At 71.9% G+C, this 53,231-nt stretch carries 61 protein-coding genes, 3 tRNA genes and 1 riboswitch (2 of these 65 cut by a window edge); of the genes, 26 read left to right on the forward strand and 38 right to left on the reverse strand.

Annotated elements, in window-relative coordinates; translation table 11 throughout:
- Positions 1 to 418, forward strand: the end of a protein-coding gene (locus ABT158_RS08620; protein WP_352352147.1) for an MFS transporter. Its footprint begins 737 nt before the window's first position; 418 of the gene's 1,155 nt are visible here — the last part of the coding sequence; its start codon lies off the left edge, out of view; the stop codon is at positions 416 to 418.
- On the opposite strand, the gene mutM is transcribed toward ABT158_RS08620, so the two are convergent.
- The 8 genes from mutM to ABT158_RS08660 all read right to left on the reverse strand — a co-directional run bounded on the left by mutM (position 366) and on the right by ABT158_RS08660 (position 8,426).
- The gene (gene mutM / locus ABT158_RS08625) at positions 366 to 1,211 is read right to left on the reverse strand and encodes a bifunctional DNA-formamidopyrimidine glycosylase/DNA-(apurinic or apyrimidinic site) lyase (RefSeq protein ID WP_352352148.1); all 846 of its coding nucleotides are present in this window, start codon (positions 1,209 to 1,211) and stop codon (positions 366 to 368) included. The two genes, ABT158_RS08620 and mutM, sit on opposite strands and share 53 nt — an antisense overlap.
- A 108-nt stretch (positions 1,212 to 1,319) precedes the next feature.
- On the reverse strand, positions 1,320 to 2,039 hold the full coding sequence (rnc, locus tag ABT158_RS08630) for a ribonuclease III (protein ID WP_352352349.1): 720 nt from the start codon (positions 2,037 to 2,039) through the stop codon (positions 1,320 to 1,322).
- 255 nt (positions 2,040 to 2,294) lie between these two features.
- Positions 2,295 to 2,474, reverse strand: a complete 180-nt coding sequence (gene rpmF, locus ABT158_RS08635) for a 50S ribosomal protein L32 (protein ID WP_033409409.1) — start codon at positions 2,472 to 2,474, stop codon at positions 2,295 to 2,297.
- A gap of 1 nt (position 2,475) precedes the next feature.
- Positions 2,476 to 3,045: a YceD family protein gene (locus tag ABT158_RS08640; protein ID WP_397172433.1), complete on the reverse strand. Its 570-nt coding sequence runs from the start codon at positions 3,043 to 3,045 to the stop codon at positions 2,476 to 2,478.
- A gap of 54 nt (positions 3,046 to 3,099) precedes the next feature.
- On the reverse strand, positions 3,100 to 3,576 hold the full coding sequence (gene coaD / locus ABT158_RS08645; RefSeq protein WP_352324821.1) for a pantetheine-phosphate adenylyltransferase: 477 nt from the start codon (positions 3,574 to 3,576) through the stop codon (positions 3,100 to 3,102).
- A gap of 14 nt (positions 3,577 to 3,590) precedes the next feature.
- Positions 3,591 to 4,157, reverse strand: a complete 567-nt coding sequence (rsmD, locus tag ABT158_RS08650) for a 16S rRNA (guanine(966)-N(2))-methyltransferase RsmD (RefSeq protein ID WP_352352150.1) — start codon at positions 4,155 to 4,157, stop codon at positions 3,591 to 3,593.
- A 397-nt stretch (positions 4,158 to 4,554) separates the two neighbouring features.
- Positions 4,555 to 6,735, reverse strand: a complete 2,181-nt coding sequence (gene recG / locus ABT158_RS08655; protein WP_352352151.1) for an ATP-dependent DNA helicase RecG — start codon at positions 6,733 to 6,735, stop codon at positions 4,555 to 4,557.
- Between the two features lie 146 nt (positions 6,736 to 6,881).
- Positions 6,882 to 8,426 (reverse strand): DAK2 domain-containing protein, encoded by a 1,545-nt coding sequence (locus ABT158_RS08660; RefSeq protein ID WP_352352152.1) that lies wholly within the window; start codon positions 8,424 to 8,426, stop codon positions 6,882 to 6,884.
- Positions 8,427 to 8,625: 199 nt separating this feature from the next.
- Here ABT158_RS08660 and rpmB point away from each other — a divergent pair, with 199 nt between their 5' ends.
- Positions 8,626 to 8,811 carry a 50S ribosomal protein L28 gene (gene rpmB / locus ABT158_RS08665; protein ID WP_043618345.1) on the forward strand — a complete coding sequence of 62 codons (186 nt, stop codon included), beginning with the start codon at positions 8,626 to 8,628 and terminating at the stop codon, positions 8,809 to 8,811.
- A gap of 103 nt (positions 8,812 to 8,914) precedes the next feature.
- On the opposite strand, the gene thiD is transcribed toward rpmB, so the two are convergent.
- The 3 genes from thiD to ABT158_RS08680 all read right to left on the reverse strand — a co-directional run bounded on the left by thiD (position 8,915) and on the right by ABT158_RS08680 (position 12,588).
- The gene (gene thiD, locus ABT158_RS08670) at positions 8,915 to 9,712 is read right to left on the reverse strand and encodes a bifunctional hydroxymethylpyrimidine kinase/phosphomethylpyrimidine kinase (RefSeq protein ID WP_352352153.1); all 798 of its coding nucleotides are present in this window, start codon (positions 9,710 to 9,712) and stop codon (positions 8,915 to 8,917) included.
- 30 nt (positions 9,713 to 9,742) lie between these two features.
- The gene (locus ABT158_RS08675; RefSeq protein ID WP_352352154.1) at positions 9,743 to 11,494 is read right to left on the reverse strand and encodes a hypothetical protein; all 1,752 of its coding nucleotides are present in this window, start codon (positions 11,492 to 11,494) and stop codon (positions 9,743 to 9,745) included.
- Positions 11,495 to 11,619: 125 nt separating this feature from the next.
- Positions 11,620 to 12,588, reverse strand: coding sequence for a thiamine-phosphate kinase (locus ABT158_RS08680; protein WP_352352155.1), 969 nt, complete (start codon positions 12,586 to 12,588; stop codon positions 11,620 to 11,622).
- Between the two features lie 47 nt (positions 12,589 to 12,635).
- Here ABT158_RS08680 and ABT158_RS08685 point away from each other — a divergent pair, with 47 nt between their 5' ends.
- Positions 12,636 to 12,869: an Lrp/AsnC family transcriptional regulator gene (locus tag ABT158_RS08685; protein ID WP_125637145.1), complete on the forward strand. Its 234-nt coding sequence runs from the start codon at positions 12,636 to 12,638 to the stop codon at positions 12,867 to 12,869.
- Between the two features lie 21 nt (positions 12,870 to 12,890).
- On the forward strand, positions 12,891 to 13,325 hold the full coding sequence (locus tag ABT158_RS08690; protein WP_352352156.1) for a DUF3515 domain-containing protein: 435 nt from the start codon (positions 12,891 to 12,893) through the stop codon (positions 13,323 to 13,325).
- Here the strand turns inward: ABT158_RS08690 and ABT158_RS08695 are convergent.
- The 3 genes from ABT158_RS08695 to ABT158_RS08705 all read right to left on the reverse strand — a co-directional run bounded on the left by ABT158_RS08695 (position 13,308) and on the right by ABT158_RS08705 (position 16,190).
- On the reverse strand, positions 13,308 to 14,402 hold the full coding sequence (locus ABT158_RS08695) for a D-alanine--D-alanine ligase family protein (protein WP_352352157.1): 1,095 nt from the start codon (positions 14,400 to 14,402) through the stop codon (positions 13,308 to 13,310). The genes ABT158_RS08690 and ABT158_RS08695 overlap by 18 nt on opposite strands.
- 62 nt (positions 14,403 to 14,464) lie before the next feature.
- Entirely contained in the window at positions 14,465 to 15,475 is a 1,011-nt protein-coding gene (locus ABT158_RS08700; RefSeq protein ID WP_352352158.1) for an NAD(P)H-dependent glycerol-3-phosphate dehydrogenase, read from the reverse strand.
- A 4-nt stretch (positions 15,476 to 15,479) separates the two neighbouring features.
- A complete protein-coding gene (locus ABT158_RS08705; RefSeq protein ID WP_352352159.1) occupies positions 15,480 to 16,190 on the reverse strand; it encodes a lysophospholipid acyltransferase family protein in 711 nt (236 codons plus the stop codon).
- An 80-nt stretch (positions 16,191 to 16,270) separates the two neighbouring features.
- Between ABT158_RS08705 and cofC the strand changes: the two genes are divergently transcribed.
- The gene (cofC, locus tag ABT158_RS08710) at positions 16,271 to 16,906 is read left to right on the forward strand and encodes a 2-phospho-L-lactate guanylyltransferase (RefSeq protein ID WP_352352160.1); all 636 of its coding nucleotides are present in this window, start codon (positions 16,271 to 16,273) and stop codon (positions 16,904 to 16,906) included.
- Positions 16,907 to 16,959: 53 nt separating this feature from the next.
- Complete coding sequence (locus tag ABT158_RS08715) at positions 16,960 to 17,169, forward strand: hypothetical protein (RefSeq protein WP_352324833.1); 210 nt, start codon at positions 16,960 to 16,962, stop codon at positions 17,167 to 17,169.
- Between the two features lie 65 nt (positions 17,170 to 17,234).
- Here the strand turns inward: ABT158_RS08715 and ABT158_RS08720 are convergent, their stop codons facing one another.
- The 4 genes from ABT158_RS08720 to leuC all read right to left on the reverse strand — a co-directional run bounded on the left by ABT158_RS08720 (position 17,235) and on the right by leuC (position 19,828).
- Positions 17,235 to 17,534 (reverse strand): HU family DNA-binding protein, encoded by a 300-nt coding sequence (locus ABT158_RS08720; RefSeq protein ID WP_352352161.1) that lies wholly within the window; start codon positions 17,532 to 17,534, stop codon positions 17,235 to 17,237.
- Between the two features lie 99 nt (positions 17,535 to 17,633).
- Positions 17,634 to 17,861 carry an SCO5555 family protein gene (locus ABT158_RS08725; RefSeq protein WP_352352162.1) on the reverse strand — a complete coding sequence of 76 codons (228 nt, stop codon included), beginning with the start codon at positions 17,859 to 17,861 and terminating at the stop codon, positions 17,634 to 17,636.
- On the reverse strand, positions 17,840 to 18,427 hold the full coding sequence (leuD, locus tag ABT158_RS08730; protein WP_352352163.1) for a 3-isopropylmalate dehydratase small subunit: 588 nt from the start codon (positions 18,425 to 18,427) through the stop codon (positions 17,840 to 17,842). Before leuD ends, ABT158_RS08725 begins: the two co-directional genes overlap by 22 nt.
- Before the next feature lie 15 nt (positions 18,428 to 18,442).
- Entirely contained in the window at positions 18,443 to 19,828 is a 1,386-nt protein-coding gene (gene leuC / locus ABT158_RS08735) for a 3-isopropylmalate dehydratase large subunit (protein ID WP_352352164.1), read from the reverse strand.
- 63 nt (positions 19,829 to 19,891) lie between these two features.
- Here leuC and ABT158_RS08740 point away from each other — a divergent pair, with 63 nt between their 5' ends.
- Positions 19,892 to 20,608, forward strand: a complete 717-nt coding sequence (locus ABT158_RS08740) for an IclR family transcriptional regulator (protein WP_352319070.1) — start codon at positions 19,892 to 19,894, stop codon at positions 20,606 to 20,608.
- A gap of 58 nt (positions 20,609 to 20,666) precedes the next feature.
- Positions 20,667 to 22,382, forward strand: coding sequence for a hypothetical protein (locus tag ABT158_RS08745; protein ID WP_352352165.1), 1,716 nt, complete (start codon positions 20,667 to 20,669; stop codon positions 22,380 to 22,382).
- 155 nt (positions 22,383 to 22,537) lie between these two features.
- Here the strand turns inward: ABT158_RS08745 and ABT158_RS08750 are convergent.
- The 5 genes from ABT158_RS08750 to ABT158_RS08770 all read right to left on the reverse strand — a co-directional run bounded on the left by ABT158_RS08750 (position 22,538) and on the right by ABT158_RS08770 (position 25,196).
- A tRNA-Glu gene (locus ABT158_RS08750) sits at positions 22,538 to 22,610 on the reverse strand.
- A 19-nt stretch (positions 22,611 to 22,629) separates the two neighbouring features.
- Positions 22,630 to 22,705, reverse strand: a tRNA-Glu gene (locus tag ABT158_RS08755).
- A gap of 82 nt (positions 22,706 to 22,787) precedes the next feature.
- Positions 22,788 to 23,366, reverse strand: a complete 579-nt coding sequence (locus tag ABT158_RS08760; RefSeq protein ID WP_352352166.1) for a hypothetical protein — start codon at positions 23,364 to 23,366, stop codon at positions 22,788 to 22,790.
- Positions 23,367 to 23,379: 13 nt separating this feature from the next.
- Positions 23,380 to 23,988 (reverse strand): response regulator, encoded by a 609-nt coding sequence (locus ABT158_RS08765; RefSeq protein ID WP_352352167.1) that lies wholly within the window; start codon positions 23,986 to 23,988, stop codon positions 23,380 to 23,382.
- A complete protein-coding gene (locus ABT158_RS08770) occupies positions 23,985 to 25,196 on the reverse strand; it encodes a sensor histidine kinase (protein WP_352352168.1) in 1,212 nt (403 codons plus the stop codon). The genes ABT158_RS08765 and ABT158_RS08770 overlap by 4 nt, the downstream gene beginning before the upstream one ends.
- A 114-nt stretch (positions 25,197 to 25,310) precedes the next feature.
- On the opposite strand from ABT158_RS08770, the gene ABT158_RS08775 reads away from it, so the two are divergent.
- Positions 25,311 to 26,180 (forward strand): alpha/beta fold hydrolase, encoded by an 870-nt coding sequence (locus ABT158_RS08775; protein ID WP_352352169.1) that lies wholly within the window; start codon positions 25,311 to 25,313, stop codon positions 26,178 to 26,180.
- 59 nt (positions 26,181 to 26,239) lie between these two features.
- Here ABT158_RS08775 and ABT158_RS08780 read toward each other — a convergent pair.
- Positions 26,240 to 26,311 (reverse strand) — tRNA-Gln (locus ABT158_RS08780).
- Positions 26,312 to 26,477: 166 nt separating this feature from the next.
- Here ABT158_RS08780 and ABT158_RS08785 point away from each other — a divergent pair.
- Positions 26,478 to 28,448, forward strand: coding sequence for a M3 family metallopeptidase (locus ABT158_RS08785; RefSeq protein WP_352352170.1), 1,971 nt, complete (start codon positions 26,478 to 26,480; stop codon positions 28,446 to 28,448).
- Positions 28,449 to 28,492: 44 nt separating this feature from the next.
- Here ABT158_RS08785 and ABT158_RS08790 read toward each other — a convergent pair whose 3' ends face one another.
- On the reverse strand, positions 28,493 to 29,035 hold the full coding sequence (locus ABT158_RS08790; RefSeq protein ID WP_352352171.1) for a PadR family transcriptional regulator: 543 nt from the start codon (positions 29,033 to 29,035) through the stop codon (positions 28,493 to 28,495).
- A gap of 54 nt (positions 29,036 to 29,089) precedes the next feature.
- On the opposite strand from ABT158_RS08790, the gene ABT158_RS08795 reads away from it, so the two are divergent.
- Positions 29,090 to 30,340, forward strand: coding sequence for an MATE family efflux transporter (locus ABT158_RS08795; RefSeq protein ID WP_352352172.1), 1,251 nt, complete (start codon positions 29,090 to 29,092; stop codon positions 30,338 to 30,340).
- Here ABT158_RS08795 and gltX read toward each other — a convergent pair.
- Together gltX and ABT158_RS08805 are read right to left on the reverse strand one after the other, a co-directional pair.
- Positions 30,234 to 31,565: a glutamate--tRNA ligase gene (gene gltX / locus ABT158_RS08800; protein ID WP_502911500.1), complete on the reverse strand. Its 1,332-nt coding sequence runs from the start codon at positions 31,563 to 31,565 to the stop codon at positions 30,234 to 30,236. The two genes, ABT158_RS08795 and gltX, sit on opposite strands and share 107 nt — an antisense overlap.
- 34 nt (positions 31,566 to 31,599) lie before the next feature.
- A complete protein-coding gene (locus ABT158_RS08805; protein ID WP_352352174.1) occupies positions 31,600 to 32,376 on the reverse strand; it encodes a fumarylacetoacetate hydrolase family protein in 777 nt (258 codons plus the stop codon).
- Between the two features lie 165 nt (positions 32,377 to 32,541).
- Between ABT158_RS08805 and ABT158_RS08810 the strand changes: the two genes are divergently transcribed.
- Genes ABT158_RS08810 through ABT158_RS08840 form a run of 7 tightly spaced genes read left to right on the forward strand, consistent with a single transcriptional unit; the run spans position 32,542 to position 35,518 of the window.
- The gene (locus tag ABT158_RS08810) at positions 32,542 to 33,033 is read left to right on the forward strand and encodes an Asp23/Gls24 family envelope stress response protein (RefSeq protein ID WP_502911501.1); all 492 of its coding nucleotides are present in this window, start codon (positions 32,542 to 32,544) and stop codon (positions 33,031 to 33,033) included.
- Positions 33,030 to 33,368: a hypothetical protein gene (locus ABT158_RS08815; protein WP_352352176.1), complete on the forward strand. Its 339-nt coding sequence runs from the start codon at positions 33,030 to 33,032 to the stop codon at positions 33,366 to 33,368. The genes ABT158_RS08810 and ABT158_RS08815 overlap by 4 nt, the downstream gene beginning before the upstream one ends.
- Positions 33,365 to 33,553, forward strand: a complete 189-nt coding sequence (locus ABT158_RS08820) for a hypothetical protein (protein WP_352352177.1) — start codon at positions 33,365 to 33,367, stop codon at positions 33,551 to 33,553. The genes ABT158_RS08815 and ABT158_RS08820 overlap by 4 nt, the downstream gene beginning before the upstream one ends.
- Positions 33,550 to 33,918, forward strand: a complete 369-nt coding sequence (locus ABT158_RS08825; RefSeq protein ID WP_352352178.1) for an Asp23/Gls24 family envelope stress response protein — start codon at positions 33,550 to 33,552, stop codon at positions 33,916 to 33,918. Before ABT158_RS08820 ends, ABT158_RS08825 begins: the two co-directional genes overlap by 4 nt.
- Positions 33,915 to 34,577, forward strand: coding sequence for a DUF6286 domain-containing protein (locus ABT158_RS08830; RefSeq protein ID WP_352352179.1), 663 nt, complete (start codon positions 33,915 to 33,917; stop codon positions 34,575 to 34,577). The genes ABT158_RS08825 and ABT158_RS08830 overlap by 4 nt, the downstream gene beginning before the upstream one ends.
- Positions 34,574 to 35,140, forward strand: coding sequence for an alkaline shock response membrane anchor protein AmaP (locus ABT158_RS08835; RefSeq protein ID WP_352352180.1), 567 nt, complete (start codon positions 34,574 to 34,576; stop codon positions 35,138 to 35,140). Before ABT158_RS08830 ends, ABT158_RS08835 begins: the two co-directional genes overlap by 4 nt.
- Positions 35,141 to 35,164: 24 nt before the next feature.
- A complete protein-coding gene (locus tag ABT158_RS08840; protein WP_352352181.1) occupies positions 35,165 to 35,518 on the forward strand; it encodes an antibiotic biosynthesis monooxygenase family protein in 354 nt (117 codons plus the stop codon).
- Here the strand turns inward: ABT158_RS08840 and ABT158_RS08845 are convergent.
- A complete protein-coding gene (locus tag ABT158_RS08845; RefSeq protein ID WP_352352182.1) occupies positions 35,515 to 36,111 on the reverse strand; it encodes an HD domain-containing protein in 597 nt (198 codons plus the stop codon). The genes ABT158_RS08840 and ABT158_RS08845 overlap by 4 nt on opposite strands.
- Positions 36,112 to 36,250: 139 nt before the next feature.
- Here ABT158_RS08845 and ABT158_RS08850 point away from each other — a divergent pair, with 139 nt between their 5' ends.
- A complete protein-coding gene (locus tag ABT158_RS08850; protein ID WP_352352183.1) occupies positions 36,251 to 37,882 on the forward strand; it encodes a heparinase II/III family protein in 1,632 nt (543 codons plus the stop codon).
- 5 nt (positions 37,883 to 37,887) lie between these two features.
- On the opposite strand, the gene ABT158_RS08855 is transcribed toward ABT158_RS08850, so the two are convergent.
- Positions 37,888 to 38,619 (reverse strand): PIG-L family deacetylase, encoded by a 732-nt coding sequence (locus tag ABT158_RS08855; RefSeq protein ID WP_352352184.1) that lies wholly within the window; start codon positions 38,617 to 38,619, stop codon positions 37,888 to 37,890.
- A gap of 86 nt (positions 38,620 to 38,705) precedes the next feature.
- On the opposite strand from ABT158_RS08855, the gene ABT158_RS08860 reads away from it, so the two are divergent.
- Entirely contained in the window at positions 38,706 to 39,563 is an 858-nt protein-coding gene (locus tag ABT158_RS08860; RefSeq protein WP_352352185.1) for a phosphotransferase, read from the forward strand.
- Here ABT158_RS08860 and ABT158_RS08865 read toward each other — a convergent pair.
- The gene (locus tag ABT158_RS08865) at positions 39,560 to 39,739 is read right to left on the reverse strand and encodes a hypothetical protein (protein ID WP_352352186.1); all 180 of its coding nucleotides are present in this window, start codon (positions 39,737 to 39,739) and stop codon (positions 39,560 to 39,562) included. The genes ABT158_RS08860 and ABT158_RS08865 overlap by 4 nt on opposite strands.
- 20 nt (positions 39,740 to 39,759) lie before the next feature.
- Between ABT158_RS08865 and ABT158_RS08870 the strand changes: the two genes are divergently transcribed.
- Positions 39,760 to 39,933: a hypothetical protein gene (locus ABT158_RS08870; RefSeq protein WP_352352187.1), complete on the forward strand. Its 174-nt coding sequence runs from the start codon at positions 39,760 to 39,762 to the stop codon at positions 39,931 to 39,933.
- A 376-nt stretch (positions 39,934 to 40,309) separates the two neighbouring features.
- On the opposite strand, the gene cimA is transcribed toward ABT158_RS08870, so the two are convergent.
- Together cimA and ABT158_RS08880 are read right to left on the reverse strand one after the other, a co-directional pair.
- Positions 40,310 to 41,887: a citramalate synthase gene (gene cimA / locus ABT158_RS08875; RefSeq protein ID WP_352352188.1), complete on the reverse strand. Its 1,578-nt coding sequence runs from the start codon at positions 41,885 to 41,887 to the stop codon at positions 40,310 to 40,312.
- 196 nt (positions 41,888 to 42,083) lie between these two features.
- On the reverse strand, positions 42,084 to 42,728 hold the full coding sequence (locus ABT158_RS08880) for a DsbA family protein (RefSeq protein ID WP_352352189.1): 645 nt from the start codon (positions 42,726 to 42,728) through the stop codon (positions 42,084 to 42,086).
- Positions 42,729 to 42,861: 133 nt separating this feature from the next.
- On the opposite strand from ABT158_RS08880, the gene ABT158_RS08885 reads away from it, so the two are divergent.
- On the forward strand, positions 42,862 to 43,509 hold the full coding sequence (locus ABT158_RS08885; protein WP_352352190.1) for an O-methyltransferase: 648 nt from the start codon (positions 42,862 to 42,864) through the stop codon (positions 43,507 to 43,509).
- 72 nt (positions 43,510 to 43,581) lie between these two features.
- Entirely contained in the window at positions 43,582 to 44,133 is a 552-nt protein-coding gene (locus tag ABT158_RS08890) for a Uma2 family endonuclease (RefSeq protein ID WP_352352191.1), read from the forward strand.
- Positions 44,134 to 44,154: 21 nt separating this feature from the next.
- Here ABT158_RS08890 and ABT158_RS08895 read toward each other — a convergent pair whose 3' ends face one another.
- Positions 44,155 to 45,252: a branched-chain amino acid aminotransferase gene (locus ABT158_RS08895; protein WP_352352192.1), complete on the reverse strand. Its 1,098-nt coding sequence runs from the start codon at positions 45,250 to 45,252 to the stop codon at positions 44,155 to 44,157.
- Positions 45,253 to 45,450: 198 nt separating this feature from the next.
- Positions 45,451 to 46,497: a 3-isopropylmalate dehydrogenase gene (locus tag ABT158_RS08900; RefSeq protein ID WP_352352193.1), complete on the reverse strand. Its 1,047-nt coding sequence runs from the start codon at positions 46,495 to 46,497 to the stop codon at positions 45,451 to 45,453.
- Between the two features lie 99 nt (positions 46,498 to 46,596).
- Positions 46,597 to 46,758, forward strand: a riboswitch (cyclic di-AMP (ydaO/yuaA leader).
- Between the two features lie 30 nt (positions 46,759 to 46,788).
- Between ABT158_RS08900 and ABT158_RS08905 the strand changes: the two genes are divergently transcribed.
- A complete protein-coding gene (locus tag ABT158_RS08905; protein ID WP_352352194.1) occupies positions 46,789 to 47,361 on the forward strand; it encodes a C40 family peptidase in 573 nt (190 codons plus the stop codon).
- Here the strand turns inward: ABT158_RS08905 and ABT158_RS08910 are convergent.
- Complete coding sequence (locus ABT158_RS08910) at positions 47,345 to 48,337, reverse strand: NAD(P)-dependent alcohol dehydrogenase (protein WP_352352195.1); 993 nt, start codon at positions 48,335 to 48,337, stop codon at positions 47,345 to 47,347. The genes ABT158_RS08905 and ABT158_RS08910 overlap by 17 nt on opposite strands.
- Positions 48,338 to 48,518: 181 nt before the next feature.
- Here ABT158_RS08910 and ABT158_RS08915 point away from each other — a divergent pair, with 181 nt between their 5' ends.
- Entirely contained in the window at positions 48,519 to 49,154 is a 636-nt protein-coding gene (locus tag ABT158_RS08915) for a DUF2306 domain-containing protein (RefSeq protein WP_352352196.1), read from the forward strand.
- Here the strand turns inward: ABT158_RS08915 and ABT158_RS08920 are convergent.
- The 3 genes from ABT158_RS08920 to ABT158_RS08930 form a co-directional block, all read right to left on the reverse strand.
- A complete protein-coding gene (locus tag ABT158_RS08920; RefSeq protein WP_352352197.1) occupies positions 49,127 to 49,828 on the reverse strand; it encodes a response regulator in 702 nt (233 codons plus the stop codon). The two genes, ABT158_RS08915 and ABT158_RS08920, sit on opposite strands and share 28 nt — an antisense overlap.
- Before the next feature lie 40 nt (positions 49,829 to 49,868).
- Positions 49,869 to 50,996, reverse strand: coding sequence for a sensor histidine kinase (locus ABT158_RS08925; protein ID WP_352352198.1), 1,128 nt, complete (start codon positions 50,994 to 50,996; stop codon positions 49,869 to 49,871).
- Positions 50,997 to 51,122: 126 nt separating this feature from the next.
- A complete protein-coding gene (locus tag ABT158_RS08930) occupies positions 51,123 to 52,400 on the reverse strand; it encodes an ROK family transcriptional regulator (protein WP_352352199.1) in 1,278 nt (425 codons plus the stop codon).
- Positions 52,401 to 52,500: 100 nt separating this feature from the next.
- Here ABT158_RS08930 and ABT158_RS08935 point away from each other — a divergent pair, with 100 nt between their 5' ends.
- Positions 52,501 to 53,231, forward strand: partial view of a sugar ABC transporter substrate-binding protein gene (locus tag ABT158_RS08935; protein WP_352352200.1) — the 5' portion only. 364 nt of this gene lie beyond the right edge of the window; 731 of the gene's 1,095 nt are visible here — the first part of the coding sequence; its start codon is at positions 52,501 to 52,503; its stop codon lies off the right edge, out of view.

The raw sequence follows: 53,231 nt of genomic DNA on the forward strand, positions 1-53,231 counted from the left end.
CAGCGTCGCCCTGCTGGTGTACGGCGCGGCCGGCGTCGTCGGCAACTTCGTCGCGGGCGCCAGGGCGGCCCGCAACCCCAAGCCGGTGCTGATCGTCCTGGCCCTGCTCATCGCCGTCTCCACGGCGGCGCTGGCGCTGGTCGGGCTGCCCCTGGTCATGCTCGTCGTGTGGGGTCTCGGTTACGGCGGCGTCGGCGTGGCGCTACAGCTGTGGATCATGCGCTCGGGCGGGGGCGAGCTGGGCACCGCGCTGTTCGTGGGGGCGTTCAACGTCTCGATCGCGCTCGGCTCGTTCGTCGGCGGCCGGGTGGTGGACGGCGTGTCGATCTCGTCGGTGATGTGGCTGGGCGCCGCGCTGGCGCTGCTCACCGCGGCTTTCGCTGGCATTTGGGGCAGGAGTACGACGACCGGTTCATGAACGCCTCCCGCCGGATGGGCGTGCCGCAGCGCGAGCACGGCAGGTCGCGGCGGCCGTAGACCTCCAGCGAACGGTCGAAGTAGCCGCTCTCGCCGTTGACGTTGACGTAGAGGCTGTCGAAGGAGGTGCCGCCCTGCTGGAGGGCGGCGCCCATCACCGTGCGCACGCCGGCCAGCAGCTCGGCGATCTTCGGACGGCTGAGCGTCTCGGTGGGACGGGCCCAGTGGAGCCGGGCGATCCACAACGCCTCGTCGGCGTAGATGTTGCCGACGCCGCTGATCAGCGACTGGTCCAGCAGCGCCCGCTTGATCTCGGTGCGCCTGGCCCTGAGCCGGCGGGTGAACTCGGCCTCGTCGAACGACGCCTCGAACGGGTCGGGCGCGATGTGCGCGATCGGCGCGGGCACGCCGTCGACGAGCGGGGTCAGCATGACGTGGCCGAACGTGCGCTGGTCGACGAAGCGCAGGTCGGGGCCGCCGTCCTCGAAGCGGAGGCGGACGCGCAGGTGTTTCTCGGGGGGCGTCTGCGGATCGACGACGAGCAGCTGGCCGCTCATGCCCAGATGGGCCAACAGGGCCTCCTCGCCGCCCGACAGGGGCAGCCACAGGTATTTGCCGCGGCGCTCGGCCGACAACACCGTACGGCCCTTCAGGCGGGCGGTGAACTCGTCGGCCCCGGGGACGTGCCGCCTGATCGCGCGCGGGTGGAGCACCTCCGCGGCGGCGATCTCGCGGCCGACGACCCATTGCGCCAGGCCGCGCCTGACGACCTCGACCTCTGGCAGCTCAGGCACCGTGCACCAACCGTCCTCTCGACTTCCCCGGCCGCAGGGCATGCCGCGGCGGGGACGGATCCGCAGTCACAACGCCGGACGCGGGGCGGGGCTTCCCGTGGGCCGGGGTCAGCTGGCGGGCTGGCTCTGGCGCTGCTCGCGGCGGGCCCGGATGCGCGTCCAGGCCGCCTCGGCCGCCTGCTGCTCGGCCTCCTTCTTGCTGCGCCCGCTGCCCGAGCCGTAGGACTCGCCGCCCACGCGCACCATGGCCGTGAACGACTTGGCGTGGTCGGGGCCGCTCTCCTCGACGTGGTACTCGGGCACGCCGAGCGCCTCGGAGGCGGTGAGCTCCTGCAGGGACGTCTTCCAGTCGAGCCCCGCGCCCAGCGACGCCGAGCGCACGATCAGCGGGTCGAACAGCAGGTGGACGACCCGGAACGCCTCGTCGAGGCCCTTGTCCACGTAGATCGCGCCGATCAGCGCCTCCAGCGTGTCGGCCAGGATCGAGGACTTGTCGCGCCCGCCGGTGCCCTCCTCGCCCCTGCCGAGCCGCAGGAAGCGGCCGAGGCCCAGGTTGCGGGCGACGTCGGCCAGCGCGCGCATGTTGACCACGGCGGCGCGCAGCTTGGCAAGCTGCCCCTCGGGCAGGTCGGGGTGGTTGCGGTAGAGGGTGTCGGTGACCACGAGACCCAGCACCGAGTCGCCGAGGAACTCCAGGCGCTCGTTGGTGGGCAGGCCGCCGTTCTCGTACGCGTAGGAGCGGTGCGTCAGCGCCCGCTCGAGGATGTCGGGGTCGAGGCCGACGACCAGGACCCGCTGCAGCTCTTCCCTGGCGACCTCCACGGCCACCGGCTTAGGACCTGCGCCCACGTGTTTCCTCCTCGGACATCTTCACAAGGCGGCCGCGGAAGATGCCCGAAAACGTGGTGGGCGTCGGGGTAACGTGTAGCCCCGGCGTCCACCACGGCCGCGGGCGAACCGCCGCCGTACGCATCTACAGACGTTAACGCCGACCGAGGCACAATGGCACCCGGTCGGCATCACGTCAACTGCTGACGGTGAAACCCGCCCCGAACCTGACGGGCGGGCCTGCTGTCAGTGTGATCAGGCGGACGGCTCGATGACCTGACGACGGTTGTAGGTGCCGCAGGTGGGGCACGCGATGTGCGGCTGCTTGGGCGAACGGCACTGCGGGCAGCTCACCAGGGCGACAGCAGTCGTCTTCCACTGGGAGCGACGGGCGCGGGTGTTGCTCCGCGACATCTTTCGCTTCGGGACGGCCACGTCACTTCTCCTGATCGTTATCGTTCTCGGAAACCAGACCTTGCAACGACGCCCAGCGGGCATCGATCTTCTCGTGCCGGTGATCGGCGCCGGCTTCGGCCAGCTTGATCCCGCACTCCGTGCAGAGCCCCTCGCAGTCCTCGCGGCACACGGGGCTCAGCGGCAGTGCGAGCACCACCGCGTCACGGAACGTCGGCTCGAGGTCGAGCAGCTCTCCGTCGAGCAGTGAGTCGTCCTCCGAGGCGTCCTCGTCGGAGTAGAAGAACAGCTCCTGCAGATCGACCTCGATGTCCGAGGTGATCGGGTCAAGGCACCGCGCGCACTCCCCGGCGAGCGGGGCGTGCGCCGTGCCCGAGACGAGCACGCCTTCCATCACTGCTTCGAGCCGGAGGTCCAGCTCGACTTCGGCGTCTTTGGGGACACCGATCATGTCGACGCCGAGGTTAGCCGGTGCCGGAAGGGACAGGGTCATCTGCCGCATCGTGCCCGGTCGCTTCCCCAGATCATGAGTGGAGAGCACCCAAGGGGAGCGGGGGTCGAGGTGCTGAGTCATCCTGCTCTCGCTAGGCATGGCGAAGACGCTCGCCGTCGTACAAGGCCGAAATGAAAGGATACCAGGTCGCGGTCAGCCCCTGAGACGCTCGATGAGCAGCTTGTGCACCAGGTCAGGGACCAGGCCGGACACGTCGCCACCATACCGCGCGATCTCCTTGACCCGGCTGGAGGACAGGAAGGAGTACTCGGGATTGGTGGGCATGAAGAGCGTCTCGACGCCCGACAGACGGTAGTTGAGCTGGGCCATCTGCAGCTCGTAGTCGAAGTCGCTGACGACCCTGATGCCCTTGACGATGGCGGGGATGTCGTTGTGCTTGCAGAAGTCCACCAGCAGGCCGTGGAACTTCTGCACCTTGACGTTGGGGTACTCCTTCGTCACGGTCTGAAGGATCTCGATCCGTTCGTCGACCGTGAACAGGCTGCTCTTCTCGATGTTGATGAGGACCGCCACGACCACCTCGTCGTACAGGCGGGCCGACCGGCCGATGATGTCGAGGTGGCCATTGGTGATGGGGTCGAACGACCCCGGGCAGACAACGCGGCGCAAGACGCCTCCCAGGTCTACGGGTTCCCGGCGGCGCGACCGTACCAAACGGACGCTTCGCCGTATCTACGGACCCTCTCCTCAACATAACCTTCCGGCCACATCAGGGACTTTCCCCTCGTTTCCCGCTCGAATGCCACCAGCCCCTCGTCCATCAGCCAGCCGTTGTCGCGCAGCAGCTCCAGGACCCGCGTGACCTCGCCGTCACCCAGCGCGTACGGCGGATCGGCGAAGACGATGTCGTACGGCTCCTCCGGCGGCCTGGCCAGGACCCGCTCGACCTTGTCGGCCACCAGCTCGGCGCCTTCCAGGCCGAGCGACTGGATGTTGGCCCTGATCGTCCGGATCGCCTTGGCGTCGGACTCGACGAGCAGCGCGTGGGCCGCGCCCCTGGACAGCGACTCCAGGCCCACGGCGCCGGAACCGGCGTACAGGTCGAGCACGCGGGCCTCGCGCAGGCCGTACAGGGAGTCGAGGGTCAAGAAGATGCCTTCCCTGGCCCTGTCGCTGGTCGGCCTCGTGCCCCGCCCCGGCGGCACGGCCAACCGCCGCCCACCCGCGCTCCCCGCGATGATCCGAGTCATAAGGCCCATTGTTCCGCATGTTCGCCCAGGTCAAGAGTGGACAAGTGTCGGCCTCGACTGCGCAAGGGTGATTCACATCGGCCGGATCTGCCCGCATGATGAGTCTGCGGCCTTCAAGGTGACCCACATGAAGGCCGACCGGCGTGATCGTGAGCCCTTCCGCACGCCGGTTCCCTCGGCACCTGACCCGAGGGTGGGCCCAGCCGGGGACGGCATTCGGGGGGAGGCCGTCCCCGCGGCTGGGGCCTTTGACTTCTTCTTTTTTCATGGCTTCGCGTGGTCTTCCCACTCGCCTTACTTCGGCTGATGGCCCTCCATGTAACGGCCTCTGACCCTTCACCGGCTCGCCGCCGTCACGCGAGCCTTCGTTGACCGGCTCCGTGGTTCTCCTGGGCCCTCACGTCTTCTCCAGGTACTCCGCCTTCTCGTCCTCCAGGAGGCGGGCTATCTCGGCGCGCAAGCCCTCATGGTGGGCCAGTTCGGGGTCGTCCGACAGGAGCTTTGCGGCTTCGTCCCGCGCTGCTGAGATGACGTCTTCGTCGCGCAGCAGCTGCAGGAGCTTCAGCGAGCTGCGCTTGCCCGACTGGGCCGCCCCCAGGACGTCGCCCTCGCGGCGCTGCTCCAGGTCGACGCGGGACAGCTCGAAGCCGTCGAGCGTGGCGGCCACCGCGTCGAGGCGGGCGCGGGCCGGGGTGCCCTCGGGGAAGTCGGAGACCAGCAGGCACAGGCCGGGCAGGCCGCCCCGGCCCACCCGTCCGCGCAGCTGGTGGAGCTGGGAGACGCCGAAGCGGTCGGCGTCCATGATGATCATCACTGAGGAGTTGGGCACGTCGACGCCCACCTCGATGACGGTGGTGGCGATCAGCACGTCGATCTCGCCCTTGGTGAAGGAGCGCATGATCGCGTCCTTCTCCTCCGGCGGGAGCTTGCCGTGCAGGGTGCCGACCCGCAGGTCCTGGAACGGGCCCTGGGTGAGCAGCTCGGCGACCTCCAGCACGGCCAGCGGCGGACGCCGGTCGTCGTCGCCCCCCGTCGCCGCCAGGTCGCCCTCGTCGCCCTCCAGGTCGCCGATCCGCGGGCACACGATGTACGCCTGCCTGCCCAGCTCCACCTCCTCGCGCACCCGCTGCCAGGTGCGTTCGAGATAGTGGGGCTTCTCGGCGGCCGGCACGACGTGCGTGGTGATGGGCGCGCGCCCCGACGGTAGCTGCGACAGCGTCGAGACCTCCAGGTCGCCGAAGACCGTCATGGCGACCGTGCGCGGGATCGGGGTCGCGGTCATCACCAGCACGTGCGGACGGCCCCCGCCCGCCTTCTCCCGCAACGCGTCACGCTGCTCCACGCCGAAGCGGTGCTGCTCGTCGACCACGACCAGCCCCAGGTCGGCGAACTGCACGTGCTCCTGGAGCAGGGCGTGCGTGCCGACCACGATGCCCGCCGTGCCCGAGGCCGCGTCGAGCAGCGCCGCACGCCGCGCCGCCGCGCCCATCGAGCCCGTCAGCAGCGTGACCGCCGTGCCGCCGAACATGCCGCCCTGGGCCAGCTCGCCCAGCATGTTCGTGATCGAGCGGTGGTGCTGCTGGGCCAGCACCTCCGTCGGGGCCAGCAGCGCGGCCTGGCCGCCCGCGTCGACCACCTGGAGCATCGCGCGCAGCGCCACGACCGTCTTGCCCGCGCCCACCTCGCCCTGCAGCAGCCGGTGCATCGGGTGCTCCAGCGCCAGGTCGGCCGCGATCTCCTCCCCCACCTGCGCCTGCCCCTCGGTGAGCGAGAACGGCAGCCGCCCGTCGAAGTCGGCCAGCATGCCGTCGGCACGCCTCGGACGCGGCCTGGCCGGCCACGCCGTGGCCGCCTGGCGGCGCTGGAGCAGCACCGCCTGCAGCACGAACGCCTCGTCGAACTTCAGCCGCTTGCGCGCCCGGCCCACGTCGGCGAGGTCCTTCGGCCGGTGGATGGCCACCAGCGCATCGGCGAGCGGCTGGAGGCCGTGCCTGGCCCGCAGGTCGGCGGGCAGCGGGTCGTCGAGCGGGCCCAGCGTGTCGAGCACCACGCCGACCGCCCGGCGGATGGCCCACGGCGTGACGTCCTTGCCCGCCGGGTAGATCGGCACCGGCGCGGACGCGAACTCCTCGGCGCTCGCCTCGGCCTCCTCCTCGAACAGCTCGAACTCGGGGTGCGAGAGCTGCCAGCGCGGCTTGGAGCGCGCCCCGAACAGCCCCACCTTGCCGGCGAACATGCCGCGCCGCCCCGGCTTGAGCCGCGACTCGGCCACGTGGGAGCCCTTGCCGAAGAACGCCAGGTAGATGCGGTTGCCGTTGCCGTCGACGACCTCGGCCTCCAGCCACGTGCCGCCGCGGTTGCGCATGGGCTTGCGCATCAGCCTGGTCACCTCGCCCACCACGGTGACGTGCTCGTCGACCTCCAGCGCGTCGAGCGAGGTCAGCTCGCCGCGCTCGGCGTAGCGGCGCGGGTAGTGGCGCAGCAGGTCGCCGACCGTCTCCAGGCCGAGCACGCTGTGCAGCAGCTTGGCGGTCTTCGGGTCGAGCGCTTTGGTCAGGGGCTCGTCGAAACGGCTCACGGGATCCAGTTCTACCGCCTGCGGCCGACAGGAATCCCGCACCGGGCCCCGGAGTCGCCCGCGGAAGAGGTCCGCGCCGGGCCTGGGAGTCGCCTGAGGGAGGGGGCCGCGCCGGGCCTGGGAGTCGCCGGGAGGGGGCCGCGCCGCTACTCGACGCCGATCAGCAGCGGGTAGCCGCCCTGCTCGCCGTCGTAGACGACCAGGTCGACGTCCGGCCGCGTGCGCCGCAGGTGGTCCTCCAGCCGGACGGCCAGCCGTTCGGGCAGGTCGGAGCCCGTGACCAGGGTCACCAGCTCGCCGCCGCCGGCCACCATCCTGTCGATGATCAGCCTCGCCACGCGCTCCAGGTCGTCGCCGATCACCGCCACGTCCCCGTCGATCAGGCCCAGCACGTCGCCCGGCCGGCACACGCCCGCGCTGGTGAACGCCTCCCTGTCCGCCACCGCCAGATGTCCGTACCTGGTGTGGCCGGCGGCGTCCGTCATGGCCACCACGTCGTCGTCGAACCGGCGCAGCGGGTCGTGCACGGCCAGCGCCGACAACCCCTGCACGGTCGCCCTGGTCGGCAGGACGCTGACGGCCACGCCGTCCTCGCGGGCGATCTCCGCCGCCGCGACGGCGACCGCGAGGACGCCCTCGTCGTTCGGCAGCACGGCCACCTCGGCGCCCGCCTGCCTGATCGCGGCCAGCAGCTCGGGCAGCGCGGGCCGGGTGCCGGGCGCGCGGCGCACCACGACCGCGCCGCACTCCTCGAACAGCGCCGCGATCCCGTCGCCGGCCGCCACCGCCACCACGCCCCTGCCCGCCCTGCCCCGGTGCGTGCGCTCGGCCAGGTAGGTGATCCTGACCCGGTGCGGACGTCCCGCCCGCAGCCCCGCCTCCACGGCCGCCCCCGCGTCGGCCACGTGCACGTGCACGTTCCACAGGCCCTCGCCGCCCACCACGACCAGCGACTCGCCCATGGCGTCGAGCTCGTCGCGCAGCGCGGCCACCGCGCGCTCGTCGGCGTCCAGCAGGTACATCACCTCGTAGCCGGCGCCCACCTCGGTCATCGGCGTGACCCGCCCGGTCGGCGCCGGCACGTCGTAGTGGTCGCTGTAGGAGTCGGTGAGCACGGCGGCCAGGGTCTCCAGCACGATCGCCGCCCCCGCGCCGCCCGCGTCCACGACCCCGCTGCGGGCCAGCACGTCGAGCTGCCCCGGCGTGCGGCGCACCGCCGCCCGCGCCTCCCGTGCCGCCTGCCGCGCCACCTCGCCCGCGTCGCCGTCGGCGTCCCGGGCGGCCCGGGCGGCCGACTCCAGCACGGTCAGCACCGTGCCCTCGACCGGCCTGGCCACCGCCTCCCTGGCCAGCGTGGCCGCCCTGAGCAGGCCGGCGCGCAGGTCGGAGCCGTCCTTGAGCACCTCGGCCAGCCCGCGCAGCGCCTGGCTGACGATGACCCCCGAGTTGCCGTGCGCCCCGACCAGCGCCCCGTAGGCGAGCGTCTGCCACACCACGGCCGCGTCGACGTCGTCGGGCAGGGACTCGACGGCCTCGGCCGCCGACAGCATGGTCAGGTGCAGGTTCGTGCCGGTGTCGCCGTCGGCCACGGGGAACACGTTGAGTGCGTCGATCTCCGGTCTCGCCCGGCCGAGGGCGTCGGCGGCCAGGCGGGCCCAGCGGCGCACCGCGGGCGGGTCGAGAGCCTTCATCTGCGCTCCTTCGACCTCCCCGCATGCGCTACCTTGTTGGAGGAGAATATCCCCGCACCGGCCACCGTCCAGTGCTCTGGTTCGCGCCCAATGGTGTGGATCAGATATTCTCGTCTGGCTGGCCGGTTGTCCCGGCATGCCCTCCGCCCGGAAAGCATCAGCGGACAGGGCTACATCGACTGTTATAAGGAGCGATACCGTGGCTTCCGTCTGCGATGTCTGCCGCAAGGGGCCGACCTTCGGCAACAACGTGTCCCACTCGCACCGCCGTACCCGTCGCCGTTGGAACCCCAACATCCAGACGGTCCGCGCGGTCGTCGGCGGCACGCCGAAGAAGCTGAACGTGTGCACCTCGTGCATCAAGGCGGGCAAGGTCACCCGCTAGTTCTCGTCTTTCGCGAAGCCCGCCGCTCCTGATCACTGGAGCGGCGGGCTTTCGTCGTGCCCGCCGCCCTGGCCCGCCCCCGCCGCGGGACGGGCTCAGGGGGTCAGCGCCAGCGCCAGGCGTGGTCCACCGGGCCGATGCCGGAGCCCAGGGGGAAGCCGCGGGCGATCGCGCCCGTCACGTACTCCTTGGCCTTCCCCACCGCCGTCGGGACGTCGTCGCCGAGCGCGAGCCGGGAGGCCAGGGCCGAGGCCAGGGTGCAGCCCGTGCCGTGCGTGTGACGGTTGTCCAGGCGTTCGGCGGCGAAGCGGTGCTCGGTCGTGCCGTCGGTCAGGAGGTCGACGGGGGCGCCGGGCAGATGGCCGCCCTTGATGAGGGCCCAGGACGGCCCCAGCGCGAGCACGGCGTCGGCGGCCCTGCGCAGGTCGTCCTCGTCCTCGACCTTGACCGAGGTGAGCTGCTCCACCTCCCACAGGTTCGGCGTCACGACCGTGGCCACGGGCAGCAGGCGCGTCCTGAGCGTGTCGACGGCCTCGGGCGCGAGCAGCGAGTCGCCGTGCTTGGACACCCCGACGGGATCGACCACCACCGGCGCGTCATAGGCCCCCAGCACCTCGGCCACCGTCTCCACCAGCACCGGCGAGGCCAGCATGCCGGTCTTGACGGCCTGCGCCCCGATGTCGCCCAGCACGGAGTCGAGCTGCGCGCGCACGGCCTCGGGCGGCAGCTCCCAGTAGCCCTGGACGCCCAGCGAGTTCTGGGCCGTGACGGCGGCGATCACGCTCATGCCGTGCACGCCCATCGCCATCATGGTCTTCAGGTCGGCCTGGATGCCCGCGCCGCCTCCCGAGTCGGAGCCCGCGACGGTCAGCACACGTGGAGGGGTCGTCATGAACCCCATCCAACCACCCGACCGGCACCAAACAGGCACTCAGCCGATCGCGCACTCCCCGCCGACCAGCCCGCACGAGCCCGGCTCCTGCGCCTTCCCGGTCGCCGAGTACGTGACGCTCACCGAGTCCCCGGCGGCCAGCGAGCCCGACAGGTCGATGATCAGCAGGTCGCCGTCCTGCGTCCAGGAGCCGCCGTTCACGTCCATGACGCGGCCCTCGACGGGGAGGGAGAAGGTGGCGTCCGCCAGCGGGGCCGGCGACTGGTTGGTGACGCGCAGCGTGGCCGAGTACGAGGTGAGCCGCTGCTTGACCGTCTGCCGCACGTTGACCGAGCCACCGCTGCCGCCGCTGCCGCCGTACCCGGACGTGGCGGTGGCCGCGGGCGCGGGGCTGCTGCCCACCGTGGGGACGACGCCGGTGTCGGAGTTGCCCAGGGACGTGCCGTCGTCGGTCGGGGTCTCGGAGATCGTCTCCTCGGCCGGCGGCTCCGGCTGCCGCGTCGGCTTGGCAGAGGCCTTCGTCCGCGTCCTGGTGGGCGTGGGGGTGGGGGCCGTGCTGCGGCGCGGGGCGCGGTTGCCGACCGTGGGGGCGGTGGTCGTCGGGGCGTCGGAGGGCGTGCTCGTCTCCTCGTCCTCCGTCGGCTCCTCGGAGGGCTCTTCCTCCTCGGTGCCGGGGTCGGAGACCGCGGCGGTCGAGGGGCTGGTGCTGGTGTGGACGGCGGCGCAGCTCGCGTCCGCGCACTTGCCGGGGTCGCCCGAGGAGCTCATGAGCTTCACCCCGGCGACCGTGCCGCCGAGCACGACGGCCACGGCGGCGACCGACAGCAGCGCCAGGCGGCCCCTGCCCTTGCCGCTGCCGCCGCCGGCAGGCGGGTTCAGGTCGTCGTCGTCGCCACCGCCGCCGCCCCTGGACGACTTGCGCCGGCCGCCGCGACGACGGCCACGGGACTCGCCGGACTCGTCCAGGTCGTCGAGGTCCTGGTCGGAGGACCAGCCCGAACGCAGGAAGCCGGACTCGGCCTCCGCCCAGGCGGGGGTGTGCGCGGCGGTCGGCTCCCCTGCCACCTTCACGTCACCGGGCTCCGGCGGCCTGGCGTGGAAAGCGGTGTCGGACCCGCCGGGCACGTCGAACCTGGCGGTGCTTCCGGACTCCGGCACGTCGAACCTGGCGGTGCCACCGGGTCCGGGCAGGTCGAACCTGGCCGTGCCGCCCGGCTCCTGGGCGTCGAAGGGGCCGGTGTTCCTGCCCTGCCTGTCGAACGGGCCGCTGTCAGGGCCCTGGGCGTCGAACGGGCCGGTGTTCCGCCGGGGGGCGTCGAAGGGGCCCGGGGTGCGGCCGGAGGCGTCGAAGCTCGGCGGCGGCCCGAAGGCGGACGTGGCGTCGGGCTGGGACGAGGGGCCGACGGCGTCCCAGTCGGCCGGGCGGGCGAACGCGCCCGTCACCTCGAACGGGCCGGCCCCGTTCGGCTCGGGGTAGGGAGACCCGGAGAACTGGGGGCCGTTCGGCGGCGGAAAGGGGCCGGAGGGGGCCTCGGACGGCGGGAACCCCGGGGCGGCGTCGGCGGGCACGGCGAAGGCCCCCGTGGTCTCGAACGGCTCGGGCTGCCTGCCGCTGCGCTGCGGCGGGCCGTCCTCGCGGCGCGGCATCGGGGCCCACTGCCCCGTCACCTCGACCTGGTCGGGCAACGCCGGCCAGCCCGGCGCCTCGGCCGGGTCGTCGGGACCCCAGAAAGCGCTGCCGTTCCCCCGTTCATCCCCATCGTCGGATCCACCGGTGCCGTGGCGGCCCATGGCTGCCCTTTCTCGCGGTTACAGTGGCCGCCAATCTTCATAACACCTTTACTACGTCCTTGTCACAACAATCCCGCTAGTCCTACCCTAAATCCGGAAAATTTCACTTAAATCGGGACAACTCATCACCGAAAGTGATCCCAGCCGCCCTGTCCCACCTGACGGCCGTGCACCAGGACGCCCTCGCCCTCGGCCACCCGGCCCACGACCTGCCACGACGGCGGCAGCCGTACGTCAGGAGGGAAGACCGCGGCGAGCGCGTGATCCTCACCACCCGTGAGCACCCATTCGAGCGGATCCTGCCCCAGCTCCTCGGCCGCCGCCGCCACCGGCTCCCCCACGGCGAACGCCCCGGGATCGAGCTCGACGCGTACGCCGCTGGCCGCGGCCACGTGCCCGAGATCCTGCACCAGGCCGTCGCTGACGTCGAGCATGGCGCTCGCGCCCAGCGCGGCCGCCCGCGGCCCCTCCGCGTACGGCGGGCAGGGCCGCCGGTGGGCGGTCACCGCCTCCGCCAGCACACCGGATTCCGCAGCGACCCCGGCGGCCAGCAGCGCCAGCCCCGCGGCGGCGTACCCCAGCCGCCCGGCCACGGCCACCACGTGCCCCGGCCGCGCCCCGGACCGCGTCACCGGCGCCCGCCCGCGCAGGTCGCCCAGCGCGGTCACCCCGATGACCACCAGGTCGGACCGGGTGATGTCGCCGCCGACCACGCTCGCGCCGACCACCGCGCACTCCTCGCGGAACCCGTCGGTCAGGGCGTCGAGCCAGGCCACCGGCAGCTCGGCGGGGATGCCGAGCCCGACCACGATGGACGTCGGGACGGCCCCCATGGCCGCGATGTCGGCCAGGTTCTGGGCGGCGGCCTTGCGGCCCACGTCGCGCCCGCCGGACCAGTCGAGCCGGAAGTGCCTGCGCTCGACCAGCAGATCGGTCGAGACGACCACCCGCCCGTCGGGCGCGGCGACCATGGCGGCGTCGTCACCCGGGCCGAGCATGACCCCCTCTCCCTGGGGCAGGCGTCCGGCAATACGATTGACGACACCGAATTCGCCGAGATCTCCGACTGTGATGACGCACCTCCTGACGCTCACAGGGTACGGTGGCCCTTCGGCGTGATCCAATCGCCCGGGAGGACGTGATGGTGCAGGCCTACATCCTTATTCAGACCGAGGTCGGCAAGGCCGCCGCCGTTGCCGAGGAGATCTCCGGAATTCCGGGGGTCACCCAGGCGGAAGACGTGACGGGGCCCTACGACGTGATCGTCCGCGCTGAGGCGCGCAACGTCGACGAGCTGGGCAAGCTGGTCGTGGCGCAGATTCAGGCGGTGGAGGGGATCACGCGTACTCTTACGTGTCCGATCGTTCATATCTGACACGTAAGAGGTCTGGGTTCCATGCGCGCCGCCGCCGTCCTGCTCCTTCTTCTGGCACTCGCCGGCTGCGGCGGCGTGGTACAGGTCGATCCGCCCAAGCCTTCGGGGGAGGCGGCGGCGGCCTGCGACCGGCTCGCGTCCCAGCTGCCCAAGACGCTCGACGGCGCCGAGCGCGGCACGTCGGAGCCGGCCTCGCCGTACGTGGCGGTCTGGGGGGAGGCGTCCATCGCGTTGCGCTGCGGCGTGCCGCGGCCTGCCCGGATGGCGCCGACCGACCAGCTCCAGGAGATCGACGGGGTGGGCTGGTTCGCCGATCCGGACAAGCCCATCCTGTTCACCGCGGTGGCCGCGCCCACGTACGTGGAGGTCACGGTCGGCGGCGACCACGCGGCGCCCGACGTGCTGGCCGAGCTGTCGGGGCCGATCGGGCGGGCCGTCTCAACGAAGTCCGGGTGAGCGCGACAGCGCGAGCTGGATCAGCCGGTCGACCAGCTGCGGGTACGACAGCCCCGAGGCCGCCCAGAGCTGCGGCGCGACCGACAACGAGGTGAACCCGGGCATCGTGTTGATCTCGTTGAAGACCAGCCGGCCGTCGGGCGTGTAGAAGAAGTCGACCCTGGACAGACCCTCGCAGTCGAGCGCCTCGAAGGCCCGTACGGCCATCGCGCGCAGCTCCTCCGCGGTCTCGGCCGGGATGTCGGCGGGCACGGTGAGCGACATCTGGTCGGGGTAGTACTTGGCCTCGAAGTCGAAGAACTCCTGGCCGCCCTCGACCCTGACCTCGCCCGGGATCGACGCGGCGGCGGGCTCGTCGCCGAGCGACTCCAGCACCGCGCACTCGATCTCGCGGCCCTCGATCGCGGCCTCGATCAGCACCTTGGGGTCGTGCACCCGGGCGGACTCGACGGCCGCCTCCAGCTCGGCGCGGTCGTGGGCCTTGGAGATGCCCTGCGAGGAGCCGGCCCTGGCGGGCTTGACGAACACCGGGAAGCCGAGCTCCTCGGCCTCCTTCAGCACGACCTCGCGGTTGAGCCGCCAGTCGCGGTCGCGGACGACGACGTAACGGCCGATCGGCAGCCCGGCGGCGGCCATCACGGTCTTCATGTGCGCCTTGTCCATGCCGACCGCGCTGGCCAGCACGCCGGAGCCGACGTAGCGGACGCCGGCCATCTCCAGCAGGCCCTGGATGGTGCCGTCCTCGGCGAACGGGCCGTGCATGACGGGGAAGACGACGTCGACCGTGCCGAGCTCGACCGGGATGCTCCCGGGGTCGTAGGCCACCAGCCCGGCGCCGCCGCTGGGCAGCGCGAGCGCGGCTCCCGAGGTGTCGACCGCGGGCAGTTCCCCGGCCTCGATGGCGAACCGCTGGTCGGACGCGGCGAGCACCCACCTGCCGTCCTGGGCGATCCCGACCGGGATCACCTCGTACTTACTCCTGTCGATCACATCCAGCACGCTGCCCGCGCCCATGAGGGACACGGCATGCTCAGAATTGCGACCTCCGAAAACGACGGCGACGCGTGGCTTGCTCATGACGTCCGAATCTACCGGGGTGTCCCCCTGACAGCGAGTCGAGCGCGCGGTGGCGTCCGGATTCACAGGCCGTACCGTTCGGGTTTCGGCGAGCGGGACATGAGCAGCATGCCCGCCTCCGACGGCGACATGCCGTCGTGCACGACCCCGACGACCACCTCGGTGATCGGCATCTCGACGTCGTGCTTCCTGGCCAGCTCAAGGACGGACTCGCAGGACTTCACGCCCTCGGCGGTCTGCTTGGTGGCGGCGACGACCTCGGCGAGCGTCATGCCGCGGCCCAGGTTCTCGCCGAAGGTGCGGTTGCGCGACAGCGGCGAGGTGCAGGTGGCCACCAGGTCGCCCATGCCGGCCAGCCCGGCGAAGGTGTGGGGGTCGGCGCCGAGCGCGGCGCCCAGGCGGGAGATCTCGGCCAGGCCCCTGGTGATGAGCATGGCGCTGACGTTGTCGCCCATGCCCATGCCCGCCGAGACGCCCACGGCCAGCGCGATCACGTTCTTCACCGCGCCGCCCAGCTCGACCCCGACCACGTCGGTGTTGGTGTACGGCCGGAACCACGGCGGCAGGTGGCAGGCGGCCTGGAGGCGTTCGGCGACCGACTCGTCGGTGCAGGCGACGACCGTGGCGGCGGGCTGGCGGTGGGCGATCTCCTTGGCCAGGTTGGGCCCGGACACCACCGCGACCCGCTCCTCGGGCACCTCGGCGACCTCGCGGATCACCTCGCTCATGCGCTTGGTCGTGCCCAGCTCGACGCCCTTCATGAGGCTGACCAGGACCGCGTTCGGCGGGATGTGCTCGCGCCAGGCGGTCAGGTTGGGCCGCAGCATCTGCGAGGGCACGGCCAGCACCACGAAGTCGGCGCCGTCGAGCGCGCGCACGGGGTCGGTGGTGGCGCGCAGCGCCTCGGGCAGCGTCACGCCGGGCAGGTAGTCGGGGTTGGCGTGGTCCTTGTCGATCGCCTCGACCAGCTCCGGCCTGCGCCCCCACAGCGTGACCTCGTTGCCCGCCTCGGCGAGGACCATGGCGAACGTGGTGCCCCACGAGCCCGTGCCGAGAACGGCTGCCTTTGTCATGCCATCACCGCCTGGCGGGATCGTAGGGAGTTTCCGGGGCCTTCTCGCCGCGCAGCTCGGTCAGCTGCTCGGTGATGGCCGCCATGATGTCGGCGGTCGCCTCGCGCAGCACACTGGCGCGCAGGGGCTGCCCCTCGTACTTGGACAGGTCGACCGGCGGGCCGACGGTGACGCGGAAGGTCTTGCGCGGGAACAGCCTGGGCCTCTTGGCGCCGTACGGGAGCAGCTCGTGGGCGCCCCAGTGGGCGATGGGGATGACCTGCGCGCCGCTCTCCAGCGCCAGCCGGGCGGCGCCGGTCTTGCCCACCATGGGCCACAGCTCGGGATCGCGGGTGCAGGTGCCCTCGGGGTAGAACAGGATGGCCGCGCCGTCGCGCAGCCGCTGGGCCGACGAGCTGAGCGACCTGGCCGCCTCGCTGCTCCCCCGCTCGACCGGGATGGCCAGCAGGCCGTTGAGCGCCCGGCCCAGGAAGGGCACCTTGAACAGCGCGGCCTTGGCCAGGATGACCGGCCAGCGGCCGTTGTTGAACAGGAAGTGCGACAGCAGGACGGGATCACTCCAGGACAGGTGGTTGGCCGCGATGATGATGCCGCCGGTGCGCGGGAGTCGCTCGCCGTTGCGCCAGTCCTTCTTGACCAGGAGCCACGACAGCGGCTTGACCACCGCTACGGCGAATGACTCCCAGAAACGCGAAGGTCGCGTGGGGCGGCTCATGGTCTCCTCCAACCCGTACGGTGTGCGCCCCAAGTCTCCCGGTTGGCCGCTTGGGATGTCGAGGCGAGATGCTTAAGCCTATGAGCAACCGCTGGTCTCTGGTCATTCCGGTGAAGACGCTGGTCGCGGCGAAGACGCGGCTGGCGGCCGCGACGGGTCCCCACCGTACGCGGCTGGCCGTGGCCGTGGCCTGCGACACCGTGGCCGCGGCGCTGGCCTGCCCGGCGGTGGCGCGGGTGATCGTGGTGACCGCCGATCCGGCCGCGGCGGGGCCGCTGGGGGCGCTGGGGGCGGAGGTGGTGCACGACCCGGACCGCGGGCTCAACACCGCGTTGCGCACGGGCGCGGCCCATGCCGTACGCGTCGCGCCCGGCGCGGGGGTGGGCGCGCTCCAGGCCGATCTGCCGGCCCTGCGACCGGCCGAGCTGGCGACGGCGCTGGCGGCGGCGGCCGAGTTCGACCAGTCGTTCGTGCCGGACGCCCAGGAGGTCGGCACGACGTTCTACGGCGTGCTGGCCGGGCGGCCGTTCACGCCGCGGTTCGGCGGCGAGTCGCGGGCCAAGCACCTGGCCGGCGGCGCGAAGGAGCTGTGCGTGCCGGGGATCGACTCGCTCCGGCGGGACGTGGACACCCCCGACGACCTGCGTGCGGCCCTCGCCCTGGGCCTGGGCCGGCACACGGCGGCGGTGGTCGCCGACCTGTGGCCGGAGGCGTGACCCTCCGGGCCGCCTCTCGCCCGCCGGACGGCGGTCGGCTTAGGCTGGACGGCGTGCAGGCGACGGTACGCAGCTTCGACGAGGTCACCAGGTCCGGCTCGGTCTTCCTCGACGACGGGACGGTGCTGGAGTTCGGCACGCGCGCCTTCGACGCGGGGCCGCTGCTGCTGCTGCGCACGGGGCAGCGGGTGAACCTGGCGACCGACGGCGGGCAGATCACCTACATCACGCTGTCGACGTTCCCGATTCCCGCGCCCGAATGACGACGCGGTCCCGGAAAACAGCGAACGCCCGGGCGTGGGCCGCCCGGGCGTGATGTCCGCTGAGACTATTTCTTCTTGCCGATCTGCTTGCCGCCCTCGTTCACCAGGTCCTTGAATTCGGAGCCGGGACGGAACTTGGGCGCCCAGCTCTCGGCGACCTTGATCTCGGCGCCGGTCGACGGGTTCCTGGCAGTGCGGGCGGGCTTGTTCACCATCTCGAACGCGCCGAAGCCCGTGATGGAGACCTTGTCCCCGCTCGCCACGGCCTTCTGGATGGCCTCGATGACCGCGTTGACGGCCTCGGTGGCCGTCCTTTTGTCGCCCACCCGATCGGTGATGGCGTCGACGAGCTCTCGCTTGTTCATGAAAGTCCTGCTCCCCCAGTGACGGCTCGGGGTTCCAGCTCTCGAGTTCGACGTAGAAACCCCTTACGCGCTCGAAAGTAGGCGGGATCGCGGGGGAACTCAATCACCCTGCGTGTTTTCCCCCTCGCGTGGCGTGTCGAGGGCGCCCAGAAAGGCGTCGAGCCGGGCGGCCGCCCTTTCCGGATCGCGCTTGGCGAGATCGCAGATGGACAGGTAACGGCGGGCCGCCCGTTCCTTGTCGGCGGCGGGGAGCATGCGGACGCGGCGGTGCGCCTCGCGCAACCGCCGCGCCAGTTCGTCGTCCTCTAGACGGTCGTCGGCAGCCATGGCTGCCGACCATTCTCGTACGCGGCCACGTCGTCGGCGTGACGCAGGGTCAGGCCGATGTCGTCCAGGCCCTCGGTGAGGCGCCAGCGGGTGTAGTCGTCGATCTCGAACGGCACGACCTCGTCGGCCCAGCGGACCTGGCGTTCCAGCAGGTCGACGGTCACCTGGAGCTTCGGGTCGGCCTCGACGGCCGCCTGCAGGGCCTCGACCTTCTCGGCGGGCAGGACGACCGGCAGCAGCCCCATCTTGGTGGAGTTGTTGCGGAAGATGTCGCCGAACCGGGCGGCGATCACGGCGCGGAAGCCGTACTGCTGCAGGGCCCAAACGGCGTGCTCGCGGGAGGAGCCGGTGCCGAAGTCGGGGCCGGAGACCAGGATCGAGCCGCCCTCGTAGGAGGGGTCGTTCAGGACGAACGTCGGGTCCTCGCGCCAGGCGGCGAACAGGCCCTTCTCGAAGCCGGTGCGGCTGACCTGCTTGAGCCAGACGGCCGGGATGATCTGGTCGGTGTCGACGTTGCTGCGGCGCAGCGGCACCGCCGTACCGGTGTGGGTGGTGAAGGCGTCCATCGGTCTGGTTCTCCCTTACAGGTCGGCGGGGGCGGTCAGGCGGCCGGTGACCGCGGTCGCGGCGGCGACCTGCGGCGACACCAGGTGGGTGCGGCCGCCCTTGCCCTGGCGGCCCTCGAAGTTGCGGTTGGAGGTGGAGGCGCTGCGCTCGCCGGGCTTGAGCGTGTCGGGGTTCATGCCGAGGCACATCGAGCAGCCGGCCTCGCGCCACTCGGCGCCGGCGGCCTTGAACACCTCGTGCAGGCCCTCCTGCTCGGCCTGGAGCTTGACCAGCATCGACCCGGGCACGATCAGCGTGCGGGTGCGGACCTGGCGGCCGCGCAGGATCTCGGCGGCCGAGCGCAGGTCCTCGATGCGGCCGTTGGTGCACGAGCCGACGAACACGGTGTCGACCTCGATCTCGCGCAGCGGCGTGCCCGCGGTCAGGCCCATGTACTCCAGCGCGCGCTCGGCGGCCGAGCGCTCGACCGGGTCGGCGAAGCTGTCGGGGCTCGGCACGGACTCGCCCAGCGGCAGGCCCTGGCCGGGGTTGGTGCCCCACGTGACGTACGGGGTCAGCGTCGAGGCGTCGATCTCCACGACCTTGTCGAACACGGCGTCGTCGTCGGTGCGCAGCGACTTCCAGTACTCGACGGCCTGGTCCCACAGCTCGCCCTCGGGGGCGTGCGGGCGGCCCTTGAGGTAGGCGAACGTGGTCTCGTCCGGGGCGATCACGCCGGCGCGGGCGCCCGCCTCGATGGACATGTTGCAGACGGTCATGCGGCCCTCCATGGAGAGCTTGCGCACGGCCTCGCCGCGGTACTCGACGATGTAGCCCTGGCCGCCGCCGGTGCCGATCTTGGCGATGATCGCCAGGATCAGGTCCTTGGCGGTGACGCCGTCGGGCAGCTCGCCGGAGACCTCGATGGCCATCGTCTTCGGCCGGTAGGCGGGCAGCGTCTGGGTGGCCAGCACGTGCTCGACCTCGGAGGTGCCGATGCCGAACGCGATTCCGCCGAAGGCGCCGTGGGTGGAGGTGTGGGAGTCGCCGCACACGATCGTCATGCCCGGCTGGGTCAGGCCGAACTGCGGGCCGATGATGTGCACCACGCCCTGGCCGGCGTCGCCCATCGGGTGCAGCCTGATGCCGAACTCGGCGGCGTTCTTGCGCAGCGTCTCGACCTGCGCCTTGGAGACGGGGTCGGAGATCGGGCCGAGCACGGTCGGGACGTTGTGGTCCTCGGTGGCGATGGTGAGATCGGGCCGCCGCACCTTCCGGCCGGCGAGACGGAGTCCGTCGAACGCCTGCGGGCTGGTCACCTCGTGAATGAGGTGCAGGTCGATGTAGAGCAGGTCGGGTTCGCCCTCCGCACGGCGGACGACGTGCTGCTCCCAGACCTTCTCGGCCAGTGTGCGGCCCATGATCTCCTCCTTGAGATTGCCTCCGACTTGCTTTCTCATATGTCGAGACGGCAGTATCGGTGTATGGACAACTCTAGCGGAGTCGGAGTACTCGACAAGGCCGTTCTTGTACTCAATGCCCTCGAAGCGGGTCCCGCTTCCCTGGCTCAGCTCGTCCAGGCCACCGGCCTGGCCCGCCCCACGGCCCACCGGCTGGCCGTCGCACTTGAGCACCACCGCATCGTGAGCCGCGACACGCAGGGCAGATTCGTGCTCGGGCCGCGGCTCGCGGAGTTGTCCACGGCGGCCGGCGAGGACCGGCTGCTCGCGGTGGCCTCGCCCGTGCTGATGCAGCTGCGCGACCTGACCGGCGAGAGCGCGCAACTCTACCGGCGCCAGGGTGACGAGCGGGTCTGCGTGGCGGCGGCCGAGCGGGCCAGCGGCCTGCGCGACACCGTCCCGGTGGGCTCTGCGCTGCCGATGACGGCCGGCTCTGCGGCCCAGATCCTGCTGGCCTGGGAGGAGCCCGACCGGCTGCACAGGGGCCTGCGCGGCGCCAAGTTCACCGCCGCCACCCTCGCCTCCGTACGCCGCCGCGGGTGGGCCCACAGCGTCGGCGAGCGCGAGCAGGGGGTGGCCAGCGTGTCCGCCCCCATAAGGGGCAGCGGCGGCAAGGTGATCGCGTCCGTCTCGGTCTCCGGGCCCATCGAGCGGCTCACCCGGGCGCCCGGCCGGTTGCACGCCGTGCCCGTCATGGCGGCCGCCGAACGCATCACCGAGGCCATGCGCCGCACGTCATGATCGGCGAAAGCTCGTATTTCGGGGGCCGACTGCCTCGCGGGCGCACTAGCCTGAGTGCGTGACAGATCGCATCGAGGTAGCCGCCACTGAGCTGCGACCCCTGCTCGAAGAGTTCATCATGTGGGCGCGTTCCAACGCGCCCGGAAGCGACCCCGAGCTCGTGGGGCCTGCCGCACTCTGGCACCGTCTCGCCTTCTCGCAGGACCTCGGCACGTGGAAGCGTGCAGACCTGCGCAACCTGCTGCTCGACCGCATGCCGAAGGTCGTGGAGGATCCCGACGCCGCCGCCGACGGCATGCTGCCCGCCGTCGACGCGTACCTGACGTTCCTCTCCCAGACCGGCAGGCTCGCCAAGGGCTCCGACTCCCTCGCCGACCTGCAGGCCGAGCTCGACGACGTCGAGGACGAGTTCGTCGAGCTCATGGAAGACCTGCTCGACGACGACGGCGCGGGTGACGACGAGGAGGAGGAGACGGGCGACCTGGGCGACTTCGAGGCGTTCGCCGACGAGCTGGCCGAGCTCGACACGATCAGGCTGCGCCCCGACTCCGAGCTGGCCGCGGCCGCCCGCCAGGCCCCGCTGGTCGCCAAGGCCCGCGACCTGGCGCTGTGGGTCGGCTCCGGCCGCCGCGTCGGCGAGGACACCCTGCTCACCGACGCCGAGGTGGAGGAGGCGCTGGCCGCCGTCGGCCTGCCCAGGCCCGAGACCGACGGCCCGGTGGCCGAGGCGGTCCCGCAGCTCTGGAACATCTGGAACCTCGCCGTCGACCTGGAGTTCCTCGAACCGGGCGAGGGCAACACCGTGGCCGTCCAGGACGACACCTCCGAGTGGCCGTTCGACGACGACGAGGACGTCCTCGACGCCTGGATGCTCGGCCTGCACTCGGTCGACTACGGCGACCCCGAGCTCGACGACGACGACCTGACGATGGCGCTGGCCGGCCTGACCCGGGGCGTGCTGGTCAGGCTGCTGCTGGCCGGCGGCGCGCGCGAGCGCGACGACCTGGCCCGCGAGCTGGCCGAGGCCGCCGCCGACCTCGACGAGCTGGGCGGCGACGCCTGGGAGGCGGCCGGCGACCCGCTGGCCCCCGCCATCGACTGGCTGACCGGCTACGGCATGGTCGAGGTCGAGGGCACGACCGTGCGCCTCACCCCGCTGGGCACCGAGGGCGTCGTCCACCTGGTGGACGACGCCGACATCGAGGTCGACGCCCGGCCCGCGATCGAGTCGATGAGCGCCCACGAGCTGCTCGCGCTGAGCGCCGAGCTGCCCGAGGACGAGGCCGACGCCGAGTTCGCCGCCTGGATGCGGCTCAGGGAGCCGGCCAAGGCCGCCGAGGAGCTGCTCGACGCGGCGGCCGAGGACGAGAGCGACGCCCTGATCCGGGTGCAGGCGGCCAGCGTGGTGGGCACGCTGGGCGAGGCCGCCGTCCCGGCCTGGCAGGAGGCGCTCAAGCAGCCGTCCCTGCGGCCGTACGCGGCGACGCACCTGAGCCAGCTCGGGGTGGAGGGGGCGCCCGAGCCCACCCAGGACGACACCCACTGGCTGATCCTCGACATGTGGACGATCTCGGCCGGGCTGGGGCGTGCGGAGTTCGTCAGCAGCCTGCGGGACATCGGGCCCGACATGGTCAACGGTCTTCTCGAGGTCATCTGGAAGATCCCGCACGCGCACGTGGAGGAGCTGCTTGACCTGATCTCCCAGGTCCACCCCGACAAGCAGATCGCCAAGGCGGCCCGCCGCGCCCTGTTCAAGGCCCGCTCCTCGGCCTGATCCCACTCCGGCCAGGGCCTCGCGCGATCCGCGCGGGGCCCTGTTCCGTTTCGGCGCGGAACCAAAGGTTTTCGAGCGTTTCTTAGGTTTTCGAGCGTCCCGTAGAACACGAAAAACGCCCCGGTGCTTGACGCACCGGAGCGTTTGGGTGAACGTAGTCCCGACCGGATTCGAACCGGCGCTACCGCCTTGAGAGGGCGGCGTCCTGGGCCACTAGACGACGGGACCTTCGCACAGCTTGTGATCGTGGTAGTCCCGACCGGATTCGAACCGGCGCTACCGCCTTGAGAGGGCGGCGTCCTGGGCCACTAGACGACGGGACCTTGTCCACAAGCTGGTGTGCCGGGTCTCCCCGGCGACGCAGGTAACTCTACCGCACCCCGCAGACCACAACCAACCCGCTTATCAGCGCATGAGATCGGGCCTGTGGCGGCGGACCCAGTCGCCCATCGGCCCCCGTTCCCACAGCGGGTCGATCTCGCCGAGCGGGATCGCGACCTCGGGCCGTCCGGTGACGGGGTCGGCCGGCACCCGGGCCAGGCGCTCGCGCATCCACCGCGGCGTCCGCGGCGGCAGCGTGCGCTCGCCCCACCCGACCAGCCCCACCGAGCGCAGCGCCGGGACGCGTACGCGGACGCCGCCGGGCCGGCCCAGGGGCCTGGGGTCGGCCGTCCGGGTGTCCACCACGCCGATCGCGGTGACGTCGGGCCAGCGCAGGCGCACCCGGAAGCCGCGGGCGTCGGCCAGCTCCACGCCCTCCGGCGAGAAGCGCACCACCGTGCCCGCGACCAGACGGCGGTGCTTGACGACGAGCACGCCGGCCAGGGCCGCCGTGGCGAGCGCGCCGATCACGACGCCCAGCGCCGAGCTGCCGGTGAAGACGGCCCCGAGCAGCAGGCAGACGGCGAAGAAGAGCGCCAGCGGCGCGGCGAACGGGGCGACGAAACGGGCCAGGTCGCCCTTGCGCATGCGGAATTCGTCCATGAGGCGAGGGAGGCTACCCGCCGAGCAGCCCGCGGCGGAAGGCCTCGGCCACGGCGGCGGCGCGGTCGCGGACGTCGAGCTTGGCGTAGGCGTGCAGCAGGTGCGTCTTGACGCTGGCCTCGCTGATGAACAGCTCGGCCGCCGCCTGCCGGTTGGTCGCTCCCCCGGCCACCAGCCGCAGCACCTCCAGCTCGCGCCTGCTCAACTCGCTCCGCCGCGGCCTGCGCACGTGGTCGGCCAGCCGCCCGGCCACGGCGGGGGCGAGCACGGTCTCCCCCTCGTACGTGGCCCGCACCGCGCGTGCCAGCTCCTCCGGGCGGGCGTCCTTCAGCAGGTAGCCGGCCGCCCCTGCCTCCAGCGCGGGCAGGACGTCGGTGTCGAACGTCGTGAGCACCAGCACCCGCGGCCCGCTCCCGCTCAGCTCCCTGATCGCGGCCAGGCCGTCCATGCCGGGCATGCGCAGGTCCATCAGGACGACGTCGGGCCGCAGCTCGGCCGCCAGCCGGACGGCCTGGGCGCCGTCGGCCGCCTCGCCCACGATCTCCATGCCGGGCTCGGCGCCCAGGGCGGCGCGCAGGCCGTCCCGGACGATCGGGTGGTCGTCCACGATGAGCAGTCTCACGGTCGTTCGCCTTCCGCGGGTATGACGGGGACGGCCGCGGCCACGGCGCTCCCCCGGCCCGGCTCGGACTCGATCTCCAGCGTGCCACCCACCGCGCGGGCCCGCCGGCGCATGCCGTCCACCCCGAAGCCCTCAACAGCCTCCTGCGGAACGAAACCGCGGCCGTCGTCACGGATGTCGAGCATGACGACTTCGTCCGTGTACGACAGGGTGAGGGCCGTCCTGGTGGCATCGGCGTGCTTGGCGACGTTGGCCAGCGCCTCCTGGGCGATGCGGAACAGCGTGGCCTCGACGTCGGCGGACAGGGCGACGGGGGTGCCGGTGACCTCGACGGCCAGGCCGACGCCCGCCGTGGCGGCCCACGAGCGGGCCATGCGGCCGAGCGCGTCGGGGAGTCTGGAGTCCTCCAGGGGGCCGGGGCCCAGGGCGCGTACCGACCGGCGGGTCTCGGCCAGGCTCTGGCGGGCCAGCCGGGCCGCCTGGTCGAGGTGGCGGCGGCGGTCGGCCTCGGCGGTGGCCCGGCCGGCCGCGCCGAGCTGGCCGATCAGGGCCGCGAGGTCCTGGGCGACGGTGTCGTGGATTTCGCCGGCCACGCGCTGCCGCTCGTCCAGCACGCCCGCCCGCCTGGCCTGGTGGAGGAGCCGGGCGTGCAGGTCGGCGTTCTCGTCCATGGCGGTACGGAGCTCGCCGATCAGGCGGCGGCGTCTGTCGCTCTCGGCGGAGACGTACCAGCCGGCCAGGGCGAGTGGGACGGCGATGCCGCCGGCCACCGTGAACAGCCCGGCGGGCGCGCCGGGACCGGCCTGGGCCACGACGACGACCACGGCGGTGAGCGTCACGCCCGCCATCACCAGCCGGGTCGGCAGCAGGGCGGCGGCCAGGGGGTAGCCGAGCGAGGCGAACACCACGAAGGCCGGGTTGCCCGCCACCAGCGCGGCCGCCAGGCCCATGAGCAGCACGTAGTACGGGACGACGAGAACGGCCGCCCGGTGCCGCCGGGCATGCAGCCACGGGACGGCGGCGAGCCACACCGCCGCGACGGCGGCCAGGACGGGCCAGGGCGCGACGATCCAGGGCGCCGCGGCGGCCAGGGCGTTGCCGCCCCGCGGCGGGTCGCCCATGACGGCGGCGGCGACGACGGAGATCGCCAGCAGCCCGTGGCCGAGCGCGACGTGGAGCAGACGCTCACGTCCCTGTGCCCGGCTCACGCCTCCAGCCTGGCACGCCGCCCGGGTCCACCGATCGGTGGATGGGCGGACTCAACCGCACGGACCGCTGGACGGGCGATGCGCACCCCCGCCGGCCTGGGCGAACATCGGTCCATGAGCGATCGAGACAGCGGATCCCGGCCCGGCCGGGTGACCACGTTCGTGTACGTCGCCGGGGCCGGCGGCGTGGCACAGGGAGATCCGGAGCTGACGCTGCGCGGCCACCGGACCGTGGGCGTGGAACTGCCGGGGCACCTGCCCGCCGAGCAGTTCAGCCGCGCCTACCAGGCCCCGCAGGACCTGGCGGCGCTGGCCGCCGCGCCCTCGCCGGTGTCCGGCGTGACCCTGGACGACTACGTCGAGGTCACGGTGGACGTCGTGCGCAGGGTCGCCGCGTACGGCCCGGTGGTCCTGGTGGGCGGGAGCCTCGGCGGAGCGGCCGTCACGAAGACCGCCGACGAGGTCCCCCACCTGCTCGACCGGCTGGTCTACGACACGGCGTTCTGCTGCACGCGGCTGCGCTCGCCGGCCGAGTACCTGGAGACCCCGGAGGCCGCCACGAGCCTGGCGAAGGGGCTGGTGGCCGGGCTGATCGGCGACCCCGCGGCGCTCATGGCGGTGCGGATGAACTGGCGGACGTCCGACCCGGCGTTCCTGGCCGCGGCCAAGGAGGCGTTCATGGCCGGGGCGGCCGACGGCGAGCTCCTGGCGCTGCTCAACACGTTGCTGCCGGACGAGAGCCTGCTGGTCTCCACCGCCGACGCGCGCGGCAGGACGGACGCCTGGGGGCGGGTGCCGCGGACGTACATCAGGCACACGCGGGACCGGATGATCCCGCTCGCACTGCAGGACCGCATGATCAGGGAGGCGGACGCGGCCACCCCGGGCAACGCGTTCGAGGTGCGCACGGTCGACGCCGGGCACGCGGCCACGGCCGCGGAGTACCGGAGGATCAGCGAGATCCTGGACGATCTGGCGGTCTGACAGGCCGCGGACACGAAAAAACGGATGTCTCTCAGGGAGACATCCGTTTCGGAAACTTGCTGGGGTACCAGGACTCGAACCTAGACTAACTGAACCAGAATCAGTCGTGCTGCCAATTACACCATACCCCACCGCAGCGAACCCCTTCTCGGAGCGCGCTTGGCGACGTCCGAAAGAATAGCCCAGCTCGGGGGGTAAGACCAAAACGATTGCCGAAGCGGCGTCCGGCCGCCTGCGGCACAGGCTCCGACGTGCCAAGCTGAAGAGGACAAAACACCACGTGGAGGAGCCCAAGCGTTGGCCGAGAACCCGTTCTTCGCCCCTAGTAGCCTGCCGTACCAGCTGCCACCGTTCGCGGACGTCCGCGAGGAGCACTACCTGCCCGCGTTCGAGCGCGGCATGGCCGAGCACCTGGCCGAGGTCGACGCGATCGCGAACAACACCGAGCCGCCCACCTTCGACAACACGATCGCGGCCCTGGAGCGTTCGGGGCGGATCCTCGACCGCACGGCCACGGTCTTCTTCAGCATGGCCGCGTCCAACTCCAGCGACGGGATCATGGAGATCGAGAAGGAGATCTCCCCGAAGCTGACCGCGCACAACGACGCGATCCGCCTCAACCGGGCGCTGTGGGCGCGGATCAAGCAGGTCGGCACGTCCGACGCCGAGGAGGCGTGGCTGCTGGAGAAGTACCGGGAGGACTTCGTCCGGGCCGGGGCCGACCTGTCGGAGCCGGAGCAGGACCGGCTGCGCGAGCTCAACGGCGAGCTGTCGAAGCTGTCCACCGAGTTCGCGCAGACCCTGCTCAAGGCGTCCACCGAGGAGGCCCTGGTCCTCACCGACGCCAAGGAGCTCGACGGCTTCGACGAGGCCAGGATCGAGTCGCTGCGCAAGGACGACGGCACGTACGTCCTGCCGCTGCTGAACTTCACCAACCAGCCCGGCCTGGCCCAGCTCACCGACCGCGACGTGCGCCGCCGCCTGTACGAGCGGAGCGTCGGCCGCGCCCCGGCCAACTTCGACCGGGCGACCAGGATGGCCACGCTGCGGGCCGAGCGGGCCGCGCTGCTCGGCTTCCCCGACCACGCCGCCTACTCGGTGGCCGACCAGACGGCCAAGACCGTCGAGGCGGTCGAGGAGATGCTCGGCCAGCTCGTCGGCCCGGCGGTGCGCAACGCCGGCAAGGAGGCCGAGGCGCTGACCGAGCAGGCCGGGTTCGAGATCGAGCCGTGGGACTGGTCGTACTACTCGGAGAAGGTGCGGCTGGCCCGCTACGACTTCGACGCCGACGCCATGCGCCCCTACTTCGAGCTGAACCGGGTCATCAGGGACGGCGTGTTCTTCGCCGCCACCAAGCTCTACGGCATCACCTTCACCGAACGGCCCGACCTGCGCGGCTACCACCCCGACGTGACCGTCTTCGAGGTGTTCAACGAGGACGGCGGCGCGCTCGGCCTGTTCCTGCTCGACCCCTACGCCAGGGCGAACAAGCGCGGCGGGGCGTGGATGAACAACCTGGTCGACCAGTCGCACCTGTTCGGCGAGCTGCCGGTGGTCATGAACAACCTCAACATCACCAAGCCGGCCTCGGGGCCGACGCTGCTGACGTACGACGAGGTGAACACCGCCTTCCACGAGTTCGGCCACGCGCTGCACGGGCTGTTCTCGCAGGTGCGCTACCCGCGCGTGTCGGGCACCAGCGTGCCGCGCGACTTCGTCGAGTACCCCTCGCAGGTCAACGAGATGTGGGTGACCTGGCCGGAGGTCCTGGCCAACTACGCCAAGCACCACGAGACGGGCGAGCCGATGCCCGCCGAGCTGGTGGAGAAGCTCAACGCGGCCGAGAAGTTCAACCAGGGCTTCGCGACGGTGGAGTACCTGGCGGCCACGCTGCTCGACTGGGCCTGGCACCGGCTGGCGCCCGGCGAGCAGGTGGCCGACGCGCAGGCGTTCGAGCAGCGGGCTCTGGAGGCGGCCGGGATCGACGTGCGGCTGGTGCGCCCGCGTTACCGGACCAACTACTTCGCCCACATCTTCTCGGGCGGCTACAGCGCCGGCTACTACTCCTACATCTGGAGCGAGGTGCTGGACGCGGAGAGCGTGGAGTGGTTCAAGGAGAACGGCGGCCTGACCAGGGCGAACGGCGACCACTTCCGCCGCGAGCTGCTCTCCAGGGGCGGCAGCCTCGACCCGCTGACCGCCTTCCGCAACTTCCGCGGGCGCGAGGCGGGCATCGGGCCGCTGCTGGCCCGCCGCGGCCTCGACTGACCGCCGCTCCCCCGCCTCCCCCGCCTCCCCCGATGAGGCTTTCCCTACGGCTCCGGCAGCTCCTCGATGCGCTGCCGGAGCCATTCCTTCTCCGCTCGGCTCGACGCGCGGGCGATCTCCAGCATCCCGCGCCGGTACGGGTCGGGCTCGTCCTTGATCCGGACCGGCCGGCCGCCTTCGTAGAAGAAGCTCGCCGGGGCCTCCAGGAAGGCCAGCCGGCGGCGCAGCACCCTTGACCGGTCGGCCGGGTCGGGCAGCGCCGACAGGAACGTCAGCAGGGCGAAGAAGCGCGTCTGGTCGCTGACGTCGAGCTCGCTCGGCTCGCGCAGCCGCCGCAGCAGCTCCTCGCGGCCCTTGCCGGTGAGCGTGAGCACCTGCCTGCGGGCCGCCGCCGCGCCCGCCTCCTCGTGCCGCTCGACCAGGCCCTTGCTCTCCAGTCTCGATATGGCGGGGTAGAGGGCGCCGTCGCTGACCGGGCGGAGGTGGCCGGTGAGCGCGGCCAGGCGGGCCTTGAGCTCGTAGCCGTGCATCGGACGTTCGTTCAGGAATCCCAGGATGGTGAGGGACAGATCCCCGCCGCTTGCCATGTCGCGCATCGTAACGCTATACCTCTAAACGAGATACAACGAATCGAGGTATAAATGTTCCGGCTGGCTCTCCCCATCTACGTGGAGCTGCTCACCGCCGTGGTGGCGGTGGGGGTGATCGACCTGCTGTGGGTCTCGGGGCTCGGGGAGGGCGCCATCGCGGCCGTCACCGTGGGCACCACGGCCGAATACCTGGCCTACGGGCTGTTCCTGGCCGTCCCGACGGGGCTGACCGTGCTGATCGGGCGGCGTGACGGGCACGCGCCGATCCGGCCCGTGCTCAGGACGGGCTGGATGTTGTGGGCCGCGTTCTCGGTCGCCGTCGCCGTCCCCGGCGTGTTGCTGCGCGAGCCGCTGGCGGCCCTGTTCACCGACGACCCCGAGCTGACGGCCGGCTTCTTCCTGGTCTCGCTGGCCGGGCTGCCGGTGTTCTTCGCCCAGACCGTCGTGGACGGCGTCCTCAAGGGGCTGGGGAACACGAAGACCCCCATGCGGAACGCGCTGATCTGCAACGTCCTGGTGATCGTCCTGGACCCGGTCTTCATCTACGGCCTCGACCTGGGCGTCCAGGGGGCCGCGCTGGCCACCGTGGCGGCGCGGCTGGTCACGCTCGGGGTGGCCGCGACCTCCCTCGTACGGCTCCGCGCCGCCGGCGGCGACGGCCTGCTCGCCGGCGAGGTGCTGCGGACCGGCCTGCCCATGTCGGGCGACTTCCTGGCCCGCTCCCTGGTGGGCATGGCGCTGGTGGAGATCGTGGCCGGGTTCGGCACGGCCGAGGTCGCCGGGTACGGCATCGGCCAGAAGATCATGCTGGCCGGCGTCATGGTCTTCTACGCGCTGCGCCAGGCGGCGATGATCCGCACCGCGCGGTCGGAGCCGGTCGGGTCACCGCTGCGGCTCGGGCTGGTGACGGGGGCGGTGGTCGCGGTGGCGCTCAACCTGGTGGCCGCGCCCGCGGCCGGGCTGTTCACCGACGACCCGGCGGTGGCCGTGGGCTTCCTGCGCTGGATGGCGCTCTACCTGGTGCCGTTCGGCGGGCTGATCGCCGTCGGCGGGGTGCTCCAGGCGAGCGGAAGGGGCAGCCGCCTGCTCGCCGCCACGCTGGCGGGCTTCGCGGTGCAGCTGCCCCTCGCCTATCTGCTGAGCTCGTGGCTCGGCGTCACGGGGGTGTGGCTGTCGATGGCCGTCGGGTCGTCGCTCAGCCTCGCAGGCGCGCTAGCGCCGCTCGGATCCGCTCCATGGAGCGCTCGCGGCCGAGCACCTCGATCGACTCGAACAGCGGCAGGCCCACCGTCCGGCCGGTGATCGCCACGCGCACGGGGGCCTGGGTCTTGCCCAGCTTGAGCCCGAGCGGCGCGCCGACCTCCTCCAGGGCCTCCTTGAGCGACTCCGGGTCCCAGGCGACCGTCTGGAGGCGGTCGAGATAGCCGCCGAGGATCTCCACCGGGGAGTTCTTCATCGCCTTGTCCCAGGACGCCTGGTCGAAGACGGGCTCGTCGAGGAAGAGGAAGTCGACGTTCTGCCGGATCTCCGACAGCACGCCGATGCGGGTCTGGGCCAGCGCCGCGACCTTGCTGAACAGCTCGCGGTCCCAGGTGGGGTCGAGGTAGGGCGAGCAGCGCTCCTCGAAGGTCTCCAGCGGCAGGGCCCTGATGTACTCGCCGTTGAAGGCCCGCAGCTTCTTCTCGTCGAAGAAGGCGCTGGCGGAGTTGACGTCCTCCAGCCTGAACAGCGGGACCATCTCCGCCCACGGCATGATCTCGCGGTCCTCGCCGGGGCCCCAGCCGAGCAGCATGAGGTAGTTGACCATGGCCTCGGCGAGGTAGCCCTCGTCGCGGTAGTCCTCCAGGGCCACCTTGTCGCGGCGCTTGGACAGCTTCTTGCGCTGCTCGTTGACGATCACCGGCAGGTGGGCCCAGACCGGCGGGGTGGCGCCGAGCGCCGGCCACAGCAGCACCTGCTTGGCGGCGTTGCCCAGGTGCTCCTCGCCGCGCACGACGTGCGTGATGCCCTGGGTGATGTCGTCGACGGCGTTGGCCAGCACGTAGAGCGGCGAGCCGTCGGTGCGGGCGATCACGAAGTCTTCCTGGGCCTCGTTGGGGAACTCGACGTTGCCCCTGATCAGGTCTTCGACGAGGGTGACGCCCTCGTCGGGGGTGCGGAAGCGCACCGCGCCCTCGGTCAGGCCGCGCTCGCGGCAGAACCCGTCGTAGCCCTTGTGCTCGGAGCCGGTGCGGGCCACCAGGGTCTCGCGGGTGCAGTCGCAGTGGTACGCCTTGCCGTCGGCCAGCAGCTTGGCCACGGCCTCGCGGTGCTGCGGCTCGTAGGCCGACTGGAAGTAGGGGCCCTCGAACACCGGGTTGGTGCCGTTGATGCCGATCCAGTCGAGCGCCGAGATGATGCCCTCGGTCCACTCCGGACGGTTGCGCGTGGCGTCGGTGTCCTCGACGCGCAGGACGAAGCGGCCGCCGGACTGTTCGGCGAGGGCCCAGTTGAACAGCGCCGTGCGGGCGCCGCCGACGTGGAACATGCCGGTCGGGGACGGGGCGAAACGCACCCGTAGATCAGTCACGGGAGACCACCTTGTTCGTGAGAGTGCCGATGCCTTCGATGCCGACGCTGACCTCGTCGCCGATCTCCAGCGGGCCGACGCCCGCCGGGGTGCCGGTCAGGATGACGTCGCCGGGGATCAGCGTCATGACGGCGCTGACGTAGGCGACCAGCGCGGGGATGTCGTTGATGAGCTGGCTGGTGCGGCCGCTCTGCCGGATCTCGCCGTTGACCGTGGTGGTCAGCGCGAGGTCGCTCGCGTCGAGATCGGTCTGGATCCAGGGCCCGAGCGGGCAGAACGTGTCGAAGCTCTTGGCCCGGGTGAACTGCACGTCCTTCTTCTGCAGGTCGCGGGCGGTGACGTCGTTGGCGCAGGTGTAGCCGAAGATGACGTCCTTGACCCGGTCGACGGGCACGTCGCGGCAGAGCCTGCCGATCACCACGGCCAGCTCGCCCTCGTAGTCGACCCGGTCGGACAGCGAGGTCGGGTAGGCGATGGCCTCGCCGTGGCCGATGACCGACGTGGACGGCTTCATGAAGATGAGCGGCTCGTCGGGCACCTCGTTGCCCATCTCGCGGGCGTGCTCGGCGTAGTTCCTGCCGATGGCGACGACCTTGCTCGGCAGCATCGGGGCCAGCAGCTTCACCTGGGACAGCGGGAAGCGCTCGCCGGTGAACTGCACCTGGCCGAACGGATGGCCGGAGACCGTGGAGACGAACTCCTCTCCAGGGCCGCCTTCGACCACGCCGAACGACACGCCTTCGCCTGTGGAGAACCTCGCTATACGCACCTGACAAGGCTATCGCCGCCGCCGGAGGGGTCCGCCCACCGGCAAAAAAGTCAGGAACTCTCCATAAATGCCCCCAGAGTCCGTTTTGTGGGGCATCGGTGGTGGTTATGCGGATATCTCTGCTTATCAGAGACTTCTAGGGGGTGACGGAACGTGCCGGACACGATGGTCAACCAGACTTCTGCCGTACCGCGGGCCAGAACGCAGGAGGGCGGGCCGGCGACTTCGCTGGTCACCGACAAGGGCACGACGAGCATCGACGACGTCGTCGTCGCCAAGATCGCCGGACTGGCCGCGCGCGAGGTCTCCGGCGTGTACGCCATGGGCGGCGGCGCCGCCAGGGCGCTCGCCAACGTGCGCGGGATGGTCGGCGGGGAGCGCAGCGTCGCGCAGGGCGTCTCGGTCGAGGTCGGCGAACGCCAGGCGGCCGTGGACATGGACCTGGTCGCCGAGTACGGCACCGCCATCCCCGACCTGGCCGCGGCCGTGCGCAGGAACGTCATCGCGGCGGTCGAGCGCATGTGCGGCCTGGAGGTGACCGAGGTCAACATCAGGGTGGACGACGTGCACCTGCCCGGCCAGGACCGCGACAGGGACAGGGACAGGGACGACGGTCGCCGCGAGGTCATCGAGCAGCCGGAGCCCCGGGTCCAATGACCGGGCCCGGCGCCACCGCCTACACGCGGGCCGACGCCGACGCCGACGCCGAGGCGGAGGCCGAGACGCTGGCCGAGCTCGTACGGGCCTGCCCGGGGGTCGCAGGGCTCTCCGGCGGGCCGTTCGGGACGGTGGCGACGTACCTGCCCGGGGCGCGGGTCATGGGCGTCTCGGCCGACGGGGACACGGTGGAGGTCGCCATCGTGGCGACCCTGGTACGGCCGCTGCCCGAGACCGCCGAGGACGTCCGCCGGGCGGTGTGGGAGCCGGGCGGCGGACGTCCCGTGAACGTGCACATCGACGACGTGGTGATCGACGTGGTGGAGGAATCATGAGCAACGTCCCTTGGCTGCCGGTCATCGGCATGGCGGTCGGCATCATCCTCGGACTCGCGGGGGCCTTCGGCGGCCTCGGCGCGTTCCTGCTCGTCCTCGTGCTCGGCGCGGTCGGCTTCCTGGTCGGGAAGGTCGCCGAGACCGGCGAGCTGAACCTGTCCGGCCTGACCGCGAGGCGGCGATGACCACCACCGCCCACGTCACGGTTCCCCGGCAGCGGCTCGCGCCGTCGGCCGAGCCCGAGCGGCGGGGCCGTACCGAGATCGCCGAGCGGGTGGTCACCAAGATCGCCTGCTGCGCGGCGCGGGAGGTGCCCGAGGTGCTCGACGTGCGGCTGGGCGGGGCGCCGTGGACGCAATCGTCCAGCGCCGAGGTGCGCGGCGAGCGGGCCACCCTGAAGCTGGACGTGACCGTCGCCTACCCGGCCCCGCTGCACGCCGTGGCCGCGCGGCTGCGGGAGCACGTGCGCAACCGGGTGGCCATGCAGACCGGCCTGGACGTCACCCGCCTCGACGTGATCATGACCGATCTGGCGGGAGGCCCGGCATGACCCGCCCGCTCCCGTACGAGGAGCCCGAGGAGAGGCAAGGGGCCGTCCCGGCGGCCGGGGCGGGGGCGCATCGGGGCGAGCCGGAAGCGGCGCCGCCGCGGGACAAGGGCGCCGACCGGGCCGCGGTGCGCGCGTTCCGGCCGCAGCGCCGGGTGCCCGCCATCGTGGTCGCCGTCCTGCTCACGCTGCTGGGGCTGCTGGTCGCCGCCGAGACGGTGTCCGCGCTGGCCGGCAGCCCGTTGCGATGGCTGCCCTACGACCGGATGCTGGCGTGGGCGGCCACGACGCCGTGGTCGGACCCGCTGTTCCTGACCGGGGCCGCGATCGTGGCGCTGGCGGGCCTCGCGCTGCTGGTCACCGCCCTGGTGCCGGGACGGCCGCGGATGGTCCCCGTGCGGACCGGCGACCCCGACCTGATCATCGGCGTGCGTCCCAAGAGCTTCACCAGGGCCCTGGAGCACGCCGCCGAGGAGGTGCCCGGGGTGCGCTCGGCGCACGCCAGCCTGCGCGGCCATACGGTCGCCGTCACCCCCGCCACGTCCGGCTGGGACGACGAGGGCTTCGGCCGGGCCGTGCGCGAAGCCGTCCTCACCAGGCTCGCCGGGCTGGACCCGGTGGAGCCGTACCGGGTGGCGGTCAACGTCAAGGAGCGCCGATGAACAGGAAGACCGGCCGCGGCAACCGGTGGGGGCTGGCCCTGGTCGGGCTGGTGCTGGCCGTGCTCGGCGGGCTGGCGCTGGCCCGCGGGCTGCTGGGGCCGTCCACGCCGATCGTGGACGCGGGCGTGCGCGGGTTCTTCACCCGCAACAGCCCGCCCGTGTGGTGGGCCGTGGCCGCCGTGTCGGTCCTGGTCGCGCTGCTGGCCCTGCGCTGGCTGGTCGCGCAGGGCCGCAGGGACGCCCGCACCCGGCTGCGCCTGGAGGCCGGCCCGGACGGCGTCACCGAGATCGCGGCGGGCGGGATGGCCCACGCGGTCGCCGCCGACGTCGAGGCCAGTCCCGCCGTCCTGAACGCCGATGCCGACCTGGTCGGCCCGCGCGGCCACCCGGAGGTACGGCTGCGCGTGGCCGCCGACGAGGCCGCCCCGATGAGCGAGCTGAGCGAGCACCTGTCCCGGGTCACCCTGCCGAACCTGCGGGACGCGCTGGACAGGGATCACGTACCGGCGGTGGCCCGCGTTAGCCTGGAGCCCTCACCTGCGACGCAGCGGGTCGTGCGCTAAGGCTTCGCCGAGAGGGGTCCTCCGTTGTCCATCGTGAAGATCAACGTCCTGACCGTGCCCGCCGAGATGCGGGAGGAGCTGGAGCGGCGGTTCTCCGGCCGGGCCGGGATGGTGGAGTCGGCCGACGGCTTCGAGTGGTTCGAGCTGCTGCGGCCGGTCGAGGGCACCGACCAGTACCTCGTCTACACGCGCTGGCGCAGCGAGGAGGACTTCCAGACCTGGCAGCAGGGCCAGGCCTTCCAGCGCGGCCACGCCCAGGCCGCCGCAGGGCAAGGTCAGGGGCAGGGCCAGGGGCACGGTCACGGGCAGGGCCCGGCGGCGACGGACTCCCAGGTGTGGAGCTTCGACGTCGTGCAGAGCGCCGGGCCCAAGGGCTAGGCGTCGAGGGGGTTGGCGGCGATGCGGTCGGCGATCCCGCCGCGCACGAACCGGCCGGCGTAGCTCGACGGCTTGCGCGCGCCCTGGTCGGCGATGCAGGCGGCGAACTCCTTGGCGATCTCCAGCCGCGGGTAGCGCTCCAGCACCTCGCGCCGCACGCCGTCGGGGATGTCCTCGGTGCGCCGACCGGAGATGTCCATGCCGGTGGAGAGCTCCAGCAGGTGGCCCTCCGGGTCCTCCTCCACCGGCACCTCCTCCCACATGTGCCGGATGATCACCTCGGAGGCGCGCAGCCGGCGCTCGGGCGACCAGCCGGCGCCCGCGCAGAAGGCCCAGGCCACGTGGCCGCCGGCCTCCTCGTACGGCACCGTCTGGCTGTCGAACTCGGCGACCAGGCCGATGTCGTGCAGCATGGACGACACGTAGAGCAGCTCGGCGTCGAAGTCGATCGCCCTGCTCCGGGCGTACGCGGCGGCCCACAGGTACGCGCGAACGGAGTGGTTGAGCAGCGAGGGTGACTGGTAGCGGGTGGCCACCTCCAGCGCGCCGCGGCAGGCGGGCGTGTCGGGCAGCACGATGTCGTCGAATCTCACGGCTCCAGCATGACATCCGCGCCGCCGCAGGCACCGGCGCGCATCGGGCCGTTAACGATCCGGTACGCGACTTGACCGGTTGATCGTGATTCCGAAAGCATGTCCCGCCCTCACTTTCTTGTCCGGAAGGAACCCTGGCGTGCGCCGGCTCGCGATACCTCTTGCCCTCACGCTCGCGCTCGGCGGGCTGACGAGCCCGGCTCAGGCCGCCGACAAGGTGACCCGTACCGCACAGTGCCAAGGCGACTGGCTGCCGGGCACGCCGACGGCCGAGGACGTCATGAAGGGCGAGATCTCGCTGGTGGGGCTGCCGGCGTACAAGCTGGGCAAGGACATCGACTGGGGGGCGAGCCCGTACCGGAACCGGTCGTGGGAGTTCGTCTTCCAGTCGTTGCGCTGGATGGGCACGCTGGTCGTGGCCTACGAGAACACCGGCGAGCGGCGTTACCTGGATCGTGCCACCGAGATCACCAAGGACTGGGTGGCGAAGAACCGGCGCGGGGCCGCCGCCACCAAGCCGTACGTGTGGAAGGACCACCCGGTCTCGCTGCGCACGCAGCCGTTGTTGTGCCTGAGCATGCACGTCAAGGAGAGCTGGCTGAAGGACAGCCTGGCCGACCACGCCAAGCTGCTGTCGGACGCGCGGCTGTACAAGAAGGGCCACAACCACGGCATCGACCAGGACATCGCCCTCATGGGCATCGGCTGCCGGTACGGCCGCTCCGACTGGTCGAACCTGGCCTCCAGGCGGCTCACCGGCACGGTCAAGCTCGACGTCGACTCCCAGGGCGCGCTCATGGAGCAGGCCCCCCGCTACGCCGTCTACGTGTACGGCCGCCTCCAGGTCGCCATCACCAACATGAAGGCGTGCGACCGCAAGGTGCCGGCCGAGGTCAGCCGGCGGGCCGAGGCGCTGAAGGACTTCATCGCCCACTCCACGATGCCCAACGGCTACATGGTCCCCATCGGCGACGGCAGCGCCGAGACCGAGCCGAAGATGGAGACCGGCACCCCGAAGCAGAAGGTCAAGGTCTACAAGGCCGGTTACGTCTACGGCCGGACGGCTTGGGGCAAGCCGGACTCGTCGTACTACTCGATCAGGTTCGGGCCCGCCATGAAGTTCCACGGGCACGAGGACCACCTGGGCGTGACGTACTACGCGCAGGGCCGCGACATCCTCATGGACGGCGGCTTCCACTCCTACGAGAAGAGCGCCTACCGCTACTGGACGCTCTCCCCCGAGGCGCACAACGTGCCGACGGTCGAGGGGGCCCGGTTCCGGCCGCGCACCTCGTCCAGACTGACCAAGACCTCCTACGGCAAGGACCGGCAGGCCTTCCGCCTCACCGACCGGGCCTACGGCGTGAGCCGGACGCGCTCGGTGCTGGTGAACCACGGCCAGGACCTGATGGCGGTGCTCGACACGGCCTCCGGGGGCAAGAAGGTCAGCAACCTGTGGCGGTTCGCGCCCTCGTACAAGGTCGTCTCGAACGGCGGCGGCAAGGTGGTGCTGGCCGACGGCGCCTTCAAGGTGACGCTGATGCAGTTCTCCTCGTGCGAGCGGGTCGGCGGCCAGAAGGTGGAGCGCGGCGGCAGGCTGGGCTGGGTGTCGCCCACCTACCTGGCCAAGGACGCGACCAACGTGGTGGTGTCGCCGGCGGCGAAGTCGCTGCTGACGGTGATCGTGCCGGGCACCGACTCGCCCAAGGTGTCGTGCTCGGGGGGCAAGCTCAAGGTCGAGGGCGAGACCCTTCCCGCGAACCTGCTCTAGCCGGTCTAGAAGGCGATCCGGCGGTACCACTCGTTGGCGAGCATCTGGGCGCGGGCCCGCTCCGGCAGCCCGGTCAGCATGGTCATCGACGCGCCGCGCTCCACCTCGGACTCGTGCGCGAGCATGGCCGCCCACTTGCGCTCCGACCAGCGCGAGACGTCGATCGCGGCCGAGACCTGGTGGTCGGGGACGCCGGGCAGGGCCTGGCCCGGCTCCGGATCGGCGCCGAAGACCGCCCGCCAGTGGGCCGTCACGACCGAGCGCGGGACGGTCGCCAGGTAGAGCGCGTGCGGCCGCCAGGGGTCGCCCGTGCCGGGGTAGAGCTGGTCGTAGCCGGCCGCCTCGACCGCGGCCAGGGTGACCCGGTGCACGTGCACGTGGTCGGGGTGGCCGTAGCCGCCGAAGCCGTCGAAGGTGAGCACGACGTCGGGCCGGACGGCTCTGATGTGCTCGACCAGCAGGCCCACCGCCTCGTCGAACGGCACGTCGAGGAAGCGCGGACGGCCCGGGGCGGACTCGGGCCTGCCCGCGTCGGCGAGGCCGAGCAGCCGGGGCTTGCCCGCGCCGAGGATGTCGAGGGCCCGTTCCAGCTCCTGCGCCCGCTGGGTGCCCTCGGCCCAGGTGCAGGTGACGACGGCGGTCGTGGCGCCCTCGTCGGCGTATTTGGCGAGGGTGCCGCCGGTCCAGATCGCCTCGTCGTCCGGGTGGGCGTGCACGCCGAGCACACTGAAGCTCATGGGACCCCATCGTATGGAGGCCGGGCACCGGTCGGGACCCGCGTAGGCTCTACGCGTAACCCCTCCCCCTCGGAAGAGATGAGCCGATGAGCGAGCCCGTGCCCTCTGACCTGCTGGAGATCGCCGACGCGCTCGTGCCCGGCGCTCCCCTGGGCAGCGCGCGGCTCGCCCCCGGCGGGATGCACGACGTCGTGCTGCTCCCCGGGGTGGCGGCCGTGCGGGTCGGCCGGCGGCCGAGCGTGAGCGCGGCGCTGCCGCGGCGGACCGAGCTGCTGCGCGCGATCGCGGCCGCCGGGCTGCCGTTCGCGGTGCCCGAGCCGCTGACGCCGGTGACGACGTTCGGTGAGCGCGCCGCCGTGGCCGTGTCCTGGCTGGACGGCGCCGGTCTCGGCGCGGGCCAGGGCGACCCGGCCCTGATCGGCGAGCTGCTCGGCGCCCTCCGCGAGCTGCCCGTCACCCCGGAGCTGCGCGCCCTGCTGCCCGCCCCGCGCTCGTACGCCGGGCCTTCGAGCTGGAGCACGACCCTCGCCGAAGAGGTCATCCCGCGCTTCCCGGCCAGGTGGCGGGAGGAGGGACGCCGGCGCCTCGACGACGCCCTGGCCCTGGAACAGGTCCCCGACTCGCTGGTCCACGGCGACCTCGTCGGCGACAACGTCCACTGGGACGCGAACGGCAAGCTGGTCGGCGTCCTCGACTGGGACCGGGCCCACCTGTTCGACCCGGCGATCGACGCGGCCTTCATGGGCTGGCACGGCTGGGCGCACCTGCGCGACGCCGTCGACGCCGGCACCTACCGGCGGGCGGTCACGTGGGAGCGCGCGTTCGGCGTCAACCAGCTCGTCGCCCTCCTCGTGCTGGCCGGCGAACCCCTGACCCTCGTGGACAGCTTCACCACCCACGTCGTGGCCTGGCTGGACGAGGACGGCGGCCCCGCCCGGCTCTAGGCCACCCGCTCCCGCGGCATCGGCGTGCGGACGATCGACACGCCGACGCCGCCGAACGCGGCCGGCAGGACGACCGGGCCGCCGATCCCGAGGACCAGGTTCCACGCGCTCGCGCCGAACGCCACGCCTACGGATCCGGCCTCGTCCGCCCCGGCGACCCCCGGACGGCGTCCCATCGATCAGATGATCTGTTTCCATGGAGGTGATGACCGCCACCGAAGCGTCCAGAAACTCCGCCACCGCGATCGCACCGGCTCCCAGGACGGTCAAGGCGTTCCTGGCAAGAAGCACGGCCTCTTTGGATCCCGACTTCGAAACCGACGTCGCCGCAGCCCTCGAGGCGCTCGACGACGAGATGAGGGACACGTAACCCGGCGCCTGATCCTCGACACGGGGCTGCTCATCGCAGCCGAGCACGGCAGGGCGGCGGCGACCGCGTGCATCGTGGTCACCGTGGACGCCTCCGCCGCGTTCGACGAGCTCCCCGGCGTACGGGCCGAGGTCCTTCCTCACTGACGCCCAGCCGCGCCCAGCGGGCCATGCCACTGGGTCCGCTCGGGTCCCCCTTGCCCCCCAAACCCCGACCGAGGGCTACCCGGTGCAGGCTCCCGAAGACCCGCCCGGCCAACGGGCGGGCCGGGGAGCGCGGGGTGCGGCGAAGGCGCCAGATCGAGGACGCCTGAGCTCCCCTGGGCGCGCAGCGCCCCACGAGCGAAGACCGCTCGGAGGGCGCGCCGCCCCCAGGGTCAGCCGCAGTCGCGGCCCGCGCGCAGCAGGCCGTACGTGACCGCCTGCTCCAGCGCCTGCCAGGAGGCGTCGATGATGTTCTCGGCCACCCCCACCGTCGCCCACTCGGCGGTGTCGTCGCTGGAGGTGATGAGGACGCGGGTGACGGCGTCCGTGCCGTGGGTGCCTTCGAGGATGCGGACCTTGTAGTCCACCAGCTCCAGCCGGGCCAGCTCGGGGTAGAGCTGCTCAAGGCCCTGCCGGACGGCCTTGTCCAGGGCGTTCACGGGGCCGTTGCCCTCGCCGGTGGCGACGATGCGCTCGCCCTTGGCGTGCAGCTTGACGGTGGCCTCGCTGACCAGCTCGCCGCCCTTCGTCCGCTCGACGATCACCCGCCACGACTCCACCTCGAAGTGCCGTCGGCGCGCCCCCTGGACGGTGTCGCGCAGCAGCAGCTCGAAGGACGCGTCCGCGGCCTCGAAGGTGAAGCCCTGCGACTCCAGCTCCTTGACGCGCTCGACGAGCGTCTTGGTGTGCTCGGGGGTCAGCTCGTAGCCCAGCTCGCGGCCCTTGAGCTCGACGGAGGCGCGGCCGGCCATGTCGGAGACGAGCATGCGCATGTCGTTGCCCACGGCGGCCGGGTCGATGTGCTGGTAGAGATTGGGGTCGACCTTGATGGCGCTGGCGTGCAGGCCCGCCTTGTGGGCGAAGGCGGACATGCCGACGTAGGGGGCGTGCGAGTTGGGGGTGACGTTGGTGACCTCGGTGATCGCGTGGGCGATGCGGGTCATGTCCGCCAGCGCCTCCCGCGGCACGAGGTCGAAGCCGCGCTTGAGCTGGAGGTTGGCGACGACGGTGAAGAGGTTGGCGTTGCCCGAGCGCTCGCCGTAGCCGTTGGCGCAGCCCTGGACGTGCGTGGCGCCCGCCTTGACCGCGGCGAGGGTGTTGGCGACGGCGCAGCCGGTGTCGTCGTGGCAGTGGATGCCGACGCGGGCCCCGGTCTGGACGGCCGCGTGCACGGTCTCGGCCAGCTCGTCGGGCAGCATGCCGCCGTTCGTGTCGCACAGGGCGATGACGTCGGCCCCGGCTTCGGCGGCGGTCCGCAGCACTTCCAGCGCGTAGGCTGGATTGGACGTGTAGCCGTCGAAGAAGTGCTCGGCGTCGAGGAAGACTCGCTGTCCCTCCGCACGAAGGTGAGAGACCGTGTCGCGGATCATCGCGAGGTTCTCCTGGAGAGTCGTGCGGAGGGCCAGCTCCACGTGCCGGTCGTGGCTCTTGGCGACAAGGGTCACGACCGGCGCGCCGGATTCGCGCAATGCGGCTACCAATGGGTCGTCGGCGGCCTTCACACCGGCCCGGCGGGTCGCGCCGAACGCGGCGAGCTGCGCGTGCTTCAGGTCGAGCTCTGTTCGAGCGCGCCTGAAGAACTCTGTGTCCTTGGGGTTGGCGCCCGGCCAGCCCCCCTCGATGAAACCGACGCCCAGGCTGTCCAGCTGCCGTGCGATGGCGAGCTTGTCGACGACGGTGAGGTTGAGTCCTTCCTGCTGCGCGCCGTCGCGCAGGGTCGTGTCGTAGACGTGGAAGCGGTCGTCGGCCATGAAGTCTCTTCTTTCGGATCCGTGTCCTGGAAAACAAAAAGACCCCTCACGGACGTGAGAGGTCTGCGCGCTGGCGGTGTCCCTGTGTCAGCCAGCGCGCCTGCCGATAATGAGCAGACTGTAGAACATGGTGCCTGTCAGTCTGCCACAGGGATTCACCATCTGGCACATCGGTCTCAGCTTGTGGACACGACCTTTACACTTGCACGCCGGCGCCCCCGGTGACGGCGCGTTCGAGCGCCGCCGGGTCGAACACCTCGTTGCCGAGCTGCTGCCCGTCGAGCAGGACGGTCGGCGTGCCCTGGATGTGGATCTTCGAGGTCTCCGCCAGGTGGGTCTTGGCGTACGACTGCGAGGTCACGCACTCGTCCACCGAGGCGCCGGCCTTCCTGGCGGCGGCCACCAGCTCCGGCACGGTGAAGCCCGAGGCCGAGCCGTGCGGGGCGGGCTGCATGGCGTAGAGCTCGTCCCTGAAGGCCAGCCAGTTCTCCTCCGGCACGCATCGGGCGGCGGCCGCGGCCCTGATGGAGTTGGAGCGCATGGGCTCGTCCTGGAAGATCGTCACGGGGTGGAAGACGACCTTGAGCCTGCCCTCCCTGGCCAGCTTCTGGATCGTGCCGTCGACCTTGGAGTGCATCTCCTTGCAGATCGGGCAGTCGAAGTCTTCGTACACGTCGAGCACGGGGGCGTCGCCGGACCTGTCGGCCAGCACCATCGAACCGTCGAGCTGCCTGGTCAGGCGTACCGACCCGGCCGTCTCACCCGGCTCCGAGAAGGCCAGCACACCGAGCATCACCAGCGCCGCACACGCGACCGCGACCGCAACCAACCGCTTCATCATCCGCCCACTTCCAGCTCACCGATCGCGCAGACCCTACCAACGCCGGAACCACTCTCCGGACAGCCGCCCGGGGCGGCCCTCTCATTGGTACCTGATGACGATGAGAGAACGCTGTGAGGGGAGAATGACCTTCATGAAGGCGAACCTCCTCGACCCCGCGGTGGGCCGGTACATCCTCGACCACTCCACCCCGCCCGACCCCCTGCTCGACGAGCTGGCGCGGGAGACCGCCGAGGCGACGGGCGACGCCGCCAGGATGCAGATCTCCGCCGACCAGGGCCGGTTCCTGACCATGCTGACCCAGCTCGCGGCCCCGGCCGTGGCGGTCGAGGTGGGCACGTTCACCGGCTACTCGTCGGTGTGCATCGCGCGGGGGCTGTCCGGCGGGCGGCTGCACTGCTTCGACGTGAGCGAGGAGTGGACGTCGATCGCCCGGCGCTACTGGGAGCGGGCGGGCGTGACCGACCGCGTCTCGCTGACGCTCGGGCCCGCCCTGGAGACGCTGGCCGCGTTCGACGAGCCGATCGACCTGGCCTTCCTCGACGCCGACAAGGGCAACTACCCCGGTTACTACGAGTTGCTGGTCGAGCGGCTGCGGCCGGGCGGCCTGCTGCTGGCCGACAACACGCTGCGCAGCGGCCACGTGGCCGACCCGGCGCACTCGGAGACGACGACGGTGCAGATCCGCGAGTTCAACGACCTGGTGATCGAGGACCCGCGGGTGAGCGTGGTCATGCTGCCGGTCGCCGACGGGATCACGATGATCAGGAAGAACCACTAGATCGCGGGCCGCCGCCGCCGTTACTCTGAGTGATCCTTTGGAAACCCCCCGGGAAAGCATGAGGACGGCGGCATGGTCAGGCCCCTGGAAGAGCGCTACCGCACCGTGCGCGAACTGTTCCCCGAGTTCCGCATCGAGACGGTCCAGGGCCGGATCGTGGTGAACGAGCCGGGCACCTGGCAGCACAACACGATCCTGTCCCGGACGTTGTTCCAGCTCGCCGCCGCGGCGGCGGTCCGGGGCTGGGAGATCTGGCCGAACATCACCGTCTACCTGGGCCCCGGTCACGATCTCTACGTGCCCGACCTGGCCGTGGTCCCGCGCCGGCCGCGTCTGCACGAGGAGCACGCCGTCCACGGCGCCTCGACGATCCTGCTCGTGGACGTCGTCTCGGTGGCCACGACCTACGACGTGCACTTCGTCAAGACGGGCGGTTACGCGCGCGGCGGGGTGCCGCTCTACCTGGTGATCGACCCGTTCCAGCGGCTGGTGACGCTGTTCGGCGGGCCGGGCGGGCCGCGTTACCGCAGCGAGAACGTCGTCTCCCTGGGCGAGCCGGTGTTCCTGCCCGACCCGTGGAACCTCCACGTCGACACCGCGGCCCTGACGGAGGCCGGCGCCTGAACGCCGGCCGTCCGCGCGGGTCTAGCCGATCTTGTGGATCCAGTTGCGGGTGTCGGGACGGGCGCCGTACTGGATGCCGACGAGCTCCTCGCGCACCCGCATCGTCACCGGGCCGGGGGTGCCGTCGGCGATGGTCCAGGAGCGGTCGTCGCCCCTGACCGAGCCCACCGGCGTGACCACGGCGGCGGTGCCGCAGGCGAACACCTCGGTCAGCTCGCCGGAGGCGCAGGCGGACTCCCACTCGTCCACCGAGATCAGCCGCTCCTCGGTCTCCAGGCCGAGGTCGCCGGCCATCTCCAGGATCGACTCCCGGGTGATGCCGGGCAGCAGTGTGCCGGTGAGCGCCGGGGTGACGAGCTTGTTGCCGAAGACGAAGAACAGGTTCATCCCGCCCATCTCCTCGACGTACTCGTGCTTGTGGGCGTCGAGCCAGACGACCTGGTCGCAGCCGTTGTCGACGGCCTGGCGCTGGGCGACGAAGGCGGCGGCGTAGTTGCCGCCGCACTTGGCGAAGCCGGTGCCGCCGGGCGCGGCGCGCGTGTACTCGGTGGACAGCCAGACCGAGACGGGCTTGATGCCGCCGCTGAAGTACGAGGCCGCCGGCGAGGCGATCACCATGTACTTGTAGGTCTTCGACGGGTAGTTGACGCCGAGCCCGGCCTGCGTGGCGAACATGAACGGGCGCAGGTAGAGGCTGTGGCCCTCGGTGGTCGGCACCCACTCCTTGTCGGCCGAGACCAGCAGCTCCAGCGACTCCACGAACGCCTCCTCCGGCAGTTCGGGCATGGCCATGCGCTCGGCCGAGCGGTTGAAGCGGGCGGCGTTCGCGTACGGCCGGAAGGTCGCGATCGAGCCGGAGATCTGCCGGTACGCCTTCAGGCCCTCGAACAGCTCCTGCGCATAGTGGAAGACCGAGGTCGCGGGGTCGAGCGAGAGCGGCCCGTACGGCATGAGCCTGGCGTCGTGCCAGCCCTCGCCGTCGGTGTAGTCGATCGAGATCATGTGGTCGGTGAAGACCTGCCCGAACCCGGGGTTCGCCAGTACCTGCTCCCGCTCGGCCGCGGTGCGAGCGTGGTCGGAATGCTGCACGTCGAAGCTGAGCTTCTGAGCGATGGTCATGACGACGGTCCTTCTCTCTACGAATCTGCGACTCGAAAGCTGATTCTGGTAGCTACTGCCCGCGAGCAGTATTCGTACTTCCTAGTGTCTCGCGATTTGGGATGGCAAGAGGCACTTGGGGGGTTCAATCCCGAAGAACGCGAAAAGCGCCTGGCAGTCCGTGTCCGGACCGCCAGGCGCGTGCGGGGCTAGGCGGTCCTAGCCGGCTACTCGCGCGGCGATGGCGTCGCCGATCTCGCTGGTCGTGCGGCCGGCGCGGCCGGTCACCCGCTCGGCGATGTCGGCGGCCACGGCCTGCTCGACCTTGGCGGCCTCGGCGTGCAGGCCGAGGTGGTCGAGGAGCATGCCCACGGACAGGATGGTGGCGGTCGGGTCGGCCTTGCCCTGACCGGCGATGTCGGGCGCGCTGCCGTGCACCGGCTCGAACATGCTCGGCGAGGTGCGCTCGGGGTTGATGTTGCCGCTGGCCGCCAGGCCGATGCCGCCGGCGATCGCGGCGCCGAGGTCGGTGATGATGTCGCCGAACAGGTTGTCGGTGACGATCACGTCGAAGCGCTCGGGCTGGGTGACGAAGAACATCGAGGCCGCGTCGATGTGGCTGTAGTCGGTGGTGACGTCGGGGAACTCCGCGGCCACGCGGTTGACCGTGCGCTGCCACAGGTCGCCGGCGAAGGTGAGCACGTTCGTCTTGTGGACGAGCGTGAGCTTCTTGCGGGGCCGCGACTGAGCCTTCTGGAAGGCGTAACGCACGACGCGCTCGACGCCGTGGGCGGTGTTCAGCGACTCCTGGGTGGCGATCTCGTGCGGCGTGCCGCGGCGCATGACGCCGCCGGTGCCCGCGTAGAGGCCCTCGGTGCCCTCGCGGACGACGACCATGTCAATGTGCTCGGCGGTGGCGCCGGCCAGCGCGGTCTCGACGCCGGGGAACAGCTTGACCGGCCGCAGGTTGACGTAGTGGTCGAACTCGAACCGGAGCTTGAGCAGCAGGTCGCGCTCCAGGATGCCGGGCGGCACGCTGGGGTCGCCCACGGCGCCGAGCAGGATCGCGTCGTAGCCGCGCAGCTCTTCGAGCACCGCGTCGGGCAGGGTCTCGCCCGTGCGGTGGTAGCGGGCTGCGCCCAGGTCGTAGTGGGTGGGCTCGATCTTCGTGCCCACGGCCTCCAGGACCTTGAGCCCTTCGGCTACGACCTCGGCGCCGATGCCATCCCCGGGGATGACGGCCAGGCGGATGTTACGCGACTCCATGGGCGGTACCTTACCGGCTCGTCTCGGCTGACGAACACATCATCTCAACAACCGGACAATCCGTTTTGGGGGGATTGCGACCTTTTGACCGTTTCGTTAGAGTCCGACGAGCCTAATCCACGCAGCCGCTGCGTGGAGCCGGGGACCCATCTTTCCCCCCGGGGCGAATCGGCCGCGCCTCTCCCCCGAGGAGCACCGCCGTAGGGCTACTTCCAGGCCCGAGCCCGTCAGCTAACCCGGTCGGCCACGTGGAAGGACAGTCCCCTGTCTAGCATCGCCATCCTTGTGGCGGTGGCAGCGGGCGCCGCAGGTCTCATGCCTGCCGCCCCCGCGGCTCCCGCCGCTCCGGCCGCTCCGGCCGCCCCCACCCCCTCCATCACCCTCACCGGCCCCCAGGTGAAACAGGTCCAGGAACGGCACGTGCCGAAACCGGCCTGGAAGGTCGCCCTCGAATACGCCATGGACAAGCGCGGCACCCCGTACGTGTGGGGCGGCGCCAGCGAACGGGGCTACGACTGCTCGGGCCTCATGCTCCGGGCCTACGAGGACGCCGGCATCGAGCTCCCCAGAACCGCCGCGGAGCAGTACGGCGCCTTCTCCAGGAAGATCGCCTGGAACGACCTCAAGCCAGGCGACCTGGTGTTCTTCAGCGGCCTCGGCCACGTCGGCATGATCTCCAAGCCCGGCTACATGGTCCACTCCCCCCACACCGGCGACGTGGTGAAGGAGGAACGCCTGTCGCAGTGGCGCAGGCAGGCCTTCGTCGGCGCGGTTCGCCCCGACCCCAAGGGCGTCAAGCGCTGGGCCGACTACAAGCAGCTCCAGAAGGCCCCCGCCCCCGCCATGCTCACCGCGACCCTGTGACGACGACCTTCCCCGGGGCGTGCCCCTCCTCCTGGTAGCGGACGGCCGCCGGGAGCTCGCCGAAGGGGAAGGTCCGGTCGATGACCGGGGTGACCGCGCCCCGCTCGATCAACCCGGTCAGCGTCAGCAGGTTCGCCCTGTTGCTCCCGCAGCGGACGACGTCCGCCCTGACGATCCGCTGCGGGACGAAGGGCCCCGACGCGAGCGCGGCGAACATGCGTCCGGCCGGCTGCACCCAGCGGCCGGCCGGACCGCCGACCAGCACGTACGTGCCCTTCCTGGTCAGCACGCGGCGGCAGTCCGGCAGCCGGCGGCCGCCCGCCACGTCGAGCAGCAGGTCGAAGCGCCGCCCCGAGGCCGCGAAGTCCTCCTTGGTGTGGTCGATGACGTCGTCCGCGCCGAGCGAGCGCACCAGGTCCGCGTTCCGCCCGCTGCACACGCCCGTGACGTGCGCCCCCAGCGCCTTGGCGAGCTGCACGGCGAACGTGCCCACGCCGCCGGACGCGCCGTTGACCAGCACCTTCTGGCCCGGCTGGAGGCGTCCCTCGTCGCGCAGCGCGATCAGCGCGGTGTTGGCCGCCATCGGCACCGCCGCCGCCTGCTCGAACGACAGGCCCGCCGGTTTGGCCGCCACCTCGCCCTGCCGCAGGCAGACGTACTCGCCGAAGCCGCCCCCCAGCGACATCGCGTACACCTCGTCGCCGGGACGGAACAGCGTGACGTCCTTCCCGGCCGCCTCGACCTCCCCCGCCACGTCGGCCCCGAGGACGGCGATGCGCGGCCGGCGCAGCCCGACCCCGCCGCCCATGACCCGGGCCAGGTAGGGCTCCCCCCGCATGAAGTGCCAGTCGTAGGGCTGCACGGACGTGGCCCGCACCCGGACCAGCACCTCGTCATCGCGCGGCACGGGCCGCTCGACGTCGGTCAGGACGAGCTGGTCGGGCGAGCCGAACGAGCGCAGGACGTACGCCTTCATCGTTTTCTCCCTCGTGCCGCTGATGTGCCGCCAGTGTGGGCGTGACCTGCGCGGACGCTCAACGGTCGAAAGGCGACGGCTCGATGGCCGAAAGTACGACCGACCGCCCGCCGATGGTGCGAACCAGGACCGGCCGTCCGCGCGATGCCCCGGCACGGGCGCGGGCGGCACGCTCTCAGGCATGAGATGGATCGCACCCGCCGGGCTGCTCGCGCTCAGCGTCGTCCCGCTGGTCGCCGGCGCACTCCGGCTGACCGAACTGGCCGCCGGCGCCCCCGTCACGGCGGACAACGCGCGCTTCTTCGCCATGCCCGTGCCGGTGCTGCTGCACATCCCGGCCTCCCTGGTGTTCTGCGTCCTCGGCGCGTTCCAGTTCCAGGCCCGGTTCCGGGCCAAGCGGCCGGGGTGGCACCGCGCTGCGGGGCGGGTGCTGGTGGCGTGCGGGCTGGTCGCGGCGCTGTCGGGGGTGTGGCTGACGCTCTTCTCCGACCTTCCCGCCGGCGACGGGACGCTGCTGGCCGCCTTCCGGCTGCTGTTCGGGACGGCCATGGCCGCCTGCCTCCTGCTCGGCCTGGCCGCGATCCGGCGGCGCGACGTGGCCCGGCATCGCGCCTGGATGACCCGCGGGTACGCGATCGGGCTCGGCGCGGGCACGCAGGCGTTCACCCTGGCGTTCGGGCTCGCCGCCTTCGGGCCGCCCGGCGAGCTCGGCCGGGCGCTGCTCGTCGGCGCGGGCTGGGTGATCAACCTGGCGGTGGCCGAGCGGGTCGTCCGCAGAACCCTTGGAGGTCAGGTGCGTACGCGGTCGGTCTCGTAGGCCCACATGGCGATCTCGACGCGGTTGCGCACGCCGAGCTTGGTCATCAGGCTCGCGACGTGGCTCTTGACCGTGCTGAGCGAGATGTGCAGCTCGCGGGCGATCTCGCTGTTGGTCCGGCCGCGGGCCACGGCGCGCAGGATCTCCTCCTCGCGGCCGGTAAGCGCCTCGACCGGCTGCGCGGGCGCCTCCGTACGCCCTGCTCCGGCGAACGCGGCCAGCAGGCGCGCGGTCACGCTCGGGGCGATGAGCGCCTCGCCGCCGGCCGCCGCGGTCACCGCCTGGGCGAGCAGCGCCGGGCCGGCGTCCTTGAGCAGGAAACCCCTGGCCCCGGCGCGCAGGGCGGCGTAGACGTACTCGTCGAGGTCGAACGTGGTGATCACGACGACCGCCATGGGGTCGGCGACGTCGGGCCCGGCCAGCTCGCGGGTGGCCGCGATTCCGTCGAGGCCGGGCATGCGGATGTCGAACAGGCACACGTCGGGGCGCAGGCGGCGGGCCAGCTCGACGGCCCGCCTGCCGTCGCCGGCCTCGCCGACGACCTCGATGCCGGGCTGGGCGTCGAGGATCATCCTGAGCCCGGTGCGGGCGATCTCCTGGTCGTCGGCGACCAGCACCCGGATGGCCGCCGTCCCCTCCGGGCCGCTTCCCGCGGCCTCCCGCCGGTCGCTCACACCGCCTCCTTCCGCGCTCCCGCGGGCTCCCGCCGGGCGTTCACGCGGGCTCCTTCGGCAGGACGGCGGTGACCGTCCAGCCCCGGTTCGGGTTGGGGCCCGCCTCGCAGGTGCCGCCGAGCAGGGCGGCGCGTTCGATCATGCCGATCAGGCCGTAGCCGGGGGCGGCGACCCCGCCGGCGCGGTCGCCGTCGTCGCTCACGGTCAGGCGTACGGCGACGTCGTCGGCGGTGACCCGGACGGTGATGTGGGTGGCGTGGCGGGCGTGCCGCCGGGCGTTGGTGATCGACTCCTGGGCGATGCGGTAGAGCGCCGCGCCGGCCGAGGGCGGCAGGTCGCCGAGCCCGTCCGCGATCTCCACCTCGACGGCCGGGCCGACGCGCGGGCGTCCGGCGAGCCGCCGCAGGTCGTCGAGGTGGCGGCCCGGGGTCAGCTCCGCCGGCTCGTTCCTGCGCAGCACCCGGACCATGGCCCGCATCTCGGCGAGCGTGCGCGACGCCTCGGCCTCGATCACCCGCAGCGCGTCGGTGGCCGCGCCCGGCTCGGAGGCGGCGGTGGCCAGGCCCGCCTGGGCGCGGATGGCCATGGCCGAGACGTGGTGGGCGACGGTGTCGTGCAGGTCGCGGGCGAGCTGTTCGCGTTCGAGCAGTTTGACCTGGTCGAGCTCGCGCAGCCGCGCGCCGGCCCGGTAGCGGAAGGCGCTGCCCAGCCCGACGGTCGCGACCAGCACGCCGAGCGCCGGGACGACGTCGCCGGGCGCCATGCGTCCGGACACCAGGGACAGACCGACCGCGACCAGCCCGGCCGCCAGCCCGATCACGGCCTCGCGCCCCGAACCCCACCGGAACAGCGCGTAGAGCACGATCGTGACGAACGCCAGCGTGTACGTCTCCACCGGCTCACCGCCGGTCAGCAGCGGGGCCACGGTGGTGACGCCGAACACGAGCGCGACCATGAGCAGCGGCCTGGTCCTGCGCCACAGCAGCGTGGGGATCAGCGCGACGGTGACGGCCGTCGAGACCACCGGCCAGCGCAGGTCGGGCCGCAGCACGCCCTCGATCACCGCGGCCGGCACGAGCACCGCGACGAGCGCCCAGTCGCGCCACACCCGCACGGGCGGGCCGGGAGGACGAGGCTCGCGCCACACGGAACGAAGGAGGCCGGCCACCCCCACATCGTAAGCGCGCCCCCATTCCCCCCGCATCGCCCCAAACCCCCACCCCACAGGCGGGGGTTTGGGTGTCGGGACCTCGGGACGCGGAGCCACCGGCCTTCAGGGAAGGTGGGGCTGGGGTCAGTGTTTGCGGGCGTCGAAGATGAGGTCCCAGGCGCGGGACCTGGCGTGGGCGACCGCGCCCAGCAGCACGCCGCTGTCGCCCAGCGCGCTGGCCACCACCCGCGGGCGCAGCGGCCCCAGCTCGGCGATCCGGCGCTCCACGGACGCCCCGAGCAGGTCGAGGTTGCGCCCCACTCCCCCGCTCAGCACGATCACCTCCGGATCGAGCACGGCGGCCACGGCCACCAGCAACCCGCCGATGCGCCGGCCCTCGGCCTCCACCACCGACCTGGCCGCCACGTTCCCCTCGGCGGCGGCGGCGAAGACCTCCCTCGCCGTCTCCAGCTCCAGCCCCGCCGCGCGGGCGGCGCGCACCACACCGGGCGCGGACGTGGCCGCCTCGGTGGCCCCGTGCGTGAAGGGGTCGGCGTGCGTGAAGGGGTCGGCGTCGTGCGTGAAGGGGTCGGCGTCGTGCGCGAGGGGGTCGGCCCCGCGCTTGAGGGGGTCGGCGTCCTGCGTGAAAGGGCCGGTCGGCGGGGCGGAGGCGGGGGGTTCCTCGGCGGCCGGGATGTAGGACACCTCGCCCGCCGCCCCCCGCGCCCCGACGTACAGCTCGCCGTTGATCACGATGCCCATGCCGACGCCGGTGCCGATGGACACCAGGGCGAAGTTGGCCTTGCCCCGCCCGGCCCCGTGGACGTGCTCGCCGACGGCGGCCAGGTTGATGTCGTTCTCGATGACGAGGTCGACGCCCAGGGCGGCGTGCAACCGGTCGGCCAGGTCAGGCGGGCCGGGCAGGTTGGGGGCGAAGTCGAGGCCACCGCGCACGGGGTCGTACACGCCGGGCGAGCCCACCACCGCGCAGGTGATCGAGCGCCACTCGACCTCGGCCTCGCGGGCCGCCGCCCCGGCCAGCTCGCCGACCAGCGCGGCCAGCTCGGCCGAGGTGCGGGCCGTGTTGCGGCCGTCGGTACGCCCGGCGAACGCGCCGCGCAGGTCGGCCACGGCCACTCTGATCCAGTCGCGGCCGATGTCGATCCCGGCGACGTGCGTCGAGGCGGCGTTCACGTCGTAGAGCGAGGAGACCGGGCCGGGCCGTCCGGACACCTCGCCCACCAGGTGGACCAGGCCGTCCTCGGCGAGCCCGGCCAGGGCGGCGGAGACCGTGGGCTTGGACAGGCCGGTGCTCTTGGCCAGGTCGGCGCGCGAGGCGGGGCCGTGCTCGTGCAGCTGGTCGAGCAGACGGCGCTCGTTGAGCACCCGCAGCAGCCGTGGATTCGCCAGGTCGCGTCGCATGTCCGGCCTCCCTCCGAGGTGCACTCTAGCCAACACGCCTGATAGTAAACTACCTTTCTTACCAAGCGGGGGCGGGCATCTTCTGAGAGGACGAAGTGCGATGCACCGAGCTTGGCGACTCATCCCCGCGGCGGCGGTCCTGCTGGCCGCCGCCTGCGGGAACAGCAGCACCACCACCGGCACGACGGCCACGCAGGCCGACGGGCCGCGGCAGGGCGGGACGATCGCCCTGTTCCTCCCCGAATCCAAGACCACCCGGTACGAAGCCTTCGACCGCCCGCTGTTCGAGGCCAAGGTCAAGGCGTTGTGCCCCGACTGCAAGGTGATCTACGGCAACGCCGAGCAGGACGCGGCCAAACAACAACAACAGGTCGAGGCCGCGCTCACCCAGGACGCCGACGTGCTCGTCCTGGACGCCGTGGACGCCAACGCGGTCGCGCCCCTGGTCAACCAGGCCAGGCAGAAGAAGGTCCCGGTGGTCGCCTACGACCGGCTGATCTCGGGGATCGACTACGCCTACTACGTCTCGTTCAACAACGTACGGGTGGGCGAGATGCAGGGTCAGGCGCTGCTCGACGCCATGAACGCCAAGGGCACCACGGCCAAGGGCCAGATCGTGATGATCCACGGCTCGCCCACCGACCCCAGCTCGGCCGACTACAAGAAGGGCGCCAAGAGCGTCCTGGACGGCAAGGTCAAGGTCGGCAGGGAGTTCGACACCCCCGACTGGAGCCCGGACAAGGCGCAGCAGCAGATGGAGCAGGCGATCACCGCCATCGGCCGGGACCAGATCGTCGGCGTGCTGTCGGCCAACGACGGCATGGCGGGCGG

Source organism: Nonomuraea sp. NPDC001636 (assembly GCF_040298265.1).
Taxonomy (GTDB): domain Bacteria; phylum Actinomycetota; class Actinomycetes; order Streptosporangiales; family Streptosporangiaceae; genus Nonomuraea.

Excerpts from the sequence above, each read along its gene's own strand:
- ABT158_RS08640 (WP_397172433.1), bottom strand. The coding sequence starts at position 3,045 with ATGCCTAGCGAGAGCAGGATGACTCAGCACCTCGACCCCCGCTCCCCT.
- rsmD (WP_352352150.1), bottom strand. The coding sequence starts at position 4,157 with ATGACTCGGATCATCGCGGGGAGCGCGGGTGGGCGGCGGTTGGCCGTG.
- ABT158_RS08660 (WP_352352152.1), bottom strand. The coding sequence starts at position 8,426 with ATGAAGGCTCTCGACCCGCCCGCGGTGCGCCGCTGGGCCCGCCTGGCC.
- thiD (WP_352352153.1), bottom strand. The coding sequence starts at position 9,712 with ATGGGGTTCATGACGACCCCTCCACGTGTGCTGACCGTCGCGGGCTCC.
- ABT158_RS08675 (WP_352352154.1), bottom strand. The coding sequence starts at position 11,494 with ATGGGCCGCCACGGCACCGGTGGATCCGACGATGGGGATGAACGGGGG.
- ABT158_RS08685 (WP_125637145.1), top strand. The coding sequence starts at position 12,636 with ATGGTGCAGGCCTACATCCTTATTCAGACCGAGGTCGGCAAGGCCGCC.
- ABT158_RS08690 (WP_352352156.1), top strand. The coding sequence starts at position 12,891 with ATGCGCGCCGCCGCCGTCCTGCTCCTTCTTCTGGCACTCGCCGGCTGC.
- ABT158_RS08695 (WP_352352157.1), bottom strand. The coding sequence starts at position 14,402 with ATGAGCAAGCCACGCGTCGCCGTCGTTTTCGGAGGTCGCAATTCTGAG.
- ABT158_RS08700 (WP_352352158.1), bottom strand. The coding sequence starts at position 15,475 with ATGACAAAGGCAGCCGTTCTCGGCACGGGCTCGTGGGGCACCACGTTC.
- ABT158_RS08705 (WP_352352159.1), bottom strand. The coding sequence starts at position 16,190 with ATGAGCCGCCCCACGCGACCTTCGCGTTTCTGGGAGTCATTCGCCGTA.
- cofC (WP_352352160.1), top strand. The coding sequence starts at position 16,271 with ATGAGCAACCGCTGGTCTCTGGTCATTCCGGTGAAGACGCTGGTCGCG.
- ABT158_RS08720 (WP_352352161.1), bottom strand. The coding sequence starts at position 17,534 with ATGAACAAGCGAGAGCTCGTCGACGCCATCACCGATCGGGTGGGCGAC.
- ABT158_RS08725 (WP_352352162.1), bottom strand. The coding sequence starts at position 17,861 with ATGGCTGCCGACGACCGTCTAGAGGACGACGAACTGGCGCGGCGGTTG.
- leuD (WP_352352163.1), bottom strand. The coding sequence starts at position 18,427 with ATGGACGCCTTCACCACCCACACCGGTACGGCGGTGCCGCTGCGCCGC.
- leuC (WP_352352164.1), bottom strand. The coding sequence starts at position 19,828 with ATGGGCCGCACACTGGCCGAGAAGGTCTGGGAGCAGCACGTCGTCCGC.
- ABT158_RS08740 (WP_352319070.1), top strand. The coding sequence starts at position 19,892 with ATGGACAACTCTAGCGGAGTCGGAGTACTCGACAAGGCCGTTCTTGTA.
- ABT158_RS08760 (WP_352352166.1), bottom strand. The coding sequence starts at position 23,366 with ATGGACGAATTCCGCATGCGCAAGGGCGACCTGGCCCGTTTCGTCGCC.
- ABT158_RS08775 (WP_352352169.1), top strand. The coding sequence starts at position 25,311 with ATGAGCGATCGAGACAGCGGATCCCGGCCCGGCCGGGTGACCACGTTC.
- ABT158_RS08790 (WP_352352171.1), bottom strand. The coding sequence starts at position 29,035 with ATGGCAAGCGGCGGGGATCTGTCCCTCACCATCCTGGGATTCCTGAAC.
- ABT158_RS08795 (WP_352352172.1), top strand. The coding sequence starts at position 29,090 with ATGTTCCGGCTGGCTCTCCCCATCTACGTGGAGCTGCTCACCGCCGTG.
- gltX (WP_502911500.1), bottom strand. The coding sequence starts at position 31,565 with ATGTTCCACGTCGGCGGCGCCCGCACGGCGCTGTTCAACTGGGCCCTC.
- ABT158_RS08810 (WP_502911501.1), top strand. The coding sequence starts at position 32,542 with ATGGTCAACCAGACTTCTGCCGTACCGCGGGCCAGAACGCAGGAGGGC.
- ABT158_RS08815 (WP_352352176.1), top strand. The coding sequence starts at position 33,030 with ATGACCGGGCCCGGCGCCACCGCCTACACGCGGGCCGACGCCGACGCC.
- ABT158_RS08820 (WP_352352177.1), top strand. The coding sequence starts at position 33,365 with ATGAGCAACGTCCCTTGGCTGCCGGTCATCGGCATGGCGGTCGGCATC.
- ABT158_RS08825 (WP_352352178.1), top strand. The coding sequence starts at position 33,550 with ATGACCACCACCGCCCACGTCACGGTTCCCCGGCAGCGGCTCGCGCCG.
- ABT158_RS08830 (WP_352352179.1), top strand. The coding sequence starts at position 33,915 with ATGACCCGCCCGCTCCCGTACGAGGAGCCCGAGGAGAGGCAAGGGGCC.
- ABT158_RS08835 (WP_352352180.1), top strand. The coding sequence starts at position 34,574 with ATGAACAGGAAGACCGGCCGCGGCAACCGGTGGGGGCTGGCCCTGGTC.
- ABT158_RS08855 (WP_352352184.1), bottom strand. The coding sequence starts at position 38,619 with ATGAGCTTCAGTGTGCTCGGCGTGCACGCCCACCCGGACGACGAGGCG.
- ABT158_RS08860 (WP_352352185.1), top strand. The coding sequence starts at position 38,706 with ATGAGCGAGCCCGTGCCCTCTGACCTGCTGGAGATCGCCGACGCGCTC.
- ABT158_RS08865 (WP_352352186.1), bottom strand. The coding sequence starts at position 39,739 with ATGGGACGCCGTCCGGGGGTCGCCGGGGCGGACGAGGCCGGATCCGTA.
- ABT158_RS08870 (WP_352352187.1), top strand. The coding sequence starts at position 39,760 with ATGGAGGTGATGACCGCCACCGAAGCGTCCAGAAACTCCGCCACCGCG.
- cimA (WP_352352188.1), bottom strand. The coding sequence starts at position 41,887 with ATGGCCGACGACCGCTTCCACGTCTACGACACGACCCTGCGCGACGGC.
- ABT158_RS08880 (WP_352352189.1), bottom strand. The coding sequence starts at position 42,728 with ATGATGAAGCGGTTGGTTGCGGTCGCGGTCGCGTGTGCGGCGCTGGTG.
- ABT158_RS08885 (WP_352352190.1), top strand. The coding sequence starts at position 42,862 with ATGAAGGCGAACCTCCTCGACCCCGCGGTGGGCCGGTACATCCTCGAC.
- ABT158_RS08890 (WP_352352191.1), top strand. The coding sequence starts at position 43,582 with ATGGTCAGGCCCCTGGAAGAGCGCTACCGCACCGTGCGCGAACTGTTC.
- ABT158_RS08895 (WP_352352192.1), bottom strand. The coding sequence starts at position 45,252 with ATGACCATCGCTCAGAAGCTCAGCTTCGACGTGCAGCATTCCGACCAC.
- ABT158_RS08900 (WP_352352193.1), bottom strand. The coding sequence starts at position 46,497 with ATGGAGTCGCGTAACATCCGCCTGGCCGTCATCCCCGGGGATGGCATC.
- ABT158_RS08910 (WP_352352195.1), bottom strand. The coding sequence starts at position 48,337 with ATGAAGGCGTACGTCCTGCGCTCGTTCGGCTCGCCCGACCAGCTCGTC.
- ABT158_RS08915 (WP_352352196.1), top strand. The coding sequence starts at position 48,519 with ATGAGATGGATCGCACCCGCCGGGCTGCTCGCGCTCAGCGTCGTCCCG.
- ABT158_RS08930 (WP_352352199.1), bottom strand. The coding sequence starts at position 52,400 with ATGCGACGCGACCTGGCGAATCCACGGCTGCTGCGGGTGCTCAACGAG.